The 57,671-nt window shown below is 34.7% G+C and carries 49 protein-coding genes, 1 tRNA gene and 1 other RNA gene (2 of these 51 cut by a window edge); all 51 read right to left on the minus strand.

All coding sequences use genetic code 11. The features are described from left to right. A protein-coding gene (locus K357_RS0101180) for a SufS family cysteine desulfurase (protein ID WP_028257076.1) crosses the window boundary here: on the minus strand, positions 1-119 show its beginning. The gene continues 1,111 nt to the left of window position 1, outside the view; 119 of the gene's 1,230 nt are visible here — the first part of the coding sequence; its start codon is at positions 117-119; the stop codon falls past the left edge of the window. 11 nt (positions 120-130) lie between these two features. Then, complete coding sequence (locus K357_RS0101185) at positions 131-1,189, minus strand: SufB/SufD family protein (protein WP_028257077.1); 1,059 nt, start codon at positions 1,187-1,189, stop codon at positions 131-133. Positions 1,190-1,198: 9 nt separating this feature from the next. Next, positions 1,199-2,611: a Fe-S cluster assembly protein SufB gene (gene sufB / locus K357_RS0101190; RefSeq protein ID WP_028257078.1), complete on the minus strand. Its 1,413-nt coding sequence runs from the start codon at positions 2,609-2,611 to the stop codon at positions 1,199-1,201. A 13-nt stretch (positions 2,612-2,624) separates the two neighbouring features. Further along, positions 2,625-3,368 (minus strand): Fe-S cluster assembly ATPase SufC, encoded by a 744-nt coding sequence (gene sufC, locus K357_RS0101195; protein WP_028257079.1) that lies wholly within the window; start codon positions 3,366-3,368, stop codon positions 2,625-2,627. Positions 3,369-3,671: 303 nt separating this feature from the next. Beyond that, entirely contained in the window at positions 3,672-4,931 is a 1,260-nt protein-coding gene (locus K357_RS0101200) for a diaminopimelate decarboxylase family protein (RefSeq protein WP_028257080.1), read from the minus strand. A gap of 295 nt (positions 4,932-5,226) precedes the next feature. Further along, positions 5,227-6,864 carry a chaperonin GroEL gene (groL, locus tag K357_RS0101205; protein WP_028257081.1) on the minus strand — a complete coding sequence of 546 codons (1,638 nt, stop codon included), beginning with the start codon at positions 6,862-6,864 and terminating at the stop codon, positions 5,227-5,229. Positions 6,865-6,963: 99 nt separating this feature from the next. Then, entirely contained in the window at positions 6,964-7,245 is a 282-nt protein-coding gene (gene groES, locus K357_RS0101210; RefSeq protein ID WP_081658367.1) for a co-chaperone GroES, read from the minus strand. A 426-nt stretch (positions 7,246-7,671) separates the two neighbouring features. Continuing rightward, positions 7,672-8,247: an ANTAR domain-containing response regulator gene (locus tag K357_RS0101215; protein ID WP_028257083.1), complete on the minus strand. Its 576-nt coding sequence runs from the start codon at positions 8,245-8,247 to the stop codon at positions 7,672-7,674. Position 8,248: 1 nt separating this feature from the next. Beyond that, entirely contained in the window at positions 8,249-9,652 is a 1,404-nt protein-coding gene (locus tag K357_RS0101220) for a sensor histidine kinase (RefSeq protein ID WP_051211953.1), read from the minus strand. Positions 9,653-9,671: 19 nt separating this feature from the next. Then, on the minus strand, positions 9,672-10,697 hold the full coding sequence (tsaD, locus tag K357_RS0101225) for a tRNA (adenosine(37)-N6)-threonylcarbamoyltransferase complex transferase subunit TsaD (RefSeq protein ID WP_028257085.1): 1,026 nt from the start codon (positions 10,695-10,697) through the stop codon (positions 9,672-9,674). After that, positions 10,694-11,143 (minus strand): ribosomal protein S18-alanine N-acetyltransferase, encoded by a 450-nt coding sequence (gene rimI, locus K357_RS0101230; protein WP_028257086.1) that lies wholly within the window; start codon positions 11,141-11,143, stop codon positions 10,694-10,696. Before rimI ends, tsaD begins: the two co-directional genes overlap by 4 nt. Then, complete coding sequence (gene tsaB / locus K357_RS0101235) at positions 11,140-11,904, minus strand: tRNA (adenosine(37)-N6)-threonylcarbamoyltransferase complex dimerization subunit type 1 TsaB (protein ID WP_028257087.1); 765 nt, start codon at positions 11,902-11,904, stop codon at positions 11,140-11,142. Before tsaB ends, rimI begins: the two co-directional genes overlap by 4 nt. Next, positions 11,895-12,386 carry a tRNA (adenosine(37)-N6)-threonylcarbamoyltransferase complex ATPase subunit type 1 TsaE gene (gene tsaE / locus K357_RS0101240; protein ID WP_028257088.1) on the minus strand — a complete coding sequence of 164 codons (492 nt, stop codon included), beginning with the start codon at positions 12,384-12,386 and terminating at the stop codon, positions 11,895-11,897. The genes tsaB and tsaE overlap by 10 nt, the downstream gene beginning before the upstream one ends. Before the next feature lie 200 nt (positions 12,387-12,586). Continuing rightward, positions 12,587-13,570 carry a thiamine-phosphate kinase gene (thiL, locus tag K357_RS0101245; protein WP_028257089.1) on the minus strand — a complete coding sequence of 328 codons (984 nt, stop codon included), beginning with the start codon at positions 13,568-13,570 and terminating at the stop codon, positions 12,587-12,589. Between the two features lie 99 nt (positions 13,571-13,669). Continuing rightward, the gene (locus tag K357_RS0101250) at positions 13,670-14,245 is read right to left on the minus strand and encodes a GerMN domain-containing protein (RefSeq protein ID WP_028257090.1); all 576 of its coding nucleotides are present in this window, start codon (positions 14,243-14,245) and stop codon (positions 13,670-13,672) included. Positions 14,246-14,258: 13 nt separating this feature from the next. Further along, the gene (locus K357_RS0101255) at positions 14,259-15,374 is read right to left on the minus strand and encodes an N-acetylmuramoyl-L-alanine amidase family protein (protein ID WP_425314967.1); all 1,116 of its coding nucleotides are present in this window, start codon (positions 15,372-15,374) and stop codon (positions 14,259-14,261) included. A 311-nt stretch (positions 15,375-15,685) separates the two neighbouring features. Continuing rightward, positions 15,686-16,669 carry a ComEC/Rec2 family competence protein gene (locus tag K357_RS0101260; protein ID WP_028257092.1) on the minus strand — a complete coding sequence of 328 codons (984 nt, stop codon included), beginning with the start codon at positions 16,667-16,669 and terminating at the stop codon, positions 15,686-15,688. A 17-nt stretch (positions 16,670-16,686) separates the two neighbouring features. Beyond that, positions 16,687-18,216 carry a bifunctional ADP-dependent NAD(P)H-hydrate dehydratase/NAD(P)H-hydrate epimerase gene (locus K357_RS0101265; RefSeq protein ID WP_028257093.1) on the minus strand — a complete coding sequence of 510 codons (1,530 nt, stop codon included), beginning with the start codon at positions 18,214-18,216 and terminating at the stop codon, positions 16,687-16,689. A gap of 16 nt (positions 18,217-18,232) precedes the next feature. Continuing rightward, the gene (acpS, locus tag K357_RS0101270) at positions 18,233-18,598 is read right to left on the minus strand and encodes a holo-ACP synthase (protein ID WP_028257094.1); all 366 of its coding nucleotides are present in this window, start codon (positions 18,596-18,598) and stop codon (positions 18,233-18,235) included. Between the two features lie 56 nt (positions 18,599-18,654). Further along, a tRNA-Leu gene (locus K357_RS0101275) sits at positions 18,655-18,738 on the minus strand. A gap of 110 nt (positions 18,739-18,848) precedes the next feature. After that, entirely contained in the window at positions 18,849-19,514 is a 666-nt protein-coding gene (locus K357_RS0101280; RefSeq protein ID WP_028257095.1) for a hypothetical protein, read from the minus strand. Between the two features lie 253 nt (positions 19,515-19,767). Continuing rightward, the gene (gene rpoD, locus K357_RS09685; RefSeq protein WP_028257096.1) at positions 19,768-20,949 is read right to left on the minus strand and encodes an RNA polymerase sigma factor RpoD; all 1,182 of its coding nucleotides are present in this window, start codon (positions 20,947-20,949) and stop codon (positions 19,768-19,770) included. Between the two features lie 27 nt (positions 20,950-20,976). After that, entirely contained in the window at positions 20,977-22,749 is a 1,773-nt protein-coding gene (gene dnaG, locus K357_RS09690; RefSeq protein ID WP_028257097.1) for a DNA primase, read from the minus strand. Between the two features lie 351 nt (positions 22,750-23,100). Next, entirely contained in the window at positions 23,101-24,651 is a 1,551-nt protein-coding gene (gene rny / locus K357_RS0101295) for a ribonuclease Y (protein WP_051211968.1), read from the minus strand. A gap of 179 nt (positions 24,652-24,830) precedes the next feature. Then, positions 24,831-25,325, minus strand: coding sequence for a regulatory protein RecX (locus tag K357_RS0101300; RefSeq protein ID WP_051211955.1), 495 nt, complete (start codon positions 25,323-25,325; stop codon positions 24,831-24,833). 5 nt (positions 25,326-25,330) lie between these two features. Further along, on the minus strand, positions 25,331-26,383 hold the full coding sequence (recA, locus tag K357_RS0101305; RefSeq protein ID WP_028257100.1) for a recombinase RecA: 1,053 nt from the start codon (positions 26,381-26,383) through the stop codon (positions 25,331-25,333). Position 26,384: 1 nt separating this feature from the next. Beyond that, complete coding sequence (locus K357_RS0101310) at positions 26,385-27,635, minus strand: competence/damage-inducible protein A (protein WP_028257101.1); 1,251 nt, start codon at positions 27,633-27,635, stop codon at positions 26,385-26,387. Positions 27,636-27,655: 20 nt separating this feature from the next. Beyond that, positions 27,656-29,002: a 30S ribosomal protein S12 methylthiotransferase RimO gene (rimO, locus tag K357_RS0101315; RefSeq protein WP_028257102.1), complete on the minus strand. Its 1,347-nt coding sequence runs from the start codon at positions 29,000-29,002 to the stop codon at positions 27,656-27,658. Position 29,003: 1 nt separating this feature from the next. Further along, positions 29,004-30,041 (minus strand): ABC transporter substrate-binding protein, encoded by a 1,038-nt coding sequence (locus tag K357_RS0101320; RefSeq protein ID WP_028257103.1) that lies wholly within the window; start codon positions 30,039-30,041, stop codon positions 29,004-29,006. Positions 30,042-30,260: 219 nt separating this feature from the next. After that, positions 30,261-32,207, minus strand: a complete 1,947-nt coding sequence (locus K357_RS08510; RefSeq protein ID WP_051211957.1) for a YgiQ family radical SAM protein — start codon at positions 32,205-32,207, stop codon at positions 30,261-30,263. Positions 32,208-32,248: 41 nt separating this feature from the next. Further along, complete coding sequence (locus tag K357_RS0101330) at positions 32,249-32,689, minus strand: helix-turn-helix domain-containing protein (protein WP_028257104.1); 441 nt, start codon at positions 32,687-32,689, stop codon at positions 32,249-32,251. Positions 32,690-32,744: 55 nt separating this feature from the next. Beyond that, complete coding sequence (locus tag K357_RS09600) at positions 32,745-35,666, minus strand: FtsK/SpoIIIE family DNA translocase (RefSeq protein ID WP_051211959.1); 2,922 nt, start codon at positions 35,664-35,666, stop codon at positions 32,745-32,747. Positions 35,667-36,079: 413 nt separating this feature from the next. Further along, positions 36,080-37,390 (minus strand): replication-associated recombination protein A, encoded by a 1,311-nt coding sequence (locus K357_RS0101340; protein ID WP_028257106.1) that lies wholly within the window; start codon positions 37,388-37,390, stop codon positions 36,080-36,082. 251 nt (positions 37,391-37,641) lie between these two features. Beyond that, a non-coding RNA gene (gene ssrS, locus K357_RS09455) (6S RNA) lies at positions 37,642-37,814 on the minus strand. 377 nt (positions 37,815-38,191) lie between these two features. Continuing rightward, positions 38,192-39,991 carry an aspartate--tRNA ligase gene (aspS, locus tag K357_RS0101345; protein WP_028257107.1) on the minus strand — a complete coding sequence of 600 codons (1,800 nt, stop codon included), beginning with the start codon at positions 39,989-39,991 and terminating at the stop codon, positions 38,192-38,194. A gap of 4 nt (positions 39,992-39,995) precedes the next feature. After that, positions 39,996-41,270 (minus strand): histidine--tRNA ligase, encoded by a 1,275-nt coding sequence (hisS, locus tag K357_RS0101350; protein ID WP_028257108.1) that lies wholly within the window; start codon positions 41,268-41,270, stop codon positions 39,996-39,998. A gap of 1 nt (position 41,271) precedes the next feature. Next, positions 41,272-42,723 (minus strand): coproporphyrinogen dehydrogenase HemZ, encoded by a 1,452-nt coding sequence (gene hemZ, locus K357_RS0101355; RefSeq protein ID WP_028257109.1) that lies wholly within the window; start codon positions 42,721-42,723, stop codon positions 41,272-41,274. Beyond that, complete coding sequence (locus K357_RS0101360; RefSeq protein WP_028257110.1) at positions 42,716-43,207, minus strand: Fur family transcriptional regulator; 492 nt, start codon at positions 43,205-43,207, stop codon at positions 42,716-42,718. Before K357_RS0101360 ends, hemZ begins: the two co-directional genes overlap by 8 nt. 1 nt (position 43,208) lies before the next feature. Continuing rightward, the gene (locus tag K357_RS0101365) at positions 43,209-44,273 is read right to left on the minus strand and encodes an AI-2E family transporter (protein ID WP_028257111.1); all 1,065 of its coding nucleotides are present in this window, start codon (positions 44,271-44,273) and stop codon (positions 43,209-43,211) included. 11 nt (positions 44,274-44,284) lie between these two features. Further along, complete coding sequence (locus K357_RS0101370) at positions 44,285-44,911, minus strand: MBL fold metallo-hydrolase (RefSeq protein ID WP_028257112.1); 627 nt, start codon at positions 44,909-44,911, stop codon at positions 44,285-44,287. Between the two features lie 28 nt (positions 44,912-44,939). Beyond that, positions 44,940-45,389 carry a D-aminoacyl-tRNA deacylase gene (gene dtd / locus K357_RS0101375; RefSeq protein ID WP_028257113.1) on the minus strand — a complete coding sequence of 150 codons (450 nt, stop codon included), beginning with the start codon at positions 45,387-45,389 and terminating at the stop codon, positions 44,940-44,942. Next, on the minus strand, positions 45,389-47,626 hold the full coding sequence (locus K357_RS0101380; protein WP_028257114.1) for a RelA/SpoT family protein: 2,238 nt from the start codon (positions 47,624-47,626) through the stop codon (positions 45,389-45,391). Before K357_RS0101380 ends, dtd begins: the two co-directional genes overlap by 1 nt. Continuing rightward, complete coding sequence (recJ, locus tag K357_RS0101385; RefSeq protein ID WP_038113346.1) at positions 47,613-49,628, minus strand: single-stranded-DNA-specific exonuclease RecJ; 2,016 nt, start codon at positions 49,626-49,628, stop codon at positions 47,613-47,615. Before recJ ends, K357_RS0101380 begins: the two co-directional genes overlap by 14 nt. A gap of 642 nt (positions 49,629-50,270) precedes the next feature. Next, positions 50,271-51,689 carry a [FeFe] hydrogenase H-cluster radical SAM maturase HydG gene (gene hydG / locus K357_RS0101390; RefSeq protein ID WP_028257116.1) on the minus strand — a complete coding sequence of 473 codons (1,419 nt, stop codon included), beginning with the start codon at positions 51,687-51,689 and terminating at the stop codon, positions 50,271-50,273. 868 nt (positions 51,690-52,557) lie between these two features. Beyond that, a complete protein-coding gene (gene rpmA / locus K357_RS0101395; protein ID WP_028257117.1) occupies positions 52,558-52,842 on the minus strand; it encodes a 50S ribosomal protein L27 in 285 nt (94 codons plus the stop codon). Positions 52,843-52,854: 12 nt separating this feature from the next. Further along, positions 52,855-53,169: a ribosomal-processing cysteine protease Prp gene (locus tag K357_RS0101400; RefSeq protein ID WP_028257118.1), complete on the minus strand. Its 315-nt coding sequence runs from the start codon at positions 53,167-53,169 to the stop codon at positions 52,855-52,857. A gap of 2 nt (positions 53,170-53,171) precedes the next feature. Then, complete coding sequence (rplU, locus tag K357_RS0101405; protein ID WP_028257119.1) at positions 53,172-53,483, minus strand: 50S ribosomal protein L21; 312 nt, start codon at positions 53,481-53,483, stop codon at positions 53,172-53,174. Between the two features lie 350 nt (positions 53,484-53,833). Continuing rightward, a complete protein-coding gene (locus K357_RS0101410) occupies positions 53,834-54,394 on the minus strand; it encodes a manganese efflux pump MntP (RefSeq protein WP_028257120.1) in 561 nt (186 codons plus the stop codon). Between the two features lie 115 nt (positions 54,395-54,509). Continuing rightward, positions 54,510-55,937 (minus strand): Rne/Rng family ribonuclease, encoded by a 1,428-nt coding sequence (locus K357_RS0101415; RefSeq protein ID WP_028257121.1) that lies wholly within the window; start codon positions 55,935-55,937, stop codon positions 54,510-54,512. A gap of 198 nt (positions 55,938-56,135) precedes the next feature. Beyond that, positions 56,136-56,828 carry a TIGR03936 family radical SAM-associated protein gene (locus tag K357_RS0101420; protein ID WP_028257122.1) on the minus strand — a complete coding sequence of 231 codons (693 nt, stop codon included), beginning with the start codon at positions 56,826-56,828 and terminating at the stop codon, positions 56,136-56,138. Continuing rightward, positions 56,800-57,671, minus strand: the end of a protein-coding gene (locus K357_RS0101425; protein WP_028257123.1) for a TIGR03960 family B12-binding radical SAM protein. Its footprint extends 1,012 nt past the window's final position; only the last 872 of its 1,884 coding nucleotides appear in the window; its start codon lies beyond the right edge, outside the window; its stop codon occupies positions 56,800-56,802. The genes K357_RS0101420 and K357_RS0101425 overlap by 29 nt, the downstream gene beginning before the upstream one ends.

A 57,671-nucleotide genomic window follows, 5' to 3' on the forward strand; every position in this document is an offset into this window, starting at 1 on the left:
TCCATCACAGGTTGTGGAATTTGTGTTGTTGCACCACTATCCAAATAAATTATGGGCTTTCCATTATGTTTTCTTTTTAAAATGGGAAAATCTTTATATGCGTCTGCAATCGAATTCATACTACCCCTTCTTATATCTTCTTACGTACAGCTTCTAATGCTGCTTCTTCAATTAGTTTATCTCCGATACGATCAATAACAGGTCGAATCATAGACTCAACAATAATATGTTTTGCTTCATTTTCACTAAAACCACGACTCATCAAATAAAATAATTTACTTTGATCAATTTGTCCGGCGCTAGCAGCATGGTTACCTACTACATTGTCTTCTTTACATAATAATAATGGTAAGGATACTGATTTTACCGTTGGATCTAATAGTAAGCATGTATCTTCTTCAGCACCTTCAGCAGCCACACTACCACGAAGAAAATCCAAGGTTCCACGGAATGATTTTTTTGATGTATCCCGCAAGGCACCTAATGTATGAATATCACTATAGGTAGCTTTACCAATATGAGTCATTAACATAGAAATATCAAACTTTTGAGATTCATTACCTATATAAGCAAGATCATGAATTAATGAAGCTTCCTTACCAGATAAATCATTATCAAATGAATAATAATTTTCTTGACCACCGACTTCAATGTTTATAAACTTTACATCGCATTGTTCGCCATAATTAGTATAGCGATGTTCAAAGTGTTGTACATTATCACCTAATAGTTGGACTTTTTTTATAGTTACTTTAGCTTGAGATCCTGCATATAACTCAGTAAATAACTGCAAATGTGATGGTTCTTCTGTGTTTCCGTGCAAATAGTATGTGACAGTTAATTCAGCACCTTCGTCCACATGTAATTGTATACGTGTACGAGACGCATTACCTTTGCCAGACACAGCAATATCAATTTGAATAGATTCTTTATGATTAGCTGGTACATGTACCGTATATCCTTCAAAAAAGTGATTAGCTACAGCGTCTAATACATGTGCATTAACGCCTGTATAGGTATCCTTTAATAGAGATTGATCAGCTAATGGTGTGATTATATCCTTATTAGCAGTTATAGTTACTACACCAGAATTAATATCATTACCCCATACACAACCTTCAGTATGATTAACTTGTAACCATCGGAAAGTTGGTCTAGGCACTTCATTAAACAATAATGTGTTGTTCATCATTACCTCCTAACCGATAGAGCCTTCAAGCTCTAAAGTAATCAAGTTATTCATTTCTACTGCATATTCTAATGGCAATTCTTTAGATATAGGTTCTACAAAGCCACGAACTAGCATAGCACGTGCTTCTTCTTCACTAATACCACGAGTCATTAAGTAGAAAATAGCTTCATCGGAAATACGGCCAATTTTAGCTTCATGTCCTAAATCTACATTATCATTCTCTACAATAATAGTTGGAATTGTATCGGATTGTGAAATTTCATCTAACATTAGTGATTCACAGGATACAGTAGATTTTGAATGTACTGCATTAGCGGCTATTTTAGTTAAACCACGATAAATAGCTGCACCACCACTCTTAGAAATAGATTTAGAATTTACATTACTTGTTGTGTAAGGAGCAGCGTGAACTACTTTACAACCGGTATCTAAGAATTGGCCTTCTCCGGCAAAGGTAACGCCAGTAAATTCACAATGGGCCCCTTCACCTTTTAGAATACTCATAGGATATAAACATGATACATGGGAACCGAAGGAACCAGATACCCATTCAATTGTACCATTTTTGCCAACGGAACAGCGTTTAGTGTTCAAATTGTACATATTTTTGGACCAGTTTTCAATAGTTGAATAGCGTAAGGATGCGTTATCTTTTACAAATAATTCAACCGCACCAGCATGTAAGTTGGCCACATTGTATTTAGGTGCAGAACAACCTTCGATAAAGTGAGCTTTAGCCCCTTCCTCAATAATAATCATCGTGTGCTCAAATTGACCAGCTCCAGGTGCATTTAAGCGGAAATATGATTGTAATGGAATTTCTACTTCTACACCAGCTGGCACATAGACAAAGGATCCACCAGACCAAACGGCGCCATGTAAAGCGGCAAATTTATGATCAGTTGGAGGGATTAAAGTCATCCAGTATTTTTTTACAATATCTTCATAGTCGTGTAATGCTGTTTCAATATCAGTATATACAACACCTTGCTTTACTAAATCTTCTTGAATACTATGATAGACAACTTCTGAGTCATATTGAGCACCAACACCAGCTAGTGATGTTTTTTCAGCTTCAGGTATACCTAATCGATCAAAGGTACTCTTTATATCTTCTGGTACATCATTCCAATTCCCTTTCATATCCACTTTAGGCTTTACATAGGTAATAATACTGTCCATGTTTAATCCACTTATATCTGGCATCCAATTGGGGATATCTAGGGAGTGATAAATTTTTAAAGATTCTAATCTTTTTTCTAACATCCACTCTGGTTCATTTTTATTGGACCAGATTTCGCGGATGATATCTTCAGTTAATCCTGCATCAGATTTAAAAGAGTAATCGAAGTCATTTTTTATGTCGTAAACGCCACGATCCATTTCTTCAATCTGTGTTTTCTTTCTTATTTCTTCCATCAGTGATAGCCTCCTACACTAATGCTTTATAGGCATCATATCCTTTTTCTTCTATTTCACCTACTAATGAAGCATCACCAGTTTTAACGATTTTTCCATCAATTAAAATGTGAACAAAATCAGGTTGTAATTTTTGAAGAATTGAGTTGTGATGAGTAATAATTAACACTGCATTTTCTTCATTGTGAAAGCGTCGTACACCTTCGGATACTATACGAACTGCGTCAACGTCTAGACCGGAATCAGTTTCATCTAGAATTGCTAATTTAGGATTTAAAATCGACATTTGAAGAATTTCATTTTTCTTTCGTTCCCCACCACTAAATCCTTCATTCACATATCTAGCCGCATAGGAAGTATCAAACGATAATTCTTCCATTTTTTCTTTTAATTCTTTTTTAAATGCCAAAGCACGTACAGGTTGACCTGTTATAGTAGCCTTTGCTGTGCGAATAAAGTTTTCTACAGTGATACCTGGTACAGAAATAGGATTTTGAAAGGACATGAAAATACCTTTTTTGGCACGTTCATTAACAGGCTCATTTGTAATATCTTCGCCTTCAAATGTAATAGTTCCATTGGTTACCGTATATTTAGGATTTCCAAGAATTGCATTGGCTAAGGTAGATTTACCAGCACCATTAGTCCCCATGACAACATGAATTTCTCCCTTATTAATTGTTAAGTCTAAACCTTTTAGGATTGGTTTATCTTCAACTGCAACTTTCAAATTTTTTACTTGAAGCAATTCAGTCAAAATTTTCACTCCTTTAATATATTACGATGAGTAATCATTAATTATTCTCTATGTTGATTACTCTATATACTAGTAATCAGTTAAACCAATATCATAGTTTAACTAAAGTATTATGTACAAACAAGCAGAAAAAGCGGCATACACTAAAGTGAATACCGCCCAGTATATAATTTAAGCCACTTCAGCACCATGTACATAATTCTCATATACTTATTATACATGGTAAATTACTGGCTTGCAACAAATTCCTAATAATTTACTATGAATTTGTGTAATTTCATATATATTCTTATTTAATATGGTTTACAGGTGGGAAAAGTCTAAGGTTGCAAATAAGTCATCATAGGTTTCAGCACGACGGATTTCAGTAACACTTTTATCGTCGTGTAATAACAATTCAGCAGACCTCAATTTCCCATTGTAATTAAAACCCATAGCATGTCCATGGGCACCAGTGTCATGAATAACAATACGATCGCCTATATCGATTTTAGGTAGTGTTCGTTGAATAGCAAATTTATCATTATTTTCGCATAGTGAACCAGTTATATCATATATGTGATTTAATGGCGCATTCTCTTTACCGACTACAGTTATATGATGGTAAGAACCATATAAAGCAGGACGCATTAAATTTGCCATACACGCATCGAGACCGATGTAATGTCTATAAATATCTTTTTTGTGAATCGCTGTTGTTACAAGATATCCAAATGGTCCAGTAACCATGCGTCCACATTCAAAAGCTATTGTTGTATCGCTCATGCCATTGGATTTTAATGTAGATTCCCATTCATGTTGTATACCTTTGCTTAGTAAATTGAAATCCACTGGGGTTTCTTCGGGACGATATGCAACACCTATACCACCGCCTAAGTCGATAAATTCAATTATTACTCCCAATTTATTTTTTATTTCTACAGCTAAATCAAAACAAATTTTAGCTGTTCCTACTAAACCATTTACATCTAATTCATTAGAGCAAACCATGGTATGAATACCAAAGTGTAAAACACCGCGTTTTTGTGCAAACGTAATAGCTTTAAAAATTTGTTCTCTGGTCATACCGTATTTTGCTTCTTCCGGAACACCAATGATATCATTACCACCTTCTTTGAGGGAGCCAGGGTTATATCGGAAACACATTGTATCTGGAAATGTTTCGACTCCGTTGTCCACCAAATATTGTAACATGGTGATATCATCTAAATTTAACAGTGCACCTAATTCTAATGCTTTTTGATATTCGCAAAAAGGAGTGTCATTCGATGTGAATAAAATATCATGGCCAGTAAGCCCTATTTTTTCGCAAAGTAATAGTTCTGCTAAAGAAGAACAGTCAGCACCGACTCCCTCTTTCTGTAATAGTTTCATAATATATGGGTTAGGCGTAGCTTTCACTGCAAAATATTCTTTAAATTTTGGAGCCCAATCAAAGGCTTTAATAAACCGACGAATGTTATCTATAATTCCTTTTTCATCATAAATATGAAATGGTGTTGGATGGATGGCTATTATCGATTCCAATTCTTCTTCTGTAAAGGGTAATGATTTTGTATTCATAGATTTCTCCTCAAACTCTATATGATTAAATATGTATATATTTTTATCCTAATATTCGTTATTATAATATATTTTATAGCATATTACAATTATAACAGGCATATTTTCTGTATCAATATACAGATTATGCATTATGTATATGTATATGTTTTATATGGAATATACGGACAATTAGATGTATAGACTTTGATTACCTATTGACTTCTATCATAAAAAAAGCAGGCTTACATACTAGTAAACCTGCTTTTGCATTCGCTCCTATGAGCGCGTGTATGAAATTATATGGATGTATGAATTACATCATGCCACCCATACCGCCCATGCCACCCATTGGAGGCATAGCTGGCATTGCTGGTGCATTTTCTTCTACTTTGTCTGCCACAATTGTTTCAGTAGTTAATACTAAAGAAGCAATTGATGCTGCATTTTGAAGAGCAGAACGTGTTACTTTAGCTGGATCAACAATACCAGCTTTTACCATATCTTCAAATTCTTCTGTTAATGCATTGAAACCTACACCTTTATCTGTATTTTTAACTTTTTCTACGATAACGGAACCTTCTACACCTGCATTATAAGCAATTTGACGAACAGGTTCTTCAATAGCACGTTTAACAAGGTTAATACCTGTTTGAACATCACCTTCAGCGTGTAAAGAATCTAAAGCATCCATAATATCAATGAAAGTAGTACCACCGCCAGCAACGATACCTTCTTCTACAGCTGCACGAGTGGCGTTTAATGCGTCTTCTATACGAAGTTTTTTATCTTTCATTTCTACTTCAGTAGCAGCACCTACTTCAATAACTGCTACACCACCAGATAATTTAGCCAATCGTTCTTGTAATTTTTCTTTATCAAATTCAGAAGTAGATTCTTCCACTTGCGCACGAATTTGGGCAACACGTTGCGCAATGGCAGTTTTATCACCTACACCATCAATAATAGTTGTTTCGTCTTTTGTGATGCGAACTTGACGAGCACTACCTAAATCATCTAATTCAACGCTATCTAATTTACGTCCCATGTCTTCAGTGATAACAGTGCCACCAGTTAAAATGGCGATATCTTCCAACATAGCTTTACGACGATCACCAAAGCCAGGTGCTTTTACTGCTACTGCTTTAAATGTACCACGTAATTTATTAACTACTAGTGTAGCCAATGCTTCGCCTTCTACATCTTCTGCAATAATTAATAATTCTTTACCTACTTTAACAACTTTTTCAAGAACTGGTAACATGTCGGCAATAGCACCAATTTTGCGGTCAGTAATCAAAATGTATGGCTCATTCATAACAGCTTCCATTTTATCTGGGTCAGTTACCATATAAGGAGATAAATAACCACGATCAAATTGCATACCTTCTACTACATTTAAACCAGTTTGTAAAGATTTAGATTCTTCAACAGTGATAACACCATCTTTACCAACTTTTTCCATTGCTTCCGCAATTAATTCACCGATTTCTGCGTCACCAGCAGATACAGAAGCAACCTGAGCAATTTCGTCTTTCCCAGAAACTGTTTTAGCACGTTTTTTAATTTCTTCGACTAACGTATTAACTGCAGTTTCGATACCGCGTTTTAATACCATTGGATTAGCGCCAGCAGCTACATTGCGCATACCTTCTTGAATCATAGCTTGTGCTAATAAAGTAGCAGTAGTTGTACCATCACCAGCTACATCATTAGTTTTTGTAGCTACTTCTTTAACTAATTGAGCCCCCATATTTTCAAATGGATCAGCTAATTCAATATCACGAGCAATGGTAACACCATCGTTAGTAATTAATGGAGCTCCAAATTTCTTATCTAATACTACATTACGACCCTTAGGTCCCATAGTTACTTTTACTGCATTTGCTAATTGATCAACGCCACGACCTAGTGCACGACGAGCATCTTCATTAAAAAGAATTTCCTTAGCCATTAAAAATTACCTCCTATAATATGTGAATATCACATCATGTGTTATATAACTATATGCGCTATATATGATTATTATGAGCAACAAAGAAAGTTATATTGATTAAAGAATTGCTAAAATATCACGTTCACTCAATACTAAATGATCAGCACCATCTAATTTGAATTCTGTGCCAGCATATTTAGAAAACATAACTTTATCGCCAACTTTTACTTCCAAAGGAACGCGTTGTCCATTATCATATACTTTACCATTTCCGACAGCAATAACTTCACCTTCAGAAGGTTTTTCTTTTGCTGTATCTGGTAAGAATATACCGCTTTGTGTTTTTTCTGCTTTTTCAACAATACGAATTATTACACGATCGCCTAATGGTTTCATCATAATAAATCTCTCCTTTGTATACGTTTATTTGAATGATTCTACTTGTTAGCACTCACTATTAACGAGTGCTAATTACAATTATTATTATAACTGATTATTCTACAAATGCAAGTACTTTTTTTGATTTTTTGACTTTTATTATTATAATTAGAGATTTTCTTATCAATTTAAAGAGTTTTCTACTATTTTCATGTACTATGATTCGATTTGATTTTACATCATCACTAGGAGCATTCCTCTTCTAGTGGTGATAGATTATATTAGTGGTAATAGATTATATATAGCACTTATTATTTCTATCTATTAATTCTTTACACCGTATAGAACATAGTATACTAAACCGTATCGTTTAAAAGTCATATCTTTTATACCTACGATTCACTATGCGTGCGATTAAACATAGGCATCATTGTAGTTGACACACTATTAGTGCTTATCATGCTTAGAAGCATTAATAATTTTTAAAGCGACTTGAGTGATTGATAATTGCTTGTTCATACTATATTTTCTGATTCGTGAGAATGCTTCTTCTTCTGATATTTGATATAAATTCATGAGTATTCCGGTAGCTTTAGCAATATATTTTCTATCTTCTAAAGACTGTTCCAAGTGGCTAACATCATGTCGTAATCGTTGTTCGTCTTCATATCTACCAATAGCCATCAACAATGTAGGTATCAATTGTTCTTCCCGTAATGGTTTTATTAAATATCCATATATACCAGATTCTTTAGCTTTCTTTACTAAATCTTCTTGGCTATACGCAGTGAGTAGTACGACGGGGGCAATATGGGCGTGATGTATTTGTCGAGCTGCTTCAATGCCATCTAATTCTGGCATTTTTACATCCATCAAAATAATATCAGGAGTAAGTTCTCGTGCTAGTTGAATGCCATCTATTCCTGTCTTTCCTTCCCCTATAACTTCATGACCAGCTGACTCTAATATGTCTCTTAAATCCATTCGGATGAGAGACTCGTCATCTACAATTAACACACGCATGTTAGTCCCCCTTTTCCATGGTTATTATAACATTTGATCCTTCTTCGGTAGATTGCTCAATAGTTAAGGTTCCATGTAATTCATTTTCAACTAAATTTTGAATGATATGTAACCCTAATCGTTTAGATGTAGATACTGAGAAATTAGGAGGAAATGGTTTTCCTGTATTTTTTATAGAAAGAATGATTAGATGCTCGTGTTCTTCTACAGATAAGATAATTGTACCATATTCATTTTGAATGCCATGTTTAATACTATTCGATATAAGTTCGTTCAATATTAAGGATATATAACTGGCTTGATTGGAACGAATCATCACTTCATTACCTTCATAGATATAAGTGATGTGGTCTTTATGACTAACTAATGCATTCGTTAATAGTCTAGTTAATTCCTCGTATATACTGCGAATCGATACATAGTCAGCTTCATAGTGAGATACAATGTCATGAACAAGAGCCATACTTTCAATGCGAGAAATGCCCTCTTGTAAAGCAGCTTTTACTTCGAGTGACTGCGATCGACGTGCTTCCATGCGAAGTAATCCAGCTACAGTTTGTAAATTATTCTTCACACGATGATGAATCTCTTTAATGACGGAATTTTTTACTAGTAACTCTTTTTCTTTCTGACTTACTAAGGTTCTATCTTTTAATAATAATAAACTTCGATTTCCTCTAGTCCTAGAAAAAATTGGTATAACAGTTTGCCTAATCACTATATCGTCATAAATACTGTCATATGTATCACCAATATGCTTTTGTAATGCTTTTTTTACAAAAGATAACTTTAAAGAACTTCCATAAATAGATGTCCCTATGAGTCGTCGATTAAAGCCTAATACATCAATTAATTGATGGGCTTGTTCATTGCCATATAATATTGTGCCAGCTTCATCAAAAATAATGACTCCATCTTGATATGATAATGGTGTATATAAATCTACTTGATTATGTTGAGGAACCATCATAGCCATATAAATTGTTTCCGTTATAATTTGTTCTTGTTGGAGCAAAAACATATCATTCATAGAATCTATTCGCGGATTTACAAAAGAGATACCGGCAATAATACGTCCACCATTGTCAATGACTGGATATGCATGCATTAATTCCATCTTACCCTTACTTCGTTCCTGCAGCCCTCTAATTGAAATGCGCTTATGAAATAATTGCCACCATAAATTCATTTCATACCGTTCAATCATTTGTATGCTAAAAGGCTTATGTTGATCATCTTGTGGTTGAATCGCAATAAATTGGTTTTTACTAGTCAATAAAAATAATACAACCGTACTATGAGTGACAGATTCTGCAAATCGCAATAAATTTGCAAATTTAATAATTAGTGATATTTGCGTTGTATCTAGCGTAGTCATTTCATCAATAATATCAAATAATTTCATAGGCTGTTCTCACTGTCATTTATTTCCAAGACATATCTCCTATAGGGATACTTGGTTTCGCATTTAATGATAAAGTAGCAAATTTATTGGCTTTTGCCATATAATAAGCACGACAACCAATCATAGCTGCATTATCCGTAGATAAAATAGAATTAGGCTTATAAAATTTAAAGCCTTCTTCTTCACACATGTTTGTTAATGCTTGCTGTAATCCTCGATTAGCAGATACACCACCAGCAACTGTAATAGTAGTATATCCTGTTTGTTTAGCAGCATCTTTCGTTTTCTTTATTAATATATCAATAACAGATTTTTGAAAAGACGCAGCTACATCGCTATCATTAATCAATTCATTCTTTAATTTAGCACTATTTAAATAATTTAATACGGCCGATTTAAGTCCACTAAAACTAAATTCAAAATTCCCATCTTCTTGTAATGCTTTTGGGAACGTAATTGCATGTGGATTCCCTTTCATCGCTAATTTATCAATATGTGGTCCTCCCGGATAAGGATATCCCATAACGCGGGCAATTTTATCAAAAGCCTCGCCGGCTGCATCATCACGTGTTTGACCGAGTACTTCAAATTCTTCATAATCTTTTACCACTACTAACATTGTATGACCGCCAGATACGACAAGACTTAAGAATGGTGGCTTTAAATCAGGATTAGCTAAAAAATTGGCAAAAATATGCCCCTCCATATGATTGACGCCAATAAGCGGAATACCTGTAGCTAAGGATAACCCTTTAGCGGCGGCTACACCAACTAATAAGGCTCCCACTAAGCCGGGCCCATAAGTGACGCCGATATGATCTATAGTTTCTAGGTTAATCTTAGCATCTGCTAGGGCCTGATCAATTACAGGAATTACTTGCTCTATATGATGACGTGAAGCAATTTCTGGAACGACACCTCCAAATTTTCTATGGATAGGAACTTGACTGGAAATTACATTTGACAGAACAGTTCTACCATCTCGTAAAACAGCGGCCGATGTTTCATCGCAACTGCTTTCAATAGCTAACGTATATACACTCATAAAGTTTCCTCTTTTATTAATGACATGATATAAGCATCTTCAGTGGGTTCTGAATAATATGATTTTCTAACACCTTTTACTGTAAATCCTAATCGCCGATATAAGGAAATCGCAGGTATATTAGAAATGCGAACTTCTAAAAAAATTTCTTGCATCCCTAACGTAAATAATTCTTTGATTAACTTTCTAGTTAACATGGTGCCATACCCCTGACGACGGTAGGATGATTTGATAGCGATATTGGTAATTTGTCCTTCATCAAGCACAATCCATGCACCTGCATATCCTATAATCGTATTATCTTCTTCGGCCACAATATATAATTTGCGTTCCTTATCTTCTAATTCATGAATTACAGAAGGTAATGACCAAGGAATAGAAAAAGAGTCTGTTTCCACTTGATAAATACCATCAGCATCATCTATTTCAGCTAGTCGTAATATCATGATTTCTCTCCTAGTGAAACTGTTTCGGATACGATGACAGTTGGATTTTCTTCATTTTCTAAGATTGTCCCATGCTTTGCTTCCCACAATACTTCTGCCTCTGATCGTTTGATATAAAAAGGTAACATAGTCATTGGATCATCACTATCATGTGCATCTATGCGATTTTTAGCGGCTAAGAATAGTGAGCTCGCTCTTGGTATCTGTATCGAATTAGGCGCGATTGTAATCATAGGTGTATCATCGCTTAAAAAAGGTTGAATTCTTCGTATACCATCACCAATGCAAATGACAGATATATTCTTATCCTTGTAGGCGTTTATTACATCAGATGCAACTTTTAGAATCGGCGATTGTATGCAATGTAGTGTTCCTTTTTCGTATCGATATAAACCTTCATAGACATGTTTCTTTTGTCCATCGATTACTACACTAATCAGTTGATTCGTGTACAGAAGATTATAAGCTAGGGCGTCCATTGTCATAACACCGTATAATGGTTTCTTTAAGGCATATGCCAATGATTTAGCTGTAGCCATACCGATTCGTAAACCTGTAAATGACCCAGGGCCTATGGAGACAACAATACCATCTAACTGTCTTGGTATAATTCCCACTTGTTCACATAATAATTGAATATGTGGCACTAATTGTTCAGAATGGGTTAAGCCTGATTGAACAGTTAATTCTCCTAATAATATATGATCATGCTCAATGGCAATACTTGACACTAAGCTACTTGTTTCAATTGCTAAATACATATTCTTCCTCCTATAATAGATAATTGTTGACTATCTACTATATTTGATGCTAATGTAATGCGTCTTTCAGTTTCTGAAATGCGTTCTATTTGTACCCACAATGTGGTATCAGGTAATTCATCTTGAAACATATCCGCCCATTCAACAATAGATTTTTGTTCCTCTGTATATTCATAAAAGCCGATGGTATCTAACTCTTCTACGGTTGTTAATCGATACAAGTCAAAATGATATAATCTGTGATTGATTGCACCATAGGTATTCATAATAGAAAAGGTGGGGCTTGTGACTTCTTCTGTAATACCAAACCCTATAGCAATACCTTTTGATAAGTGTGTTTTACCAGTACCTAAATCACCAACAATAGCAATACATAGTGGAGTAGTTATTGATTGTAGAAAGAAACCTATTTTTTCTCCTAAGGCTTGTGTATCTTCAACAGATTGTGATTGACATTCTATTTTATTCTTTACATTAAACATAATTACTACCTTTCTAGATAGTATGGGCGTAACCCTTACTTGTACAAAAAATGATGGGTAATATAGATTATTATATATAAGAGATTTCAATAACTCAACTAGTTAGAAAAATGAACATACTAGATCATATTATACATTTTATTTACACATAGTGGACATAGTATAACACTATAGTAGCTATACAATTAGAAATTCTAGGATTAATCATGAGAAAAATGATTATATCCCTTTTTTTCAATAACGCGTATAGACTGATCCTTTCCTTTCATTAGGACAGTTCCATCACCTTTAGAAATAATTTGTCCTATGATAGTGATGTCTTTTTGATTCTGAACATCAGGAAGGGATTCGCTCGGTATCGTGAATACAAGTTGAAAGTCTTCCCCACCAAACAATGCGTAATCAAGAGGGTTATTGCCTAATCGATTACTTACCAGTATGGTTTCTTTATGAATTGGTATTAATTCTTCTTCAATGAGCATGGTTATGTTCGATGTATCTGCTATTTCATGTAACTCACTAGCTAATCCATCGCTAATATCATTCATGGCAGTAGCACCTATATGGCGAAGATAAGTGCCTAATGCCAGTTGTGGTTGCGGTTGTCTGTGGGATTGAATAATTACATTTGTATCTTGATAGGTATGATAAATTGCATCTAAGCCAGCTGCACTACTTCCCATATATCCAGTAACGCCTATAAAATCACCAACTTGTGCACGTCGTCGTAATACAGCTTTTCCTTTAGGTACTTCTCCAACAATAGTTAGTGTTATAACTAAAGGACCTGACGTACTAACTGTATCTCCACCTATTAAATTAATTGTATATTGTTTACATTGGTATTTAATACCATCATAGATAGATTTAATAATAGTACTATCCATTGTAGGAGGAACGGCAATACTAATTACTATTTGACGTGGTATTCCACCCATAGCAGCAATATCACTAATATTAGCAGTTGATAAGCGGACACCTATATCATAGGGACTCATTGTATTAAAAGTAAAATGAATTCCTTCAACCATGGTATCAATACTAATTAATTGCTCATAATCTTCCGTAGATTTATATATAGCACAATCATCTCCAATGCCTTCGATAACAGTAGTAGGATCAAAAATGACATCATCACTTATTGCATTAATAAGTGTAAATTCGCCCATATCTTTAACTTTCATAATGAAATTCCTTTATTGAGTACGTGTATCATTATAATAAAATACGCTTTGTAGTTATCATACCATATCTACAAAGCGCATTAAAATATATTATATATTCTATTGTTGTATCATGTATTTTATCATAGATATAGGTTGTCGTGTATCAAAGGCGCCGATCGTATCAACAGGCTTACCGTTATTAGTAAAACGAACTGATTGAATGTCATCCATAGACGTTAACGTATTGACAATCGTAGCCAATCGTAATTGAACAGATAGGTCACTACTCTTAGTTGTTATAAAAGCTTGATTCACATCTATCGTTGCTACCCCATTAGTAACGCTCACTTTTTGTACTTTCATATTTTTGGTAAATAGTGGATACTCATGCTGACGATCTGCATTGATTGCCTCTTGTACAGCACGCAATGGTGTTGCCTCTGATGCCAATAATTCAATGGATGATGCCTTAACACCTTGGGCATTTTCTAAAGGAACATAAATAGTAAGAACTACTGTAGATTGATGATCAAATTTTCCTGTTCGATTAGTTTCTTCTGTAGTAGCTCCCGTGTGAATAGCTGCAGTAGATTGACCAGGATTAGCTAGTTGGCTAGTATCTGAGCAACCTGTAGCCATTATAACCAACATTGATACTATGCTGACAGCTACCATGCGATTAAATAGTATCATAATAACTCCTCTTTTATTTAAAATATGCGGCTAGACCATCGGCAATGCGTTTAGCAAACTCACGGCGTGTCGTATCCTTGGTCAATAATGATTCTTCTGTAGGATTTGATATAAATCCTAATTCCACTAAAATAGCAGGCATCGTAGTATTTCGTAATACATATAAATTTCCTGGTTGAATGCCTCTATCACCATTGAAACCAGGTTCTCCAGCAATTTCATTTTGCACGTGACGTGCTAATTGTTCATCATGAGATGTTTTTCCATAATAATAGGTAGCGATGCCGCCTACAGACGGATTATCGAAAGAATTAATATGAACACTAATGAAAATGTCAGATCCAGCTTGATTTGCTACATCAGCACGAGCTTGTAATTCATCAATACCACTCGCATTAGGCGCATACACATCCTTATCAGTACTACGCGTTAAAATAACTTTAGCGCCCATAGCTTCTAAGTCAGATTTTAAATACATGGCGATAGGTAATGTTACTTGCTTTTCTTGTAATCCATTATGACCTATCGCACCAGGATCGCTCCCTCCATGGCCAGGATCAATAGTAATTAATTTACCTTGAATCCCACCTGATACTGTATAGGGCCTAGAGGTAGGCGGTGTCCCTACTGGCTTAGCCACTTTAGGTTTTGCTGATGGAATCGCAGCCTTTCCATAATAATTAGTCCGAGGGGAAACACCTTTTTTTTGAATGTCTACGACAATTCGATATGGTTTGTTATTAATGGTATCTTTTTTTAAAGAAAAAACTTTTATATCAGATACATCTAATACGTTAGGTGTATCAATAGAAATCTCCACATTGCTATTTTTTTCATGCACTTTTGCGCTTGTAGCAATACTTTTATCCATTGTAATTGAAGATTTTACGTTACCCAGTTTTGCATCTTTTAACGTAATCGTTGTAGATTTTCCCTTATTATTAATAGAAGCGCCTGCTTTCACAGGACTAGATACATCGACTACCATTCTAAGAAATGGCACAGGTGCATCATTCCTTGTGACCCAACGTACATTAGTTACTGTTGCAGCTTGTGTTGATTGACAAAAAAACGGAACTACCATTAATATGGCCAACCATAGTATATAAAGTTTTCGCAACTGTATCACTCCTAACACGTTTTTATATTCTCTATTCAATATTTCAATCTATTATATTATACCATGAAATGGATACTACTAGTATCATTTTAGAAAATAATTGATACTAGATACCATTTACTTCGTCTATAAGTAGTATTATTTTGATAAAGGCAATCTAGTAGCTACCCATCTAATTGCAATATGTTGTACACATATAGGAGTAGTTTATATAGTGTAGTCTTATTATAACATGTATATAGGCTTAAAATAGGATGCTTACTTAAATACTACTAGTCAGTTTTTATACATTACGATTACTTATAAAGTATAGTATGCGATTATCGCTCAGTAGTGATATGCCATTGTTTACCATCTGTGGCAACGTGAATCATGCCCATCGTATCTGTACGATACACTAATACATTATTCTTTTTAAATCGTTCTAATGTTTCATTACCAGGATGTCCATAATCATTATGTAGTCCTACTGAAATGAGTGCTGCTTCCGGTTTTATAGACCTAATAAATTTTTCGATAGAACTATGATTACTACCATGATGTGAAACTTTTAACATACGACTAAATAGCTTACTATTATAATCTTTTACTAATTGTGATTCCTCTTCTTGCTCAGCATCACCGGTTAAGAACAATGAATAGTTACCAAATACAAGTTTTCCTGCAATAGAATGATTATTAAGATATTTTGACTGAGAGCCTAATTTCTTTCCTCCTTGAGCTTTCGCCTCTGCATACGATAATGAATCACTCGGCGCATAGACATCAAATCTCGCGCCATTGCCTAAATCAACAGTACCTCCCTTTTGGAGTACTTTATGAGTAATATGCTTTTTTTCTATCATAGCACGATATGTTTTATATAAATTATTATCTACCGCAATGCCATCATCATAAATGGTATCAATTGGTATTTCTTTACTAATTCCATAGACACCGCCTATATGATCTTCATGAGGATGAGTGATAATTACATTTTTTATATGTGAAACACCTAATTTTTTTAACGTGGTCACGGTTGATCGACGATGAGCTACATCTCCAGTATCTACCATTGTATACTCATCACCTACTTTTATTAAAATAGAATCTCCTTGTCCTACATCAAGGATATATATATCCATCGTTCCAGTGCTATTGGTGGAAGATGTTTTTTCTGTAGAATTAGATTGATTCTCTGTTTGACTAGCTATTGACTGTGGTGTATGTGTCGTTGCTGTTGAATGATTTGTACACCCCGTAAGAGATAAAATAGTGAATACTATGCTACAAATAGTGGCAAGGTATTTTAATTTATATATCATAATAGGCTCCTATGAAATTAAACTTGTAATTGCTTTAATATATATCCAATTCCTTTGCCTACATCACTGGGAGTATATCCGATAGGCTTTGTGTGATGTAAGAAATCGGCACTAGCACTATGTAAATAAACTCCTAGTATAGCCGCCGTATCTTCATTCATACCTTGTGCTAATAAACTTACAATAATTCCTGTCAATGTATCTCCCATGCCGCCAGTACCCATACCAGAATTGCCAAGCGTATTTATATATATATTACCGGATGGTAGGGCAATTATAGAAGGAATACCTTTTAGTACTAATGTCACATTATAGGCCATGGAAAACTCACGCGCCATATCCACATAGTGTGATTGAATATATGGAATCGACTGTCCTGTTAATCGAGCAAATTCTCCTATATGTGGTGTCATGATAACTGAACGGTTACGATCTATAAAATATTGTTTAGTAGCTCTTAATTCATGCAATGCATATAATCCATCTGCATCAATCACTAAAGGACCCTCAAAAGAAGATACGAGCGATGTAAGAAGTGATTCAGATTCTTTCGAACGCCCTAAGCCTGGACCTATGGCCATCGCTGTACAATCAGTCAATGATAGAAGTAAATCGGCATTCGTTTCAAAAGATTGAACCATAGTTTCTGGCATAATTTTGCATTGTACTGGAAGTATACAATCAGTTGGTACATGTAATGTAGTTTTACCCGTACCAGTATAGACACAAGCTTCTGTCGCCATAATAGGTGCTCCAATCATAGACTTAGATCCACCTATTATATGGGCGTGTCCATTCATACCTTTATGTGCATTTGATGGACGTATTGGATATAGTTTACAGACTAAGTCCTTATCCAGTGTATGCACGTGAGGCCCCAGCTTAATAGATTCCCATGGAACACCTAAGGGTTTAATAGAAATTTCTCCACAATAACTAGTCCCAGGATAGAGATGCATACCTAATTTACTAGCTCCAAAAGTAATCGTTTTAGTATATGTTAATGTGCCCTTTGATACTTGTCCCGAATTAGTTTGTACACCAGCTGGTATATCAATGGCCCATAAATTTTCAATGTGATATTCTGTTAGCCAATGATGTAACTCTTCAAGTAACTGTTGAGTCGAATCCCGTAAATCACTAGTTAAACCTGTACCAATCAGACCTTCAAGAACAATGCCAACAGAATGCCAAGGAATATCTTTCATAGAGTTAACAAACTTGATGCCCAGTGACTGGCATGCAGTATACTGTGTGCGAAATAGGTTCGTATCTTTCAAAATATCGCCATGAATGAATACATAGCTAGGAATCTTATATTCTAATAATTGACGGGCCGCTACCAATCCATCAGCGCCGTTATTGCCAGTCCCACAAATAAATACAACATGTGATGCACTTTTATTGTTGGTGCTGTTTATGGAATTGATAATTTCTTCAGCAATACCTCTACCTACATTTTCCATCACTAACGCAAGAGGCAAACCAGTCCGTAATGGAATTTGTTCGTCTATATAATTAGTTTCTTCTTTTGAAAGTATGCGCATAGGGCACCTCCATTCATTATTCAATAATAATTTGAGCCATCGCTAATTCCCGAGTATGACTAATTGATACACATATGGGACCTAATTGTTGCTTCTCATATATTTTTTTGAATACTCCTGATAAAACAAGAAATGGGGCTCCTTTCGGAGTGTGATTGACCTCTATATCTAACCATGAACCTTCTCTAAATCCTGTTCCTAATGCTTTTACAAAGGCCTCTTTTACGGCATAGATGCCAGCCAATGATTCATAACAATGGCGTTTCTTACCCTGACTATATTCTATTTCATATGTCGTATACACTCGTTGTTGAAAGCGAGCATTACATTTTATAGCCTGCTTAATTCGCTCTACTTCTATTATATCAATTCCTAAACGCATAGCTACCTCCATATAAAGAAAAGCACCAAATCTACAACGAGACTTGATGCTTAATTTGGTGCCGGAGGTGGGACTTGAACCCACACGGTGTTACCCGCTTGATTTTGAGTCAAGTGCGTCTGCCATTCCGCCACTCCGGCGTATCGGAACAATACCTATTATATAGATAGTCACTGACTCTGTCAACAGTTTTTTATGTAATATTTATATCAAATAACTAGATCATGTAAGAATATATTATTTAAAAATATTATTTAAAACTTTTATCGTTCATCGTATCATGAATGGCAAATAGAATCATTTCATTCGCATAGGAACGAAGCTCAGAATTATTAACACGACTCATATGCTCTTTTTCAATATCTAAAATGTGTGCAGGATTCACAGGTTCATCTACATTAGGAGTTGCTGGTTCTTGAATAGCTGCCCATAAATCTATGTGATGTGGTTCTGTAGTAGATATAAAACGTCCTGTAGTAGCAAATTCAATATCGTTAATCATAGCTTGTAATGTATCCATTGCATAGGTCGATTGTTCTTCTTTTTCTTTTATATCATAACGATGTGACCATTCATAAAAATGTTTACGATCTTTTAAGGCTTGAACAAATCGTTGATTTATTACTTCTGATACCGATAATTGAGTGCCATCTTCTAATATCTTCATAGGTACATGGCTGTCTGCTGTACGAGTTTGTTCATTATACCACGCTACATAGCGATCCATTTCAGACTGCACATAAGTACTAGGCGCTGGCACTAATATATGTTTTTCTTCTACAGATATACTAGGTGTAGCAGTAGGGGCTGGCATACTTAACGCATCATAATCGGCTTGTACAGAATACGTGCCACCCATATAAACAGCTGTTACTAATCCTCCAATTATCATCATTTGTGTTATTTGTTTTTTCATATATATCTCCTATTATAATACTAACCATAATCCTACTTGGATTGTAAGAAATTATAATATATAGATAATTATCAACAGACAATCATTATCTATATTAAATTAACTCTATTCTATCACATAAAATAGAAAAAGTCATTGGTATGCTAAAATTCATTGTTGTCATGTCTAATTGTATACTTTCTTTTATATTGATGATGCAATACATGTATTAGGAATCATTTCGTTACTAATCCCCATACATTAAGATATATCATTATAAGAAATCTTTAATTTTATCTCGTTTACCTCGATTGCGAAGTTTTGTTAGCGCTTTGCCTTCAATTTGACGAATACGTTCACGAGTTACACTGAAATATTGCCCTACTTCTTCCAATGTGCGTGGCTTGCCATCTTTTAATCCAAATCGCAAGATTAACACTTGTTGTTCCCGTTCAGTTAAACAAGTAAACACTTCATCGATTTGTTCACGAAGTAAGATATAACTCGCTGCATCATCTGGTGCAATCGCGTCATGATCTTCAATAAAATCGCCTAAATGCGAATCTTCTTCTTCGCCAATTGGTGTTTCTAATGATACAGGTTCCTGTGCTATTTTTTGAATTTCCCGTACACGATCTGCGGAAATTCCCATACCTTCTGCAATTTCTTCAGGAGTAGGTTCTCTTCCTTTATCTTGCAATAATTGTCTAGAAATACGGATTAATTTATTAATCGTTTCTACCATATGAACAGGAATACGAATGGTCCGTGCCTGATCGGCAATGGCACGAGTAATGGCTTGTCGAATCCACCAAGTCGCATAGGTTGAAAATTTATAGCCTTTTGTATAATCAAACTTATCAACGGCCTTGATAAGACCTAAATTACCTTCTTGGATTAAATCTAAAAATAACATACCGCGACCTACATAGCGTTTAGCAATACTAACTACTAACCGTAAATTAGCGTCCACTAATTTTTTCTTTGCCCGTTGCCCTTCTATCACTTCTTTGTAAGAAGCATCATTTTGCATACCTGCCTCAATTTGTTGTGCTAATATAATTTCTTCATCCCCTGAAAGTAATGGTACACGCCCTATTTCTTTTAAATACATCCGTACAGGGTCATCAATGTTAACACCTTCTGGTACAGTTAAATCAATTTTAATTTTCTTTTCTGGTACGGCATCATCATCTTCATCATCATCTTCCGCGCTTATAGAATCAGTGTCATCATGAATTTCATCTTCGTCTAAATCAGTAATGATATCAACATTTAACTTATTAAAAATTTCATACATATCATCAAGTTGTTCTGTTGAAATATCTTCTTGATCTGCTAGCGCTTCTGTAATTTCTGATTGATGCAAGCTACCATTCTTTTTACCTTTTGCCAATAACTCTTTAATAGTTTCTTCTATTTGATTTCTTGTTATATCTTTTGTTTTCTTAGCCACCGCACTCTTCCTTTCACGTACGTACTATTAAGACCATTCTTTTATAATGTCTTGCAATTTCTGACATTCTTTTAATTCATTAATGAAATTCATATCACCCAATCTACTTAATTGATCGGCCAGCATACTGTGTGATTTATATTGTTCTCGTAATGACCGTAAGCGCACAGCCCGTAACAATTGGTATAGTATATCTTTACTATATGTGTTATCACTGATTACCATAAGACGCATATATTCTTGTTTTGCTTCTCTTTCGAATACATTTTCTAATTCTCGAGACGTATAAGATCCTTTATCCTTTATATAGTCACCTATTTTTGTCAATATTTCTCGATGCAAAGGATTTGAGAAATCTTCTAAAGGAACATACTGCATAATATCCCGCCATGCTTGTATAGTATGAATTGCCATGGCGACTATTAGGTCTTCTTCTTGTATGGAGGACATAGTATACATAGATGTTGGCGGAGAATTAGATTGGGTTACGAGATTGCCTTTTTTTAGATAATTCTTAAAGTATCGATATACAGTATTGGTGTCTAACCACAATGGCAATGCTAACGCATGTAATAAATTATCACGTTCTACACTACTTTCTACATGAGAGATGTAGGCAAACATCTCTTCTAATATAGCTTGTTTTTCTAAAGGATCGGTACTATCATGGCGAATTAATGAGTCATTTAATAAAAATTCAAACGGCGTAACTGCTTGGTCTACTAACTTTTTGAAAGCCTCTTTTCCATGATGACGGCAATAATCATCAGGATCTTTACCATCAGGCATGGCTAATACACGTACTTTAAAATCTGTATTCACTAATAATTCCATAGCTCGTTTAGCAGCTTTTTGCCCTGCTCCATCCATATCATAGGCTAATATGATTTCATCGGCTTGGCGCAGTAACAGTTTGCCATGATCTTTTGTATAAGCAGTTCCTAATGAAGCAACTACATTAGTAATGCCTACATTATGTGCAGATATGACATCCATATACCCTTCTACTAAAATTACTTGTTTAGTACTTCTGATTGTTGGATACGCTTTATCGAATGCAAATAATATATGGCCTTTACTAAATATAGATGTTTCTGGAGAATTTAAATACTTCGGTGTACTATCGTCTAAGACACGTCCTCCAAAAGCAACAACTCGACCACGACCATCCATAATAGGAAACATAACACGATTTCTAAAATAATCATAAACCTTGCCACCACTTCCTTTTCTGCATAATCCAAGTTCGAGTAAATAACTTTCTTGAATATGTCGTTCTATAAATGAACGATATAGTTTGTCCCAACTGTTAGGAGCAAAGCCAAGTTTAAATTTTTTGATTGTTTCCATAGTTAAACCACGATTCAATAAGTAGTCTAAACCTGGTTTTCCCAATGATGTTTGAGTTAAGCAATTATGAAAAAAATTCGATGCCAGTTCATTAATTTCATATAGCTTGTGACGATATTCATTGCGTTCGCGTTGTTCCTTAGACATATCAGCAACAGGCAACGGAATATTAGCACGATTTGCCAATTTTTCTAATGCTTCTGGGAATGTACAATGTTCATAATTCATCAAAAAATTGATAGCATTGCCTGCAGCGCCACAACCAAAGCAATAATAAAATCCTTTTTCAGGGGTAACACTGAAAGACGGTGTTTTTTCATTATGAAATGGACAGCACCCCCAATAGGTTTTTCCTTTTTTTCGTAATGGTACATGTTCAGATATAACTGAAACAATGTCATTAGCATCTTTAATTTTTTCAATTAATTCAGTATCGAAATATCGAGCCATAGTTCACCTATATCTACTATTACATATCCACTAATTATAATATTCTACAAAAGACGTAATAATTCCTCTTTCAAGACTAAGAATCTCTCTAATCTATTGTATAAAAAATAGTCCAACTTTATTAATATTCGACATATAATAAAAAAATCCTCTATTAAAGAAAAAATTTTTATCATTTTTCTTTAATACAGAATGAATCTATCTATACAATAGAAAGAATACTATATGTTCCTAAAAGCAGGGCCCCTATAAATTCATAGTAATTTATCAAGAGTTATATAAGAATATTGGGACAACACACTATATGTTGTCCCAATATATATAATAAAATGACAAAGTAATAATTTCTAATTATTTAGCATAATCAATAACTCGTGTTTCACGAATAACTACTACTTTTATTTGTCCTGGATATTCAAGTTCAGATTCAATGCGTTTGATAATTTCTCGAACTAATAAAGTTGACTCAGCTTCATCTACTTTATCTGGTTTTACCATAACGCGGATTTCACGCCCTGCTTGAATAGCAAAGCATTTTTCAACGCCTTCAAAGGATTCGGCAATTTCTTCTAATTTTGTTAATCGTTTTAAATAGTTTTCTAATGTTTCTCGTCTAGCTCCTGGACGAGCGGCAGAAATGGCATCAGCGGCAGCTACTAATACAGCTTCTACTGATTTAAATTCTTCATCACCATGATGAGCACCAATACAATTAATAACTAATGGACTTTCTTTGTATTTTCTAGCAACATCTACACCGATTTCAACATGAGAACCTTCTAATTCATGATCCAATGCTTTGCCTAAATCATGGAGTAAACCGCCACGCTTAGCAAGTGCAATGTCACCTCCTAATTCAGCTGCCATAATACCAGCCAAATGAGAGACTTCAATGGAATGTTTTAATACATTTTGACCATAACTAGTTCGATATTTCAAACGCCCTAAGATCTTAATAATCTCTGGATGTAAACCATGTACGTCAGCTTCAAATGTGGCTTGTTCGCCTGCTTCTTTTATGGTTTGTTCTACTTCCTTGCGAGCTTTTGCTACCATTTCTTCAATACGTGCAGGATGGATACGTCCATCTACAATTAATTTTTCTAATGCAATTCGTGCAATTTCTCGACGAATTGGATCAAACCCAGACAAAATAACAGCTTCTGGCGTATCATCGATGATTAAATCAATCCCCGTCAAGGTTTCTAAAGCACGTATATTACGACCTTCACGACCAATAATACGACCTTTCATTTCATCGTTAGGTAAGGAAACGACAGACACTGTTGATTCGGCTACATGATCAGCTGCACAACGCTGAATTGCTGCTGCAATAATTTCTCGTGCATTCTTTTCAGCTTCATCTTTAGCTTGTTGTTCCAAGTCTTTTACTAATACTGCTGTTTCATGACGAATTTCTTCTTCTACATTAGTCAACAACGTAGTTTTGGCTTCATCAAATGTCATGCCTGAGATACGTTCTAGTTCTGTCATCTGTTTTTCATAAAGTGCATTCACTTGTTCACGATATTCTGTTACTTCATGCTCTTTACGTAATAACGTTTCTTCCTTACGTTCAATGTTGTCTAATTTCTTATCTAAGTGTTCTTCTTTTTGCAGAATTCGTCGTTCTAAGCGTTGTAATTCAGCACGACGGTCTTTATTTTCTTTATCAACGTCAGTACGAAGTTTATGAATTTCTTCTTTAGCTTCTAACAAAGCCTCTTTTTTCTTCGATTCCGCTAAACGCTTACCATCAGCTACGATACGTTCAGCTTCTATTTCAGCTTGTTTTAATTTCCCTTCGGCAATATTTTTTCTTAAGAAATAACCAACACCTAAGCCAATCAGTACCATTACAACGGCAATTATACTGTATTCTAAAATTGGTCTCACCTCCATACATAAAATTAAGGAGCCGATACTCATCGGCTCCTTGTATTGCCGTGTCTAATTCAATTATTAAACCCTATTTATAAGGTTAATTTAATTTTAGACTGTAAATGATATTATGTCAAGGAAATAAGAGTGATTACCAGCATAAACCTTACGTATTAAAGAATATATATACACTTATTACATTAGTAATCATCCTCATTAGATGCACTAATTTTATCACAGATGATGGCAATAGTATTACTAGAAAATCCGCGATTTGCTAATAGCCTACTTATTTTTTTCTTCGTTGTCATCATATCACTGACAGTTTTTTTCGGCATTTTTTTCTCTATCATAGAAAATCCTGCTTCAATTTCATTATAGGTATTAAGTATTTCTGGTATATCTAATCCACGAAGTTTTAGTTTTTGTTCAATATAAAATCGCCCATATAATTGTTTATGCATTAATCTACGAGCCATGTCTTCAGATAATCGTTTATCATCCAAATATTGTAATTCTATCAATTTATTTTCTACGCGATTAATTACATCATCAGAATACTCTTTTCCCTGCATTTTTCTTCTAAGCTCATAGGAACTCAAAAAACGATAGTTTAAAAAACGTAATGCTTGTGCCATTGCATTAGCGTATTCATCTTGATTGTTAACGTTCATATCTGCTGAATATATGGACATAGAAATTACGCTTCACTAGTATCTGGTGTTATTGATTCTGCATTCACACCGACATCAAATACTTCTGGCTCTGCCGATAAGGTATCACGAATAATTTTATCAATTTCAGCCGCTATAGCTGGATGTTCTTTTAAATAGGTTTTAGCAGCTTCTTTTCCTTGCCCCATACGTTCATTATTATAAGAATACCAGGCACCCGATTTATTAATGACTTCTAACGATACACCAACATCAATTAATGTACCTTCTTTAGAAATACCTATGCCATACATTAAATCAAATTCAGCTACTTTAAATGGTGGGGCTACCTTGTTTTTAACTACTTTTACTTTTGTTCTAGCGCCGACATTTTCATTATTCGCCTTAATCATTTCACCTTTACGTACATCTAAACGAACAGATGAATAAAATTTTAATGCTCGGCCCCCTGTAGTAGTTTCAGGATTACCAAACATAACCCCTACTTTTTCACGCAATTGATTAATAAAAATAACAACTGCTTTTGATTTATTGATAATTCCTGTAAGTTTACGCATAGCTTTACTCATTAAACGAGCTTGTAAACCAACTTGTGCATCGCCCATTTCACCTTCAATTTCAGCTTTAGGGACTAATGCCGCTACCGAGTCAACAACAATAATATCGACGGCTCCGGAACGAACTAAGGATTCAGTAATTTCTAGTGCTTGTTCACCACAGTCTGGTTGGGATATTAGTAAATTATTAATATCAACGCCAAGATTTCTAGCATAAATAGGGTCTAATGCATGTTCTGCATCAATAAAAGCAGCAATACCACCTTGTTTTTGGGCTTCTGCTACTGCATGTAAAGCAACTGTGGTTTTGCCAGATGATTCTGGTCCATAGATTTCAATAATACGACCACGTGGAAATCCTCCTACGCCGATTGCTAAATCGATGGCCAATGATCCAGATGAAATCACTTCAATGTTCATCTTGTTGGCTACATCACCAAGACGCATAATCGCGCCTTTTCCAAAATCTTTTTCGATTTGCTTTAATGCATTATCTAATGCAGTTTGTCTACCATCTGACATATTAGTGTACCTCTTTCATATATTCATATAGATAATAAAGTGCGTATTCTGCTGCACTTTGACGAATATCATCACGATTACCAATTAATTCTAATTTATGAACAACCGTGCCATTAGGTCCTGCGACCCCTATATATACTAATCCAACTGGTTTATCTTTTGTACCACCACCTGGTCCAGCTAATCCTGTTGTCGAAATACCATACGTACTATTGGTTATGCGTCTTGTTCCTTCTGCCATAGCTTGTGCCACTTCACGACTTACAGCACCGACTGTATCCAATAATTCTTGTGGTACGTGTAATAAATTATGCTTAATAGTATTCGTATAGGAAATAATGCCTCCATTATAATAGGCACTACTACCAGCTAAATCAGTTAATCGTTTGCCTACTAATCCCGATGTACAGGATTCTGCAGTACTAACTGTAGCAGTTGCGGTTAATAATGAACTTGCTAATAATTCATCCATGGATGTATGTAATTCTCTACCTACATGATGACCTAATCGTTCTCTAATAATTGCATCCCACGGATCCAATAATTGTTTAGCTTCATCAACTGTTTTGCCATGAGCAGTAATTCTCAACTCAATATATCCTTTTTTTATGAGTAAAGCAATCGTTGGATTTGATTGTGAGGCGACTAAATCAGCAACAGTACGTTCTAATTCTAATTCTCTAAGCCCATAAATCGCATATCGATAGGAATGAACATTTCCTTGCACGCCAAATATATTTTCTAAATAAGGAATGACACTATCTACAAACATTCCTTTCATTTCTCCTGGCGGTCCTGGTAAGAGGATAAAGGTTGTTTGACTGTTCTTATCTTGTAAAGCTACTCCAGGAGCTACGCCTACAGGATTGTGCAATACGTTGCTACTGGATGGCAACATAGCTTCTCTACGGCTTGCTTCTGGCATATCACGATTAACGCGATAAAAAAAGGCTTTTATTTCATTCATTGCATCTTCATTACATTCAAGAGGAACATCTATTGCACTGGCCACTACCTCACGAGTAATATCTCCTTGTGTAGGCCCTAATCCACCAGTTGTAATAATAATATCAGCTCGTTTCATAGCAATCTGTAGCACTTCTTGCATACGAAGCCGATTGTCACCCACAACAGATTGATATGCAACTGTATATCCTAGCTTATTCAACTCTTGTGCTAACCAGGATACATTCGTATTGACAGTATCCCCTAATAATAATTCAGATCCTGTTGAAATTAGCTCAACAATCATACCATCACATCCTTTAGTATTTAGTCCATTAGATTACACACTACATCATAGGCAAAGCCTTGTTCAATTTTTACATTACATATTGTGCCTGGCGTTAAATTTTCACAATTTTCAATATACATGTTACCATCGACATCAGGTGCCTGTGTTTCTAATCGACCTTTCGCCAAGAAAGTACCATCATCTGATGGTTCGATGGTTTCTATCATCGCTTGACATACTACCCCTTCTAAAGCCTTATTATTTTCTTCAGAAATAGCCGCCTGTATTGCCATTAATGTATGATAACGGTCTTCTTTAATCGACTCAGGTACTTGGTCATGTCTAGCGCCTGCAATAGTTCCCTCCTCTTGTGAGTATGTAAAAACACCCATATTATCAAATTTAATACGTTTTACAAAATCACATAACTCATCGAATTGCTCATCCGTTTCACCAGGAAAACCTACTATAATAGATGTGCGCAATGTAATATGCTTAGGTTGGTTTCTAATTTTTTTTAGTAATGTTTCTATATCATGACGACTATCTTTCCTATTCATTTGTCGTAATATATCATCATTAATATGCTGCAATGGAATATCAATATAATTACAAATTTTAGGTTCAGAAATAATGAAATCCAGTAATTCATCTGTAAAAAACTGAGGATATAAATATAATAATCGATACCACTCAATACCATCAATTTTTACTAATTCTTTAAGTAATGTGGTTAGTAATGGTTTACCATCGTCACTTAAATCGATACCGTAATGTGTTGTATCTTGGGCAATTAAAACAATCTCTTTGACACCCATAGAGGCTAGTTTTTTGACTTCCCCAACAATGGAATCAATCGTACGACTTCGAAATGGACCACGAACTTTAGGAATGATACAAAATGTGCATCCATTATTACAACCTTCAGCAATCTTGACATAGGCGCTATAAGTCGGTGTTGTTTGCATACGTGGCATACGTTCATCATACATATTAGTAATGTTATCCATAATACAAATACGATTACCCGCTTCAATTGCCTCTACAGCTTGCATAATTCGATCCCATGCACCAGTACCAATAAGGGCATCAATCTCCGGTATTTCTGTAAAAAGTTCCTCTTGGTATTGTTGGCTCAAACAGCCTGCCACTATTAAACCTTTACAATGTCCCCTTTGCTTGTATTGAGCCGCTTCTAAGATCGTATTAATCGACTCTTCCTTTGCCTTTTCAATAAAAGTACAAGTATTAATAATAATAAGGTCTGCATTGCTTAGATCCTCAGTAATTATATATCCTGCATCATTTAATTTTCCCAACATAATTTCTGTATCGACTAAGTTTTTAGCACATCCAAGGCTAATATATCCTAATTGTTTTTCCATTCTAATCCTTTCTAAATCGCACTTGACTAATCCACGCATCTAATAATTCTTTTTTTCCTTCACTTGTATAATGACCACTTACAGGAAGCAGTACTAATTCATGTCCCAAAGAATCAACTGGCAATGGCATTTCTGGATTTGTAAAACAAAATTTAAAATTATTGTCATTTAAAAGTTGTGCTGTTTGTTTAGATAATAACCAATTAATACATTCCATAGCTAATTCTTTATTTTTAGTAGTATGTAATACACCGGCACCTGTTAATGTGTAAGGACTTCCATCTTTAGGAAAAATAATTTTTACCGGATAATTATGCATCATGTACTGATTCCCATCTGAATAATTTCCTATACCAATGTCTGTTTCTCCTAATGAAGCCAATCGCACTGGTGTCGTCAAAAATTTAGAATGTTGAATTACATGTGTTTTTAGTCTTATAAAATAATCAATAGCTTCTTCTTTTCCATAAATTTCAACAAAATTATACAGAATAGTAGCGGCACTACGTGATGCTACAAAATCAGTTAAAATCACTTTCCAATCACCTGGTTTTGCTAATGTGGACCAAGTAGTTACATATTTACCTTCTCTTTGGTAGAAAGCGTTACTTTGTGCAAATATAACAGGATCATACCAAACTCCAACCCATTGACCATCTGTATTTTTAAATCTATCAGCTACTTCATCAATTCCTTCAGAAATAACTGGAGTAAATTGATGTGATTTAACACCTAATTCTAAATTGTCTTGACTGGTAATTACTATATCACCAGATTGATCAGCCATAGCAGACGATAGACGTTTACTCATTTGTTCTTCTGTTAAGGGTAAAATAGTTAACTTTATGTTTTTTTCCTTCATATATTCATCGGCCAAGACAGATGTAATTTGATTTGGTATATCAGTGTAAACTATTAATTCACCTTTTTGAGGCGATATAGTATCTTCTTCTTGCCGCTGTTGAGCCATAATGATTCCGCCCACTAACACTCCTAATACAAATACTAGTAAGATACACGGCGCTAGCCATCGTTTCATATATTTTTCTCCTTAATAATTGTATTCCACAGAACAACTGAGATTCCTACTTGTTACACTAGTAGGATATCGGTATCTGATACAACATAGTACCATAATATAGTATATACTACTAAAATAGATTCATAGATACACACCTATAGAAAAAAGCACAACTGATTGGCGAAATTACACTGATTGCAAGTCGCTTTGCTAAAAGTACTTTTCTATTAAGTCATTTTAGGATATGTTGCAATTCGATTTACTATGCCTTGTAGCATATATAGCTCTATGTTTTTGTGATACAGATACATTATCATGAGATATATTTTTTTTATTAGGTCCTCGTCTAGTATGACCATATGTCTTCTTGTGAATAGTAGTTGACTTTCCTTTTATAGGGCGTGGTGGGATTAAACACTTTGCTCCAAAGCCAATTAAATCTTTTCTTCCTGCAATTAGCAATGCCTCTTTTACTAACTCATAGTTTTCAATATTCTTATATTGCATCAATGCTCGTTGCATTGCTTTATCTCGTGCTTTTTTAGCCACATATATTGATTCGCCTGTTAGGGGATTCATACCTGTATAATACATACAGGTAGATAAACTACCTGGTGTAGGAATAAAATCTTGTACCTGCTCAGGGTACATATGCTCATCACGTAAAAATTCTGCTAATTCAATAGCATCAACTAATTCACATCCAGGATGAGAACTCATAAAATAAGGTACTAAATATTGTTTTTTACCTAATTCACGATTCGCTCGTTCAAAATATGATTTAAACTGCAAAAATTCTTTTTTACCTGCTTTTCCCATAATCGTAGTGACACGATCAGAAATATGTTCTGGCGCCACCTTTAATTGTCCACTTACATGATATTGACATAACTCTTTAATAAAGGCCTTATTATTATCTGCCAGTACATAATCATATCTCAGACCAGAACGAACAAATACTTTTTTCACGCCTTTTAGTTTCCGAAGTTTGCGGAGTAACGCTATATAATCATCATGATTGGTATCTAACTTAGGACATGGTATAGGTGCTGCACAAGTTTTACCTTTACAGGCTCCTACTTTAGCTTGCTTTGGACATGCTATATGTCTAAAGTTTGCTGTAGGACCACCTACATCATGGATGTACCCTTTAAAGTCTTTCATAGCAATCATAACTTTAGCTTCTTCTAATAATGAAGCGTGACTTCGATTTTGGATAATTCTTCCTTGATGATTTGTAATAGCACAAAAAGAACAACTTCCAAAACAACCACGTTGGCTTACGAGACTGAATTGCACTTCTTTAAGTGCTGGCACACCCCCAAGTTTATCGTATTTAGGATGCCAAGTTCTAGTAAATGGCAATGCATATAATTGATCCATTTCCTGCTCTGATAATGGTAATGCTGGAGGATTTTGTATCACATAACGATCACCGTGTTTCTGTACAATCGTTGCTCCATAGTACGGATCTTGCTCATCATATTGAATTTTAAAAGCTTTGCTAAAAGATTGTTTATCTTTCTTTACCATTTCAAATGAGGGACACTCTACAACTCTTCCTGAAGGAATTGTTTTATCTATATAACAAATTCCACGAATAGACGGTAGTTGCCTTTCTAAAGAACCTTGATCTAAGGCTTTTGCCAATTCGCCAATTTGCTTTTCGCCCATACCATATACTAATACATCGGCTTTAGCATCATGTAAAATAGAGCGACGCACTGTATCAGACCAATAATCATAATGCGCAAAACGTCGTAAACTAGCTTCAATACCTCCAATAATAATTGGTACATCACTATAAGCTTCTTTCATACGATTAGCATAGACTAATGTCGCTCTATCAGGCCGTTTGCCCGACTGTCCACCTGGAGAATAATCATCGTTACTGCGTTTTTTCTTAGCTGCTGTAAATTTGTTAAGCATAGAATCTAAATTACCTGCTGTAACTAATGAAGCCAAGCGCGGTTTACCTAATTTTTTAAAAGTATTTAAATCATTCCAATCAGGTTGTGCAATAATACCAATACGATATCCTTTAGCTTCTAAATAGCGTCCAATTAGAGCAGGTGCAAAGGAAGGATGGTCAACATACGCATCGCCACTAATCAATACAAAATCTAGCTCTGCCCAACCTAGCGCGTCCATTTCCCATCGTTCAGTAATTAAAAATTTTCCCATCCACCAATGACTCCTTAACTCTAATTAACTGTAGTATAAATTTATAATATGAGCAACCACACAAAGAATATAACAATCAGAATTACAATCATCGTTACCAATATTCGTTCTTGTATAATTGTTTTTTCTCGTTTTCGTTGACGTGTTTCTATAGATATTTTTTGTATCTTATCTGTATTCATTAATCTTTGAGAATTAGTAGTTTTTTTTAACTTACTTTTACTAGTTCGTACAACGAAAGCACGATCTTCTCCAATATGATCCTTATAGGTCAATACTAATCCTTGACCATCTAACCCAAGAAAGTTGCCATAGTTTCTAATGAATCCTTTTACATATACATGTCCAGGAATAACTTCATAATTATCTTCTTCCAGTGCTTCTAAATAGGCCGCTCGAATATGTAATGATTGTTCAATTTCTTGTAAGGTCAATCCTTTCCTAGCTCTTTCTCGGCGTAATGTCTCTCCAATCGTCGCCATATATTATCGTAAGATAGCTGATTTATAGCTACCATACGCTCCTTTCTGTATCTATTTATTCCTTAGTATGCTGCGAGAAATATGTGTCTATAACATCCTCTTTAGACATCAAAATATCTCGTGCTTTACTTCCATTATTAGGACCTACAATTTTTAATTCTTCCATCGTATCAACTAAACGTGCTGCCCGACTATATCCAATTCTAAATCGCCGTTGCAACATAGATACTGATGCTTGCCCTGAATCAAGAACTAAATTAACTGCACGTTCAAATAGTTCATCTTGCATATCATCTTTTAGTTTAGAGTCTTCTTTACTATCATCTTCTTCATCTTCTACAATCGTTTCATCATAAGAAGGGGATCCCTGCTCTTTCACAAAATCTACTAGTCGTTCTACTTCATCATCGGAAATAAAACATCCCTGAATACGAACTGGCTTATTAGCTCCAATCGGTGCAAATAGCATGTCGCCTTTTCCCAATAGTTTTTCGGCACCAGCCATATCTAAAATTGTACGAGAGTCAATTTGTGTAGCTACAGCAAAGGAAATCCTACTTGGTACATTTGCTTTAATTGTACCAGTAATAACATTCACTGATGGCCGTTGCGTAGCTAATACCATATGTAGACCTGCAGCACGAGCCATCTGTGCTAACCGACTAATAGACTCTTCAATATCTGCTGGCGCTGTCATCATCAAATCTGCTAATTCATCAATGATAATTACAATCAAAGGCATCGCAGTTTTAGGATGCAATTCATTATATCGTTTAATGTCTCGTACACCGGTAGCCGCAAATGTACGATATCTTGCTTCCATTTCCCGAACAGCCCAACGTAAGGCCGCAGCGGCTTTTTTCATATCTGTAACAACAGGAAGCATCAAATGAGGTATTCCATTATAGGTGGACAATTCAACCATTTTAGGATCAATTAATATAAGTTTTACCTCTTCTGGTTTGCGGCTAAAAAGGATACTTGCAATTAAGGTATTAATACATACTGATTTTCCTGAACCCGTAGATCCAGCTACTAATAAATGTGGCATTTTAGCTAAATCAGTAATAATAGGTGTTCCTGCTATATCTTTACCTAATCCTACAGGAATTCCCCCACTAGCATGAGAAAAATCATCGCAGTCCAACACATCACGCAAGTGAACAGCGGAAATTTTTCGATTAGGTACTTCAATACCTATAGCGGACTTACCCGGAATAGGGGCTTCCATACGAATATCAGCGGCGGCTAAACTCAACTTAATATCATCGGTTAAATTAACAATTTTACTTACTTTCGTCCCTGGTGCAGGTTCTAACTCATAACGAGTGACGGCAGGTCCTTTTGTTGCATTAGCTACACGTGCCGTAATACCAAAACTTTTTAATGTAGTTTCTAATACTTCTGCATTATGAGCTACTTCTTCATTATCGACTTCATTGACAGTTCCTTTGGCTAACATATCTAATCGCGGAAAACGATATGGCTCTAAACTTCGAACGCGAGCAATACCATCTGTTTCTACAGCTACAGCCGCTGTGTCTTCTTTAGCACCTTCTGAAGATGGAACTGTTAGATGATTAGTATTTGCCGTATTACCACTAACATCATCAGTTATGCATGTACCTATAGAAGATGCTGTAACCATTTGAGCTACGCGCCTAGCTGCTTCATGCTTATTAGGAAGATGTTCTCCTATTGCCTTTCCTGTAGTAGCATCATTTTTATCGAGCTCATCCAAAGAATTAGATATAATATTTTTTTTAGAATCACTTATCTCCTCTTCTATTGTAGTGGGAGATAGCGATTTCTTTCCATCAAGATTAGTTATTTCTAATTCTGGTGCTACCTTTTTTGTTTCTTGCTCCTCTACTACAGATTCTGTTCCACCTATACTTATTTCTCCTAGTGGAATACTAGTAGAATCGACTATATCACCAACTGTAGAGGAAGAAGAATTTGTGCTGTCTAGCGCATTTACTTCTACTGCATTATGGACATGATTATCAGAATGCTCATCTTTAGAAATGCAATTTTCTGATGTAATATCTGTATTAGCATAATTACCAATTGCTGTAGCTGCTGTAGATAACGCATGAGCGGTTATTCCTGCTACTTTAGATACAAGAGTATGATTATTTGATAGCACGTTCTTACTATCTTCTACTGGCAAGGAACTTGTATCGGAATCACTGGCACTTGCACCATGTACGGATTGTTCATCTTTTATTTGCCCTATAGCCACTGTAGTTTTTAAAAAACGCGTATCTTCTTCTCGATTATAAGCTTTTCGCGTTTCATGCATAGCCTTACGTTGTTCTTGCCAATCCGAAATTTGCATACGCACGGTTCCTGCTTTTTCCGTAGCTACTTCTCGAACGGTTTCAATGCCCACTTGTGTTTTATCTTTTGCATGATGTAGCCCTTTACTAAGTGACATGCGACTAATGACAAGCCCGCAGGAAAGTAATAAAGCGATTGTAACTATAATACTACCTATATCGCCTACTATACTATGAAGAAAAGACGCTATGAGTCCGCCTATAAATCCGCCAGAATTGATAGCATGAGTGGCAATTAACTCTGATCCACTTGATACTTTAATCATAGTGATTAATGCTAAAATTAAAAAATAGGTAGCGCACCATACTATGCCTCGTTTTGTAATGGTGAACCATTTTCCTATATAAATTTGACGAATACCAATCCATAATAAGCTTAAACAAGGCACAATAGCACCATAACCAAACCCGTATTCAAATAGTTCTGTCAATATATTGCCGCCTAGGCCAACTGAACCACCAAACAGGCCCAATAAACCTATAAGAGCAATAACAACAACAATTAATCCTTTTATTTCTTTTTTTTGTGAAACAGACTCTTTTCTTTGCGATGAATTTCCTTTTGCCCGAGAATTTGATTTCACACGTTTTACTATTCTCTTTTTTCTAACTTTTCCTTGTTTAGACTCTGTCATAAATACTGCAACCCATTCTATATATTATAATTCATTATAAAACTTCATATCACTTAATTATATCATAAAAGTATAGTTTATATCACGACATATTCAACTATTTCCAGAGCATCGATAGTAATCAACTAGTAGTTAATTAGCTTACTTAACTGCATACCATATAGTAATGATGTATCCACTCACTATACCAATAGATTGCTAATCTCTACAAACGAACTTTAAAAACTAATCATATATGCTAGCCTATCTCTTGCTGCATCTTAGCTATATAGTCTATCGATTTATATAATTATTACTGTACAGTACTATGTACCATCTCATTTGTTAGCTCATAGTTTTACATACATGCTCATAGAGTTACATTCCCTATTACTGTATATAAATATGTGTTATTAGTATATTAGAAGACTGTATTATGAATTACTTTCTTTTCGTCGTTTTTGTAAATCAGAAAGCAATTCTTTTTCTTGACCATGTTGACTTCCTTCATAATAAGTAGCACCTATAAGTTGAGTTGGCAAATATTGTTGCTTCACATAACCATCCACATAATCATGAGGGTATTTATAAGTAATACCATGTTCGAGTAATTTAGCTCCACCATAATGACTATCTTTTAAATGATTAGGTACAACACCGCAATTTTTATGTCGTACATCAGCGATAGCTTTATCGATTCCTTTATAAGCACTATTGCTTTTTGGAGCTAACGCTACATACAAAGCTGCTTCCGACAATATAATTCGAGCCTCTGGAAAACCTACTAAATGAGATGCCTGCGCTGCAGCATTAGCAATAACTAAGGCTTGTGGATCTGCTAACCCCACATCTTCTGCAGCACAAATTAGGATACGTCTAGCTATAAAATTGGGATCCTCACCAGCTTCAATCATTCGTGCCAAATAATGTAACGTAGCATGTGGATCCGATCCACGCATGCTTTTTATAAATGCTGAAATCGTGTCGTAATGATTATCCCCATGTTTGTCATATCTATAAATTCGTCGTCCCCATATTCTATCTAAGCTATCTAATGTTAATGAACTTCCATCCTCTAACATAGCTACTGCTTGTTCTAAAATATTTAATGCCATTCGTGCATCACCATTAACGAATTGTGCTAACGTTTGTAATGTATCATCATTAGCTGTGATATGTTTTTTCCCTAACCCTATTTCCGAATTAGATAATGCTCGTTTTAATATTTGTACTATGGCTATAGGCTCTAGTTCCTCTAACGTAATTAAGCGCAATCGAGATAATAATGGCCGATTGACTTCAAAAAATGGATTTTCTGTAGTTGCCCCAATTAAGATAACTGTTCCATCTTCTACACAAGGTAATAAAACATCTTGCTGGCTTTTATTAAAACGATGAATTTCATCTAAAAATAAAATTGTTCTTTGTTGAAAGCTACGAATATATTTAGTAGCTTCTTCGATAGTATGTCTAATTTCTCCAATACCAGCATTTGTCGCATTTAATGCAACAAATCGACTATGTGTTAATTTTGCAATAATCGTCGCTAACGTTGTTTTACCAGTGCCACATGGTCCATATAACAATAATGAAGGTATTCTATCTTCTTCTATCATAGCACGTAAAAAAGAACCCTTCCCCACAGCTTTTTCTTGCCCATAAAATTGATCTAATGTAGTTGGTCTCATACGAACCGCTAGCGGTTTATATGCTGTTACCTCTAACTCCTCAAATAGGCTATCCATTAGTATCTCCTTTGTAAATATCTACTTTCTATTATCCTTTAAAATTTTAATATGAAATTATACTCATTGATGCCACTGTAAAAGTACACTATAACATAAGCAATTACAAGGTATTTATTATATCTACTAGTAAATATCTAATCAATACATAGTTCATCATAAAACTAAAATAATCTGTAGTAGTCAGACAGTTATCATACCGACTCCTAGAGATGTATGTAAAAAGAATATAAAAAAACCGCCTAAAGGCGGTCAACCCCACCATGCCGTAAAAATATCGCGTTTTGATCCTGCAATGGCAGGTGGGTGTCCTCCTCAAAACATTGCATACCTAATAAGGTTTCGCGCCGAGTTGAGAGCAAAAACTCCCAAAGTTTGAATGTTGGCTCAAAACTGCGATATCACACGCACACAGCAGGGATATCTTCTGTCATTATCTTATCAAAAATACAAATAATTTTCAAGTATACTCAAACTTTATTTATAAAGATAACGATGGGTAAAATATAATTTTTAATTCACTTATTATATTCTGAATAGTATCTACTAGTATAGTCGTAATAATTTACAGTTATTTCTATTTTTCCTCTATCAAAACTAACATTATATAATATTCATCTAGCATAGTTTCTTTTACTTACAAAAATGCATGTTCTTATCATATGTCGATTCTTATTTAATTATGTTCCTCTATAGATGTTATAGTTCCTAATACGTAGTATTGTTGCATAAAAAACTACTCCCTTGCAGTCTAATTAGTTTGCAAAGGAGTAGTTTCCAACTTTTACTTTTGTATAATAGTTATACTAATCGTTCTTTTTCTTCTGTCGCTGTTTTAATATGTAATTCCTTCAATTGTTTAGTATCGACAGTAGATGGTGCTTGGCACATAATATCAGAGGCACTTTGTGTTTTAGGGAATGCAATCACATCGCGAATGGATTGTCGATTAGCCATAAGCATAACGAGTCGATCAAGGCCAAACGCACAACCTGCATGAGGTGGTGCTCCATATTTAAAGGCATCTAACATAAATCCAAATTTAGCTTGACTTTCTTCATCAGTTAAACCGATGGCATTAAATACTTTTTCTTGCACGGTTGATTGATATATACGTTGCGATCCACCGCCAATTTCAACACCGTTTAATACCATATCATACGCAATGGCCTTAACAGATCCTGGATCTGTAGCAAGTAGTTCAAGATCTTCTTCACGCGGCATAGTAAATGGATGATGCATAGCTACATAGCGTTTTTCATCTTCGTTATATTCAAACATTGGGAAATCTGTAACCCAAGTAAAAGCAAGTTTATTGTCATCAATCATGCCTGTACGTCGAGCCATTTCTAAGCGTAATTCGCCTAATGCACGAGCTACTGTAGCTTTTTTATCAGCAATCATCATAACTAAATCGCCTAATTTAGCTCCAGCCTTATCAGCAATCGCACGAACTGTATCTTCTCCAATAAATTTCATAACTTGAGATTTGATAGTACCATCTTCATTCATACAAGCCCACGCTAATCCTTTAGCACCGTATCGACCTACATAATTGGTTAAATCATCAATTTCTCTTCTAGGAATAGTAGCTTGTCCAGGGACTACAATAGCTTTTACCTGTCCACCGTTATCTACTACGGAACGGAACACTTTAAATTCTGTGTCCTTTACTAAATCGGTTACATCCGTAAAGGCCATATCAAATCGTAAATCCGGTTTATCAGAACCATATTTATCCATAGCTTCATCCCATGTAATGCGTGGCATCGGCAATTGAATTTCTTTTCCTAATGTTGTACGGAATACATGTGCTATCATTTGTTCCATCATTTGCAATAGATCTTCTTGTTCCACAAAACTCATTTCAATATCAAGTTGTGTAAATTCTGGTTGGCGATCTGCACGTAAATCTTCATCACGGAAACAACGAACAATTTGAAAATATTTTTCATAGCCTGCTACCATCAATATTTGTTTAAAAATTTGTGGTGACTGTGGCAATGCATAGAATGTACCAGGATTAACACGAGATGGTACTAAATAATCACGTGCGCCTTCAGGTGTACTTTTTGTCAACATTGGTGTTTCGATTTCTAAGAAATCATGTTGATCAAAAAAGTCACGCATTGCTTTTGTTACTTTATGTCTTAGGATTAAATTTCGCTGCATTTCTGGTCGACGCAAATCAAGATAGCGATATTTTAAGCGAATATTTTCATCTACGTCGATATCATCTTGAATATAAAATGGTGGTGTTTTAGCTACATTCAATACACGCATTTCTTCTACATACATTTCGTATTTACCAGTCGGAATGTTAGGATTGATTGCTTCTTTATCACGTTCAGTTACTGTACCACGTACGCAAAGCACATATTCATTACGTACATCTTCTGCTTTATGAAATGATTCTATATTATGATCAGGAGAGGCTACAACTTGTACCATACCCGAGCGATCACGTAAATCTATAAAAATCAATCCACCGTGATCTCGACGGCGTTCAACCCAACCACAAAGGACGACTTCTTTTCCTTTATGCGCTTCACCAATTGTGCCACACCCATCTGTACGGTGTAAACCTTTCATTGTTTCCATTATATTAACATCCTTTCACCATTGAAATGACTCGCATAGCTACCTCTGTTAATGGCACTGTTTCTTGTTCTCCAGTTTCCATGTAACGAATAATTGCTTCTCGGCGAGCTAATTCATCATCACCCAATATAATAACATATTTTGCATGAATTTTGTTAGCATATTTTAATTGAGATTTCATACTTTTGTTTTGTCCATCCATTTCAGCACTACAATAGGCACTGCGAATCACTTGTAGTACTTTGAAGGCTTCAATTTGTGCTCTCTCACCTAATGCTACAATAAATACTGATGGATCTATAGTTGTTTCAGGCAATAGATTCTGTTTTTCTAGAGTTAATAGCACTCGTTCCATCCCCATGGCGAATCCTATAGCAGGAGTAGCTGGTCCGCCTAGTTCTTCAACTAGACCATCATAACGTCCACCACCTGCAATTGCACTTTGTGCACCTAATGGGGCGTATTGAACTTCAAAAGCAGTTTTCGTATAATAATCTAATCCTCGTACTAAGCGTGGGTTTACATGAAAATCTACATGAGCCGCTGTTAAATATGCTTTTACCTGTTCGAAATGATCCTTGCATTCATCACATAAATGTTCATGAATGGCAGGAGCACCTATTGACAATTCTTTGCAAGTTTCCTCTTTGCAGTCAAGAATTCGTAAAGGATTTTTATATAATCTAGATAAACAATCTGGACATAACTTATCTTTTTTTGATTCAAAAAAGGAGATTAATTTTTTGCGATATTCTGGACGACAGTTAGGACATCCTACTGAATTTAATTCTACCTGTAAATCTTCTAAGCCAAAATCCTTAAAGAGCTGTAATATCATACAAATAATTTCACTATCTGCTAATGGTGAAGGATTTCCCAGTAATTCTGCTCCAAATTGATGAAATTGACGATATCGTCCAGCTTGTGGTTTATCATGGCGGAACATAGGTCCTATATAAAACCATTTCGTAATATTTTCTTTTCCATATATTTTATTTTCTAAGTAAGCCCGTACAGCTGATGCGGTATTTTCTGGGCGCAATGTATATGTCTGCTCTTTTTTATCACCTGTAGGAAAACTATACATTTCTTTTGAAACTACATCTGTTGTTTCCCCGATACCTCTCAAAAAAAGAGACGTTTCTTCAAAAATTGGTGTTCGAATTTCATTAAATCCATAAGACTTACAAATATTTCTCATACGAGCTTCTATATAATTCCAATTGCCAATTTGTTCTGGCAAAAAATCTTGTGTTCCTCTAGGCTTTTGAATTGCCACTTTACACAACCTCCCAAAACTTTTTAGATAAAGATTCTCGTTTATTTAATAATGTACCTAGTGTGCTAATATATACATTCACATCTTTTGGCATATGTTGCTTTTGTTGACGATAATCTGGCCCACGCATCCATTTTGACGAACTACCTGGACCTATCGATAAAACAGGTTGCCGTTCTTCCATTATGTGAATATTATAAATACATTCTTTATTAGGCAACGTATATCCTATATTTTCCAATTGCCCCGTCATATATTGTTGTCGGTATAAATAATATGGAATATAACCTTCTGCTTGAAGGCGCTCTTTCGTGTAAGCTACCATTTCCTTAACCAACATTTCACTAGGCATGTCCGTCCTTCCTATACCATTGTATAAAGGACTTCCTTTTTTTAATGCTAACGTATGAATTGTAACATTTTCAGGGTGTACCTTACAAATATAATCTATATTTTCTATCATATGTTGCATAGTTTGTGTGGGTAAACCGGCAATAAAGTCCATATTAATAGAAAATGTAGTATGATTGCGTATATATGTATATAAAGATGTAATCGATGAAACTGTATGTCCACGACCAATTATTTTTAAAATAGAATCTTGCAAACTCTGCGGATTAATACTCACACGATTTACACCACATCGTTGCATATCCATGATTTTCCTTTTAGTGATAGAATCCGGTCTTCCTGCTTCTATAGTATACTCACAATCATTAGTCGCTAGTGATGTAAAAGACTGCAAAATCTCACAAAATGTATCTTCGTCCAAGCTAGTAGGTGTACCACCGCCCATATAAAGGGCAGGAATGTCTAATTGATACCTTTCTATCAACGACTTCATATGTTCTATATCATCTATAAAAGATTTTTTAAAATTCTGTATATGCGGATAATCTTGAATGAGTCCATAAGGAAAGGAACAATATGTACATCGTGTTTGACAGAAAGGAATACCTCCATATATTGCTACTCGTTTATCATTAGAAGATTCTTGCTCAATATATGGCCTTTGATAATGTGCTATAGAAGCTAATAAATCTAACTTTTCATCACTAATGAAGAATTCCTCTTTTAACCGTTTATGTGTTTCTTCTATTGAACATGTATCTAAATATTTATGGTACAACTTAGTAGGTCTAACACCAACTAGAGTCCCCCACTCGCTATGGATATCTAGTCCCTGATATGCTCGTAAATACAATAATAATGCTTGACCCAATTTACGTCGACCTAATGCAGTGAACTCATCCACGAATACTTTTGTATGCGTAAGATACGTATGCGTATCATCTAGAATGTCTATTTTTAACGTATATTGATTATTTAGTTCTTCGCCAGTAATAATAACTTGTGGAGATTCTTTATTAGAAAATAGACCAGCAGCACCACAATTATGAGCCACTACCGAACCTAGCGGTAGTGGCCCCTCATAATGATATCCATTAAGCATGACGATGTGTTTGTCTTTCTAACGCTTCTCGCTCTTCTTCACTCATTTTTTCTTGGCATTCACTACAGTAGCCATAGACTTTTAACTGATGGTCAATGGTGCGGAAATTTAATTTTTTGGCAATAATAGACTCTAATGTTTCTAACATATCATCTTCAAATTCTTTTACACACCCACATTTCACACAAATTAAATGATGATGAAAATGTGCAAATTCTTCATCATTTAATTCATAGCGATTACGTCCATCTCCAAAATCAAGACGTTTCAATAGATCTAGCTCCGTAAACAAATCAAGAGTACGATAAATAGTAGCAAGTCCAATATCAGGAGCAACCGCTTTCACTAGTCCGTACACATCTTCTGCACTTAAATGATTTTCCTCTGCGTCAATAAATGCTTGTAAAATAGTTTGCCGTTGCGTAGTCAACTTATATTTTTTATCTTTAATACGTTCTTTCAATTTTTCTAATGTGGAATTCATATTAGTCACCATCCTTATAATAATTGTTAAAATACCATAATCTATCTAAAATAATTTGCAAAATAGCTGTAATTGGTACAGCAACCATCATCCCTATCATACCGTAAAAAGTGCCACCAATAAAAATAGCAGAAATGATAACCAATGGGTGCAACTTTATCACATGACCTAATACTTTAGGCATAGTAATTTGTCCATCAATTAGTTGAATCACTAAATATACAATAGCTACTTTCAATGCTAACGAACCACTTACTAAGGAAGCTAGTATAATTGCTGGCACGGCACTGATAAAAGGTCCGATAATAGGAAGCCACTCGGCTAAAGAAGCTAATAAAGCTAATACAAAAGGATATGGTAAATTAAATATATACGCCACTATTAGAACGATGACAAACATATTCGTTGCTAATAACAATTGTCCTCGTAAATAACCACCCACTGTACGATGGATTTGATTACTAATTTCTCGTATATACGTTGCATTTGGTTCTGGAAAAATACGAATGACTTTTTCTTGTAACTTACGACCATCCTTTAATAAATAAAATGTAATAATTGGCACTAATAATAACTCCAGTAATGTTCCTGCCAAAGAAAACACTGCTGACACACCTTGTTGAACTAATTCAACACCATAATTACTTACTTTTGCAATCGCCATTGACAGAAGTGTATTCATCTGGGATGGCATAATTTGGTATTCTTCATATAATGGAATCGATTGTATGACTAATACAAATTGTTGCAATAAAAATGGTAAATTATAAACTAATCTTGAAAATTCGGTTAAAAAAGGTGTTACTACTAAATTAATACTAATGACGATAAGTAACGCTACTAATAAAAAAGCTGGCAGAATAGCTAATGTACGAGGAAACGATGTCCACCCAACTTTTTTTCTCATAAAATATTGTAATCCATTCACAATTGGCAATAAAAGTAAAGCCAGCACGAATGATACAAGAAATGGTAACACAATAGGACCCAATAGAGCTAATATGCTTATAGCAATGACTAATAATATCAATCGCAACCAATATTGTAATGACTTATTATATAGCAATCTATCACCACCTAACCAATAAATGGATTTGATTTTTTCTCATATCCGATAGTGGTCTCTGGGCCATGTCCTGGATAGACAATCGTATCATCTGGCAGGTTCATTAATTTGGTCTGTATGGATACTATTAAATCATCAAACGATCCATATGGGAAATCAGTACGACCTACAGAATCTCTAAATAAAGTATCCCCTGCAAATAAAATACCATCCATATAAAAGGAAATGCCTCCAGGTGTATGCCCTGGCGTTTCAATAACCTTTATCGGCACTTGTTCATAAGAAATAGTATCTCCTTCTATAACTTCATGTATAGTTCCATGAACTTGTATGTCTAATCCCTGAAAAGCACTTAGATTCAATTCAGAATCTGTAAGAAAGGGTACTTCTTTTGGATGCATATAAATAGGTATGTTATAGGTATCAACTAACTCTTGAACTGCACCAATATGATCACTATGTCCATGAGTTAATAATATAGCTTGTGGTTCTAGTTGTCTATGGTTTAATTCAGTAAGTAGTTCTTTTCCCTGTGCACCTGGATCAACAAGGAAGATTTTTTTATTATCCGTATTACCGATGATGTAACAATTTGTTTGGTATGCACCTAAGGGAATCTTCAACAATGTAAGTTTCAAATTATCACCTCCTAGATAAAATATGATATTAGAATATTTTTTTACTATCAACTAAAATTGTCACAGGTCCATCATTAGTTAACTCTACCATCATATGAGATTGAAATGTACCTGTAGCAATAGTAATTCCTAATAATCTACATTGATTTACTACATATTCATACAGTAACTGCGCCTGTTCTGGACTGGCTGCTTCTGTAAAACTCGGTCGCCTTCCATGGCGTACATCACCATATAATGTAAATTGTGACACTAGTAAGATGTCCCCTTTTTTATCTATGATAGATTCATTCATTTTTCCCATCGCATCCTCAAAAATACGAAGGTGTGAAATTTTATCAACTATATAATTGGCATCACTTTCAGTATCATCTTTACTAATGCCAAGAAATACAAGCAACCCTTCTTTTACCTTTCCTACTTCTATAGCATCTACCGAAACAGAAGCGCTCGTAACTCTTTGTACTACAGCTCTCATTAAGTACCTCCACTAGCTCTTCGCACTGCATATACATCTCGAATGCGTCTCAGTTTAGTCATAACGAAATCTAATTGTAATAAATCCTTAATATCAATGACTAAACTAATATTTACGTTTTTAGTATCTTCTTCCACTTTTGCATTAATTGTTACTATATTAATTTTCAATTCTGATAAAACTGCCATGATTTCCATCAACATACCATTTCTATCGTAAGCTTGAATTTCAATGCTAACATGAAAGATTTCACTAGTATCTGTATCCCATGAGACTTCAATCATTCGATCTAGTTCTTCCTTACTATGTCCAATATTCGAGCAATCTGCACGATGAATAGAAATACCTCGACCACGTGTAATATAACCTATAATATCATCACCTGGTACTGGATTACAGCACTGAGCCATTCTCACCATTACATCTCGTTCACCTTTTACTAAAATTCCACTAGTATTCTTAGATTTTCTAGGTGCATGTGCCCGTAATTTTTCTATAATCGCTTCCGTAGAACGTTTTGATTCTTCTTTTTCGGTATCTCGTTTTAATAATTCCCCTAACTTAACGAGCACTGTACTCAGCGGTATACCACCATACCCACAAGCAGCTAGGAGTTCATCTTCTCCACCTACATTAAGCGCATTACAAACTGATTCTATATATTCTTGTTTGTACAAAGCTTTCCAATCATAATTAAGTCGCTTAGCCTCTTTTTCAAGAGCTTCTAACCCTTTTTCAATATTTTCTTCTTTGTTTTCTCGTTTAAACCAATTTTTAATTTTATTTTTACTTTCACTAGAGCCTACAATATTTAACCAATCCAAACTTGGCTTTCCGTTTTTAGAAGTAATAATCTCAACAATATCGCCATTCTTTAATGTGTAATCTAATGGTACGATTTTTCCGTTAATCTTAGCACCCACACATTGATGTCCAACATCGGTATGAACACGATAGGCAAAATCAAGTGGCACTGATCCAATTGGTAATTTTACCACATCTCCCTTAGGGGTAAAGACAAACACTTCTCCTGTAAAAGCATCTAGTTTTAATGCATTCACAAGTTCTTTAGGGTTAGTAGTATCTTGCCATTCTAGAATTTGTCGTAACCATGCTACTTTCTGATCAAAATCTTTATCTCCATTTTTATTGCCTTCTTTATATCGCCAATGGGCTGCTACCCCGTATTCAGATACGCGATGCATTTCCCACGTGCGGATTTGAATTTCTACAGGATGTCCTAATGAACCAATGACCGTTGTATGTAACGATTGATACATATTTGACTTTGGCATAGCAATATAATCTTTAAAACGATGAGGAAGCGGTTTCCACAAACTATGTGCAATGCCAAGCACTGCATAACACTGTGGAATCGTATCTACAATAACGCGAACTGCATATAAGTCATAAATTTGTGATAAATCACGATTATCTTTTTTCATTTTTTTATAGATACTATAAAAATGTTTTGGACGACCTTTTACATTAGCAGTAATGCCAGCATCACTTAAGGCTTTACTCAGTTGATTCATAGTATCATTCACAATATCTTCACGGGCTTGTCGTTTTTGTTGCATTTGTTCAACTAAATCATAGTATTTATCTGGTTCTAAATATCGGAATGATAAATCTTCTAGTTCCCATTTAATATTGAATATACCTAATCTATGAGCAAGAGGTGCAAAAATTTCCAGTGTTTCTTTAGCAATACGTTTTTGTTTATCACTACGCATGTGCTTTAATGTGCGCATATTATGCAATCTATCAGCTAGCTTAATGACTACTACACGTACATCTTTTGCCATAGCCAAAATCATCTTTCGATAATTTTCCATTTGTTGCTCTTCTTTAGTATGATACTGAAACTGATTTAATTTTGTAACACCATCAACTAAAAACGCCACTTCCTCACCAAATAAAGATTTAATATCCTCAGTTGTATAGGTTGTATCCTCAACCACATCATGTAACAAAGCTGCAATTAATGTGGTGTCATCAATTTGTAAATGAGCTAAAATAGTCGCTACTGCCAATGGATGCATAATATAGGGTTCCCCAGATGCACGAAATTGTGTAGCATGTGCCTTGTCTGCCAATTCAAAAGCTCGTATAATTTCCTTGCATTGATCCGCTAGTAAATATGATTTTACCAAGGTCATGAATTTATCTAATTCTTGTTCTTTATGAAAAGTTTCATTTTCTACTAAAACTTTGCCTTCTTCATTTTCTTTCATATACATCCTCCTGAGAGCTGTATTTCAAAAAGGTTAAAGATGTTACTAAGTCCAATTTTCCCTGTGCTTGATACCATTTATACAATAGTATTCCATCTTCTGATGTTTCTTCCTTTAATATACCTAATTCTTTAAAAACTTCTAATGCTAATAAACTGGACTTTGCTCTCTGACAAGTACTATATTTATGAACAATTTCCGTTTCTAATACATATTTAGGCACTTCTCCATTTTTACAAATATGTCTAACAAATACGTATATATCTCTCAGGCCTTCGACCGTCAATGTAATGGGTTCTGTATGTATCACTTCAATATCTTGTATCATTAATTGAGGTGTCACATATCCTTGCCATTCATTTTTTTGTAATGAAAACGCCACATTCACAGTATCACCTGGAACAATATATGAGTGATAATAATCGGCATTCCATGCAATAGCATCTAACGTTCCATTAGTAGTTTCTAATACAATTTTACAGTGATTTTTTTGTTTACCCATTAGCAATACATCTTTTACAATGGCCTGACTAACAGAAAATATTGGTGTTCGATTGCCTATACCATATGGTTCTAATGTAGACACTTGGTCAATAATAGACACATCTATATCTTGAATGGGTAGCTCTAAGTCAATATCGAGCACTGGGATATAATCAGTTTTCTTTAATACTTTATGACAATACTCGGTTAGACGAGAACGTAATAGGGGAATATTTTCTTCTTTAATGCTAAATCCTGCCGCCATATTATGTCCGCCAAATTGAATTAATAGATCATCTGCATATTGTAGCGCCTCATATATATTGAAATTATCAATACTACGACAAGAGCCTTTTCCAATGCCATCATGTACACTAATTACTAACGTTGGTTTATAATATTCTTCAACTAGCCTTGAAGCCACAATACCAATGACTCCTGGATGCCAGCCTTCTCCTGCTACTACAATCACATAATTTGCCAAAGGCCCTTGATTAACGACATCATCTCGAGCCATATCATGAATAGAGTGTTCTAATTCTTGTCGCTCTAAATTAGTAAGTTGCAACTCTTCTGCAATCATCAACGCTTTATCAGAATCAGTCTCTATCAACAACTCAACCGCTCTAGTAGCATGTGTAACACGTCCAGCTGCATTTAACCGTGGTGCTAAGGAAAACGCGATTTGGCCGGATGTAATTGATTTTCCCGTCAATCCAGCCACATCGATTAATGCCTTAAGTCCTTCATTAGGTAGCATAGCCATTTTTGTAAGTCCTCGTGCTACATATGCTCTATTTTCTCCAACAAGAGGTACCATGTCAGCAACGGTTCCTAATGCAACGATATCTAAATCATCAAAATACCATTCCCCTGTACGCTTTAACCAAATTGCTTGGCATACTTTAAAAGCTACTCCAACACCAGATAAATTTTTATCTGGATAGTCACAATCTAATTGCTTATGGTTAATAACAGCTGTTGCTCGTGGTACACATTCTGGCACTAAATGGTGATCTGTAATAATTATAGATATCTTATCTCGCACAGCTTCCACTATATCATAAGAACTAATACCACAATCAACAGTAATAATTAGCTTAGTCCCTTTGTCAATGATTGTCTCCAAGGCTTCTAAATTAAGTCCATATCCTTCACTTTGTCGCTCTGGTATATAATAAGTAACATTGGCGCCCAATTTTTTTAAGAAACGATATAATAGTGAAGTAGCTGTAATACCATCTACATCATAATCACCGTAAATTACAATTGGTTCATGATTCGTTAACCTATATTCTATTTCTTCTACCGCGTTTATCATGTCCTTTAAAAGAAATGGATCATAGGGTTCAATGGAAGGTCCACTTAAAAATTTTTTTGCTTCCTCTAAGTCCGTAATGTTGCGATTCATCATTAACCGAGCCACTACTGATGAAACGCCTAATTCATGTATTAAATTATATTCTTTATGGCTATCGCCTTTATTAATACGCCATCGTTTAGTTCTTATATCTTTCATAGTGCCATCTCAACCATATAGTAATTTCATCAATGTATTATCATTATCATTTTTATTTATTATACACTATCTTTAGCTAGAATAAAATATATATCTATATAAATTTCAAGAAACTACGGGAAAATATAGGAATTTAATAAATAATAACTATTAATAAACTATGATGGTTTAAAATCATTAAATCTCGATATGAAACGCCTATACATAAAAGTAAACTAAATCAAATTTATATGGCACTACATTATTATCTGTAATTTTCAGTATTATTATATATTCAATTTTTTATGATATACATTGAATATACGCTACACAAAGAACGGAATTTTCATAAATCGTTCTATTTCATACATCTATAACATGGTTTATATAGTATATACTATAAAGAAAATCATCATACTATAATCTTACTTAACTTTTATATAATATAGCTTGAACGTTTTACTATAGATGGGTTAGTTTTTTGTATAAGAAATTATTTTTCTATCCATATAGGGAGTAATTTATTGAGTAAAAAACAATAAAACCACCCTCTTTTCTAAGGTAGATACTATAAAAATAGAGGAAAGTTGATATTTTACTAAATCAACCTTCCTCTATTTTATTAAGGGTACATTTTATTCTAGCCCTTCTAATTAAGTTTCTTTAAAAATTAAAATCTCGTTCACCAGATTCCATTTGTTTTATATATTGCTTTGCTTTATCCTTAATTACTTCATTAGGTATCGCACCTAATTGATTATCAATGACAGCTTGTCCAGTAGCTTTAGTTGTGTCACTAGCATAGTCAATTAAATATTCGTTAAGTGTCATTAATGCATTAGGTTGGCAACAGTTAGAAATCTGACCAGATTTAGCAAGTGCCATAAATCGATCGCCTGTTCGTCCCGAACGATAGCAAGCAGTACAAAAACTTGGTACATACCCTAATTCAAGAAGCCATTCTACAACTTCATCTAAGGTGCGTCGATCGCTGGTGTCAAATTGTGCTGAATTATCTTCTGGTAACTCCTCTTCTTTATAACCACCCACACTCGTACGAGATCCACCACTAATTTGTGAAATTCCTAAGGCTAATCCTTTCGCACGCATCGTAGCACTTTCACGAGTACTCATTATCATACCTGTATATGGAGTTGATACACGAATCAATGCCACTATTTTTTCAAAAATATCATCTGGAACAGCATTACTGAAATCATTAACATCAATATCATCAGCTGGACAAATACGAGGAACAGAAATAGTATGAGGGCCTACTCCATAAACAGCTTCTAAATGTTCTGCATGCATCAATAAACCGACAAAATCATATCGATAGTGTTCTAATCCATATAATACGCCAATTCCTACATCATCAATTCCGCCTTGCATAGCTCGATCCATAGCTTCTGTATGATATGCATAATTACTTTTTGGACCATGTGGATGTAACGCTTCATAATTTTCTTTATTGTATGTTTCTTGGAATAATGTATACGTACCAATACCAGCTTCATGTAGCTTTTTATAGTCTTCTACTTCACAAGCTGCAATATTAACATTAACACGTCGAATTTCGCCATGCTTATTTTTAGTACTGTAAATTGTTTTTATACATTCTAAAATATACTCTAGTGGGTTATTAATAGGGTCTTCTCCTGCTTCAATAACCACGCGTTTATGTCCCATAGCTGTTAATGCCATAATTTCGTCTTTTACTTGTTGTTGTGTTAATTTTTTTCGACTAATATCACGATTCTTATCATGATATGGACAATACACACATCCATTTACGCAATAATTTGATAAATACAATGGGGCAAATAAAACGATGCGGTCACCATAAATAGTGTTCTTAATTTCTTTAGCTAATGTAAATAATTTATCTTTATATTCTGGTAAAGGACACTCTAATAATACAGCCGCCTCACGATGAGTTAATCCTTTATAAGTCGCTGCTTTTGCCAAAATTTGATCTAATAGTTCACGATTTTCACAGTTTGCTTTAGCATACGCTAAGGTATCCAGGATTTCTTCATGACTAATAAACTCTTCTGCCTTAGAAGATTTTACATTGTACATCATACTTACTCCTTTACTACTCTTATTGAGTCCGAAACCTCTTCGGTATATAATAATTTCTTACCTATACTATAATATCCAATATTATCTATATGGATATATTTAGTATAACACTTATTCCTAGTAAAACATACTGAATTTTGTCGACTTTCTATATTAGCTCATATCAAATAGTCTATATTATTATTAATAAAATGCAAATAATAACATTTTTTCTATAAATTATAAGTATAATAACTCTCAACAATCTATATATTTTATATAAACTATTCTAAATGATAAAAAATCTTTCGTATCATTAAACCACCACTCAAAATCAAAAATAAGTGTAATCACGGTAAATATTATAATCAAATTGCCCTGCAGAATAATAATTTAATTTTTATAACTGTGTTTCTTACTAAATGGTAAACGATGTTAACCCTGCTATTATTACCTTCATTAGCTGAATTATATCATATGACAACTACAAGATTAGGTCTCAGCATCTATATTATAAATAAATTATGCTCCAGATGGTTATTTTACTCTTTCTTTACATATTATTTTCTGTACTTCTTCTACCAAATACCTATTCATCGATTGAAGCAATATCAAAACAAGTTACTTATACTATATAGTAGAAACTTTTGCTATCTTGGAAAAATGATCTCTCCTATATAAAAAAGATGCCTTATCTATAAAATAGAAAATATTATTGAAATCTATAGTATCATCAAATAATAAAAATATGCTGGCCATGTTCTATGCATCTAGTATGTAAACTTAAATATATTCATCCATATATAAAAAAGCTCTTAAAATCCTATCATATATCAACTAAGAGTTTAATATATGATTAAGAATTCTAAGAGCTTCTTACTATTGCTTACGCTTCTACTGGGTATACGCTAACCTTACGGTTATAACGACCAGCACGTTCAAATGCTACTTTACCTGGAACTAGAGCAAATAAAGTATCATCACTACCGATACCAACATTAGTACCAGGATGGAAATGGGTACCACGTTGACGAACGATAATATTACCGCTTTTAACAATAGAACCATCATGACATTTTACGCCAAGACGTTTAGATTCACTGTCACGGCCGTTACGTGTACTTGATACACCTTTTTTATGTGCAAATAATTGCAAATCAAAAGTAAACATTACGTTCACCTCCTACTTATCACTAATTGTTACAAAATCAGAATATTGATTACTGATCTCGGTAAGTCCAAGAATCATTGTTTCTAATATATCCTGACCACTCTGTGTAAGAACACCAGATAATATGATATCACATTGTCCTGACGTATTTGTATAGTGTCCTTCTTGCTGTGCAATATCTTGTAACCCCAATATAGCAGTACAAGATAGCACGGATACGGCTGCACAAACAATATCATAACCAGGATCATCATATTCCGCATGTCCTTCAATCTGACACCTTCTAATAAGCCTATCAGAATTACGAGTAATTATAATAGAAATCATAATTATGCTTGAATAGATTCAATACGAACTTTAGTGAACGGTTGACGATGACCTTGACGTCGACGATAATTAGATTTAGCTTTATATTTAAATACTAAAATCTTTTTAGCTTTACCTTGTTCAAGAACTGTACCTGTTACTTTTGCACCGTCCACAAGAGGAGCCCCAACTTTAACATCACCATCATTAACTACAGTCAATACATCTTCAAAAGTGACAGAATCATTAGCAGTTGCTTCCAATTTTTCGATAGTAATTACATCGCCTTCAGATACACGATATTGTTTACCACCAGTTTTAATAATTGCGTACACGATAAACACCTCCTTGTTTTCGAACTCGCTGAATACGGTAGCCTAACCCAAGAGTCAGTCATTTACAACCTCTTCATGCGGCTACAAAGTTCAGGTAGTACCCAAACTATGACTTATTAAGTATATATCAAAAAACCTGTCTTGTCAAAGCTTATATAAAATAAATATGCTATGTATGTATTAATTTTAGTTAATAAACTAACTATATAAAAATGACTACATCCATTATGTATAGTAGATGTAGTCAATCTATATGTAATATTTTTATATGATTAGCGTATATGGATAGTATACTACTATCCATATACATTGTCCTAGTATTTACTATGGCACTAACTGTCTTCTTATTATCAACTTATATATCCTAAATGTTGAAATAAAATTTTTACCCCAATAAGGAGTAAGATGATACCACCAATCATTTCTGCACGACTTTTAAAGAAATTACCTAATAAACGTCCTGCATAAATTCCCACTAAAGAAATAAAAAATGTAATAATTCCTATAATGGATGAGGCATATACTACATTTACCGACAAAAAGGCGAAGGTAATACCCACTGCCATTGCATCAACGCTAGTCGCGATTGACAGCATTAGCATTTCGCCCCATCCAGTGGTTACCTCTTGATCTTCTGTGTCATCAAAGGAGTTGCGTATCATAGTAATACCTAGATAACTCAAGAGAACTAAAATAATCCAGTGATCATATGCTGCTATGGTATCTGCAAATTGTACACCTATTGCCCACCCAATAATAGGCATTAACATCTGAAAAATACCAAATAGTAAAGGTAATATTACCTTTTTATGTGTTTCTTTTTCAGTCAGCATTAAACCTTTACTAACTGATACACCAAACGCATCCATAGCCAAACCGATAGCAATTAATATAACTCCTACTAATGACACATTAAAACGCCTCACTTATATAGGAAGAATTAATATTTTGTGAAAATTCTCTCTAGTATACACTATTATTTCTATAATATCAATACTTTTCCTATATATCTATCAATATATACAATTAATGGCCAATCGATAGTAGCGAGTAGGCTTCACGATTCATTGTTTTACTCTTAGTAATAAAAATCGATTTTTGTAATTCTATGGAAAGTTTTTTACACACTTCTTTTGTAAAGTATATGGCTACATCAGGATGACATTCTATTTCTATATCGCTTTTTAGGCGTCCCAATTTATACATATCACGTAGTTTTCGTAGAATTTGTAAATATACTGTTTTTCCAGAAAAAATATAACCAGTACCACCACACTGAGGGCATGTATCAAAAAGAATAGTTTGTAATCCTTGTCGTTTACGCTTACGTGTCATTTCAACAAGTCCTAGCGAACTAATACCGCATACAACAGTTTTCGACTTATCTTCTTTTGCTAAGCGTGTTAATACTCGCAAAATATCTTTCTTATGTTTCTCTTGTCTCATATCAATAAAATCGCAAACAATAATGCCACCAATATCACGCAATCGCAATTGTCGACAGATTTCTTTAGCAGCTTCCGTATTGACTGCAACTGCTAAATCTTCGGCACTTTTAGACTGTCCAACGAAACTACTAGAATTAACATCAATCACTGTTAACGCTTCTGTATGATCAATTCGTAAAGTTCCACCTGAAGGCAATGTAACTTCTGTATTCGTCAAACTTTCTATTTGTTCATCTACTTGATATGCTTTGTAAATAGGCTCTTTATCCGTATATAGTTGAAGGGTAATATAGTCATCTAATTTAGTTAACGCCAATAATTCTGAAATGCGTTTAAAACCAACTGGATCATCTACAATAATAGTACTAACATCTGCTGTAACATGTTCACGAAAAATACGATACCAAAAATCAGCATCTGTATATAAACAAGTGCCACCTTTAGCAATAGAAAATCTATTATGTATGGATTGCCACGTATGCCATAAAAACTCCATATCAGCAGCCACCTCATCCGGAGTAGCTTTAGAGGCTGCAGTTCTAAGGATTAATCCACACCCTTTGTTCAAGTAAGGTTCTGCAATCACCGCCAATTGCTCACGCATAAGTGGATCTTTGATCTTTTTAGAAATATGAATACCTTTCGCATATGGTAATAAAACCATAAATCGACCTGCTAAGCTAATATCGCTAGTCACTCTAGCACCTTTGCCAAGCATTTCTTCTTTAACAACTTGTACTAATAAATGTTGCCCTACAAATAGTTTTTGTAACAGTTGACTTTGTTTACCAGATTGTAAATTTAAATACGCATTATCTGAACGACCTATATCAAGGAAAGCAGCCTGCATACCAGGTAAGACATTTTTTATAGTTCCTTTAAATATATGATTAGCAATATGTTCTTCATCAGGGCGTTCGACCATATAATCCACTAATCGATTTTCTTCATCTACGATTGCCATACAAAGTTCTTCTGGCATAGCTGAAATAACAATTTGTTTCATATGGGCCTCCACTTTTATACTTAGATATGATGAATACGCTTTCCTTCGCTATTTATAAACAATTACGATATCAATCTCTCTATATAAAACAAGTTACAATGAAAATAAAACTCTATGGCTTGAATTTCTTACTACTGATGTCATATTCTAAAATGCCTACAATGCCTACTACTAATTATATTAGATCTATAAACACAACTATATTTCTAAAGGTGTATATAAACCATTTTCATTAGCTATTAAAATATCTTTTCGATGTACCTCATATGCATCAGTAACTGGCCATCCAAATTGCCTCTTTCCGAGCTTCCAAACTTCACTGGGTTTGACTGTTCCTTCAGGATAAATTCCTATCCCCATAACAAGTGTAACTGTATGATTATCATGCACCACTGCCGTAATAGGGTCTTTTATAAAATGCTTAATATCAATAGTCCGTATCTTTTTAGGTGTTATCTTTTCATAAGCTATTTCATGAGCATCATTAAAGGACTTCAACAATTCATTCCAATCAACCTCTGATGTAATCGGTCCTGTAACTTCATAAATAGCATAGTTACAAATAGCCATCATCTTTTTTATGCGTTCATCAGTCATAATTTTCCCTTCTATGACTTCTAGTCCTTTAGGAGCATTGGTATTAAACCGAGTAATAATATTCTCTAATGAGTCCTCATCAACTGTATCCATATCAACATATTCTCTAGACGCAGTGATTCCCAATGCTAACGCTGACGAAAAACTAATTTTCATATGAGGGTTAAAACCTTCAGAGTAGGCCATACGTATGCCTGCTCGACGTATAGTTCGTTCAACCGCTTGAGAAAAATCTAAATGAGATAAAAAACGTAATTCTTCACCTTTAGTTAATGCCAAACGTAACTTTTTCAACACGTCCACCCTCCTTATAATCGATAATAGCTGTATCTAATTCAGCACAAACATTACACCCTTTACAAGATGCACGTCGACAATCAGGTGTTAGTGCCGCTTGTATTGCCTGATTCCATTCTCGTTTTAAAAAGCCTTTACTTACAACGGAATCCAAATGATCCCATGGTAATGGTTCATCAAAAGTGCGTTCTCGTCGTGCATAATAGGCAGGATCTATACCACACTTCTCAAATGCCGCTAACCAAGTATCGTACTTAAAATATTCTGTCCAGCCATCAAACTTACAGCCCATTTTCCACGCTTCCATTAATACAGCTGATAGCCTTCTATCGCCCCTAGCAAACACGGCCTCCATGTAACCAGTATAGCCGTCATGATAGTGATAAGAAATATTACGATTATTAATGAGAGATTTTAAATATTGCTGCTTTCTATGAATTTCTTCTACTTCCTGTTGCCCATACCATTGATAAGGAGAATGTGTTTTAGGTACAAAAAAAGATACACTAACCGTTACTTTTCCATTTCGCTTACCCGTTATCTCCCGGTGCAAATCAAGTACTTTATACGCCAAATCTGCAATCCCTGCTACATCTTCATCAGTTTCTGTCGGTAGTCCCATCATAAAATAAAGTTTAACTGTATTCCAACCTGACTTAAATGCATTCGTACAAGCTGCTAGTAAATTTTCTTCTATTACACCTTTATTAATGACATCACGCATACGTTGTGTGCCAGCTTCTGGAGCAAAAGTAAGCCCTGATTTTCTAACTTGCTGAACTTTTTTAGCAATATCAATAGAGAAACTGTCAATTCGTAATGATGGTAAGCTAACGCTCA

This window comes from Veillonella montpellierensis DSM 17217, assembly GCF_000426745.1.
Lineage (GTDB): Bacteria > Bacillota > Negativicutes > Veillonellales > Veillonellaceae > Veillonella > Veillonella montpellierensis.

Excerpts from the sequence above, each read along its gene's own strand:
- tsaD (WP_028257085.1), bottom strand. The coding sequence starts at position 10,697 with ATGAGTGTATATACGTTAGCTATTGAAAGCAGTTGCGATGAAACATCG.
- K357_RS0101215 (WP_028257083.1), bottom strand. The coding sequence starts at position 8,247 with ATGCGTGTGTTAATTGTAGATGACGAGTCTCTCATCCGAATGGATTTA.
- K357_RS0101280 (WP_028257095.1), bottom strand. The coding sequence starts at position 19,514 with ATGAAAAAACAAATAACACAAATGATGATAATTGGAGGATTAGTAACA.
- K357_RS0101220 (WP_051211953.1), bottom strand. The coding sequence starts at position 9,652 with ATGAAATTATTTGATATTATTGATGAAATGACTACGCTAGATACAACG.
- aspS (WP_028257107.1), bottom strand. The coding sequence starts at position 39,991 with ATGGAAACAATGAAAGGTTTACACCGTACAGATGGGTGTGGCACAATT.
- K357_RS0101400 (WP_028257118.1), bottom strand. The coding sequence starts at position 53,169 with ATGATTTCTATTATAATTACTCGTAATTCTGATAGGCTTATTAGAAGG.
- hydG (WP_028257116.1), bottom strand. The coding sequence starts at position 51,689 with ATGTACAATGTAAAATCTTCTAAGGCAGAAGAGTTTATTAGTCATGAA.
- K357_RS0101200 (WP_028257080.1), bottom strand. The coding sequence starts at position 4,931 with ATGAATACAAAATCATTACCCTTTACAGAAGAAGAATTGGAATCGATA.
- rny (WP_051211968.1), bottom strand. The coding sequence starts at position 24,651 with ATGGAGGTGAGACCAATTTTAGAATACAGTATAATTGCCGTTGTAATG.
- K357_RS0101260 (WP_028257092.1), bottom strand. The coding sequence starts at position 16,669 with ATGATATATAAATTAAAATACCTTGCCACTATTTGTAGCATAGTATTC.
- rimI (WP_028257086.1), bottom strand. The coding sequence starts at position 11,143 with ATGATATTACGACTAGCTGAAATAGATGATGCTGATGGTATTTATCAA.
- groL (WP_028257081.1), bottom strand. The coding sequence starts at position 6,864 with ATGGCTAAGGAAATTCTTTTTAATGAAGATGCTCGTCGTGCACTAGGT.
- K357_RS0101320 (WP_028257103.1), bottom strand. The coding sequence starts at position 30,041 with ATGAAACGATGGCTAGCGCCGTGTATCTTACTAGTATTTGTATTAGGA.
- hemZ (WP_028257109.1), bottom strand. The coding sequence starts at position 42,723 with ATGCTTAATGGATATCATTATGAGGGGCCACTACCGCTAGGTTCGGTA.
- K357_RS09600 (WP_051211959.1), bottom strand. The coding sequence starts at position 35,666 with ATGACAGAGTCTAAACAAGGAAAAGTTAGAAAAAAGAGAATAGTAAAA.
- dnaG (WP_028257097.1), bottom strand. The coding sequence starts at position 22,749 with ATGGCTCGATATTTCGATACTGAATTAATTGAAAAAATTAAAGATGCT.
- groES (WP_081658367.1), bottom strand. The coding sequence starts at position 7,245 with ATGATGAAACCATTAGGCGATCGTGTAATAATTCGTATTGTTGAAAAA.
- rpmA (WP_028257117.1), bottom strand. The coding sequence starts at position 52,842 with ATGTTTACTTTTGATTTGCAATTATTTGCACATAAAAAAGGTGTATCA.
- K357_RS0101330 (WP_028257104.1), bottom strand. The coding sequence starts at position 32,689 with ATGGCGACGATTGGAGAGACATTACGCCGAGAAAGAGCTAGGAAAGGA.
- tsaB (WP_028257087.1), bottom strand. The coding sequence starts at position 11,904 with ATGTATTTAGCAATTGAAACAAGTAGCTTAGTGTCAAGTATTGCCATT.
- K357_RS0101185 (WP_028257077.1), bottom strand. The coding sequence starts at position 1,189 with ATGAACAACACATTATTGTTTAATGAAGTGCCTAGACCAACTTTCCGA.
- rimO (WP_028257102.1), bottom strand. The coding sequence starts at position 29,002 with ATGGAAAAACAATTAGGATATATTAGCCTTGGATGTGCTAAAAACTTA.
- acpS (WP_028257094.1), bottom strand. The coding sequence starts at position 18,598 with ATGCGTTTAGGAATTGATATAATAGAAGTAGAGCGAATTAAGCAGGCT.
- K357_RS0101360 (WP_028257110.1), bottom strand. The coding sequence starts at position 43,207 with ATGAATTCCACATTAGAAAAATTGAAAGAACGTATTAAAGATAAAAAA.
- K357_RS0101310 (WP_028257101.1), bottom strand. The coding sequence starts at position 27,635 with ATGATTGTTGAGCTAATTTCAACAGGATCTGAATTATTATTAGGGGAT.
- K357_RS08510 (WP_051211957.1), bottom strand. The coding sequence starts at position 32,207 with ATGGGAAAATTTTTAATTACTGAACGATGGGAAATGGACGCGCTAGGT.
- tsaE (WP_028257088.1), bottom strand. The coding sequence starts at position 12,386 with ATGTTTAATGTAAAGAATAAAATAGAATGTCAATCACAATCTGTTGAA.
- K357_RS0101380 (WP_028257114.1), bottom strand. The coding sequence starts at position 47,626 with ATGAAAGAAAATGAAGAAGGCAAAGTTTTAGTAGAAAATGAAACTTTT.
- sufB (WP_028257078.1), bottom strand. The coding sequence starts at position 2,611 with ATGGAAGAAATAAGAAAGAAAACACAGATTGAAGAAATGGATCGTGGC.
- thiL (WP_028257089.1), bottom strand. The coding sequence starts at position 13,570 with ATGAAAGTTAAAGATATGGGCGAATTTACACTTATTAATGCAATAAGT.
- K357_RS0101340 (WP_028257106.1), bottom strand. The coding sequence starts at position 37,390 with ATGGATAGCCTATTTGAGGAGTTAGAGGTAACAGCATATAAACCGCTA.
- K357_RS0101265 (WP_028257093.1), bottom strand. The coding sequence starts at position 18,216 with ATGCGCATACTTTCAAAAGAAGAAACTAATTATATAGACGAACAAATT.
- dtd (WP_028257113.1), bottom strand. The coding sequence starts at position 45,389 with ATGAGAGCTGTAGTACAAAGAGTTACGAGCGCTTCTGTTTCGGTAGAT.
- recA (WP_028257100.1), bottom strand. The coding sequence starts at position 26,383 with ATGTCAGATGGTAGACAAACTGCATTAGATAATGCATTAAAGCAAATC.
- K357_RS0101250 (WP_028257090.1), bottom strand. The coding sequence starts at position 14,245 with ATGATACTATTTAATCGCATGGTAGCTGTCAGCATAGTATCAATGTTG.
- K357_RS0101415 (WP_028257121.1), bottom strand. The coding sequence starts at position 55,937 with ATGAAACAAATTGTTATTTCAGCTATGCCAGAAGAACTTTGTATGGCA.
- recJ (WP_038113346.1), bottom strand. The coding sequence starts at position 49,628 with ATGAAAGATATAAGAACTAAACGATGGCGTATTAATAAAGGCGATAGC.
- K357_RS0101300 (WP_051211955.1), bottom strand. The coding sequence starts at position 25,325 with ATGTCCATATATTCAGCAGATATGAACGTTAACAATCAAGATGAATAC.